Annotated in this window: 56 protein-coding genes, 1 pseudogene and 1 riboswitch (1 of these 58 only partly in view); of the genes and pseudogenes, 34 read left to right on the forward strand and 23 right to left on the reverse strand. The window is 74.0% G+C overall.

The features are described 5' to 3' along the window. Positions 1–102 (forward strand): annotated as a pseudogene (locus AC2A1K_RS19785) (IS982 family transposase); the annotation flags it as partial. Between the two features lie 31 nt (positions 103–133). Here the strand turns inward: AC2A1K_RS19785 and AC2A1K_RS19790 are convergent. Continuing rightward, positions 134–550 carry a PPOX class F420-dependent oxidoreductase gene (locus AC2A1K_RS19790; protein ID WP_483898028.1) on the reverse strand — a complete coding sequence of 139 codons (417 nt, stop codon included), beginning with the start codon at positions 548–550 and terminating at the stop codon, positions 134–136. A gap of 97 nt (positions 551–647) precedes the next feature. Beyond that, positions 648–1802 (reverse strand): FIST signal transduction protein, encoded by a 1155-nt coding sequence (locus tag AC2A1K_RS19795; protein ID WP_483898029.1) that lies wholly within the window; start codon positions 1800–1802, stop codon positions 648–650. A 109-nt stretch (positions 1803–1911) separates the two neighbouring features. On the opposite strand from AC2A1K_RS19795, the gene rsfS reads away from it, so the two are divergent. From rsfS to AC2A1K_RS19825, 6 genes are all read left to right on the forward strand, one after another. After that, positions 1912–2310 (forward strand): ribosome silencing factor, encoded by a 399-nt coding sequence (gene rsfS / locus AC2A1K_RS19800; protein WP_483898124.1) that lies wholly within the window; start codon positions 1912–1914, stop codon positions 2308–2310. After that, positions 2307–2921, forward strand: a complete 615-nt coding sequence (locus AC2A1K_RS19805; RefSeq protein ID WP_483898030.1) for a histidine phosphatase family protein — start codon at positions 2307–2309, stop codon at positions 2919–2921. The genes rsfS and AC2A1K_RS19805 overlap by 4 nt, the downstream gene beginning before the upstream one ends. 59 nt (positions 2922–2980) lie before the next feature. Next, on the forward strand, positions 2981–3694 hold the full coding sequence (gene octT, locus AC2A1K_RS19810; protein WP_483898031.1) for a diglucosylglycerate octanoyltransferase: 714 nt from the start codon (positions 2981–2983) through the stop codon (positions 3692–3694). Between the two features lie 31 nt (positions 3695–3725). Next, on the forward strand, positions 3726–4166 hold the full coding sequence (locus tag AC2A1K_RS19815; RefSeq protein WP_483898032.1) for an SRPBCC family protein: 441 nt from the start codon (positions 3726–3728) through the stop codon (positions 4164–4166). A gap of 136 nt (positions 4167–4302) precedes the next feature. Then, a complete protein-coding gene (locus AC2A1K_RS19820) occupies positions 4303–5313 on the forward strand; it encodes a ComEA family DNA-binding protein (RefSeq protein WP_483898033.1) in 1011 nt (336 codons plus the stop codon). Beyond that, positions 5310–7724, forward strand: a complete 2415-nt coding sequence (locus AC2A1K_RS19825; protein WP_483898034.1) for a ComEC/Rec2 family competence protein — start codon at positions 5310–5312, stop codon at positions 7722–7724. The genes AC2A1K_RS19820 and AC2A1K_RS19825 overlap by 4 nt, the downstream gene beginning before the upstream one ends. Before the next feature lie 105 nt (positions 7725–7829). Here AC2A1K_RS19825 and thrC read toward each other — a convergent pair whose 3' ends face one another. Next, positions 7830–9092, reverse strand: a complete 1263-nt coding sequence (gene thrC, locus AC2A1K_RS19830) for a threonine synthase (RefSeq protein ID WP_483898035.1) — start codon at positions 9090–9092, stop codon at positions 7830–7832. 12 nt (positions 9093–9104) lie between these two features. Beyond that, positions 9105–9216: riboswitch (SAM riboswitch) on the reverse strand. A 147-nt stretch (positions 9217–9363) separates the two neighbouring features. On the opposite strand from thrC, the gene holA reads away from it, so the two are divergent. After that, positions 9364–10398, forward strand: coding sequence for a DNA polymerase III subunit delta (gene holA, locus AC2A1K_RS19835; RefSeq protein ID WP_483898036.1), 1035 nt, complete (start codon positions 9364–9366; stop codon positions 10396–10398). 332 nt (positions 10399–10730) lie between these two features. Here holA and rpsT read toward each other — a convergent pair whose 3' ends face one another. Beyond that, the gene (rpsT, locus tag AC2A1K_RS19840) at positions 10731–11024 is read right to left on the reverse strand and encodes a 30S ribosomal protein S20 (protein ID WP_274281743.1); all 294 of its coding nucleotides are present in this window, start codon (positions 11022–11024) and stop codon (positions 10731–10733) included. A gap of 266 nt (positions 11025–11290) precedes the next feature. Between rpsT and lepA the strand changes: the two genes are divergently transcribed. Together lepA and AC2A1K_RS19850 are read left to right on the forward strand one after the other, a co-directional pair. Further along, on the forward strand, positions 11291–13177 hold the full coding sequence (lepA, locus tag AC2A1K_RS19845; protein WP_483898037.1) for a translation elongation factor 4: 1887 nt from the start codon (positions 11291–11293) through the stop codon (positions 13175–13177). 148 nt (positions 13178–13325) lie between these two features. Next, positions 13326–15254 (forward strand): DEAD/DEAH box helicase, encoded by a 1929-nt coding sequence (locus AC2A1K_RS19850; RefSeq protein WP_483898038.1) that lies wholly within the window; start codon positions 13326–13328, stop codon positions 15252–15254. Positions 15255–15599: 345 nt separating this feature from the next. Here AC2A1K_RS19850 and AC2A1K_RS19855 read toward each other — a convergent pair whose 3' ends face one another. Beyond that, the gene (locus tag AC2A1K_RS19855; RefSeq protein WP_483898039.1) at positions 15600–16307 is read right to left on the reverse strand and encodes a gamma-glutamyl-gamma-aminobutyrate hydrolase family protein; all 708 of its coding nucleotides are present in this window, start codon (positions 16305–16307) and stop codon (positions 15600–15602) included. Between the two features lie 53 nt (positions 16308–16360). Between AC2A1K_RS19855 and AC2A1K_RS19860 the strand changes: the two genes are divergently transcribed. Both AC2A1K_RS19860 and AC2A1K_RS19865 read left to right on the forward strand, forming a co-directional pair. Beyond that, entirely contained in the window at positions 16361–18727 is a 2367-nt protein-coding gene (locus AC2A1K_RS19860) for an FAD/NAD(P)-binding protein (RefSeq protein ID WP_483898040.1), read from the forward strand. Next, positions 18724–19587, forward strand: a complete 864-nt coding sequence (locus tag AC2A1K_RS19865) for an alpha/beta fold hydrolase (RefSeq protein ID WP_483898041.1) — start codon at positions 18724–18726, stop codon at positions 19585–19587. The genes AC2A1K_RS19860 and AC2A1K_RS19865 overlap by 4 nt, the downstream gene beginning before the upstream one ends. Here the strand turns inward: AC2A1K_RS19865 and AC2A1K_RS19870 are convergent. Next, complete coding sequence (locus AC2A1K_RS19870; RefSeq protein ID WP_483898042.1) at positions 19577–20542, reverse strand: quinone oxidoreductase family protein; 966 nt, start codon at positions 20540–20542, stop codon at positions 19577–19579. The genes AC2A1K_RS19865 and AC2A1K_RS19870 overlap by 11 nt on opposite strands. 146 nt (positions 20543–20688) lie before the next feature. Between AC2A1K_RS19870 and AC2A1K_RS19875 the strand changes: the two genes are divergently transcribed. Together AC2A1K_RS19875 and AC2A1K_RS19880 are read left to right on the forward strand one after the other, a co-directional pair. Next, positions 20689–21432: an alpha/beta fold hydrolase gene (locus AC2A1K_RS19875; RefSeq protein WP_483898043.1), complete on the forward strand. Its 744-nt coding sequence runs from the start codon at positions 20689–20691 to the stop codon at positions 21430–21432. 35 nt (positions 21433–21467) lie between these two features. Next, the gene (locus tag AC2A1K_RS19880; RefSeq protein WP_483898044.1) at positions 21468–21698 is read left to right on the forward strand and encodes a hypothetical protein; all 231 of its coding nucleotides are present in this window, start codon (positions 21468–21470) and stop codon (positions 21696–21698) included. 276 nt (positions 21699–21974) lie between these two features. Here the strand turns inward: AC2A1K_RS19880 and AC2A1K_RS19885 are convergent, their stop codons facing one another. Next, positions 21975–22757 carry an enoyl-CoA hydratase-related protein gene (locus AC2A1K_RS19885; protein ID WP_483898045.1) on the reverse strand — a complete coding sequence of 261 codons (783 nt, stop codon included), beginning with the start codon at positions 22755–22757 and terminating at the stop codon, positions 21975–21977. 360 nt (positions 22758–23117) lie between these two features. Between AC2A1K_RS19885 and AC2A1K_RS19890 the strand changes: the two genes are divergently transcribed. Together AC2A1K_RS19890 and AC2A1K_RS19895 are read left to right on the forward strand one after the other, a co-directional pair. Continuing rightward, positions 23118–23345, forward strand: a complete 228-nt coding sequence (locus AC2A1K_RS19890; protein ID WP_483898046.1) for a hypothetical protein — start codon at positions 23118–23120, stop codon at positions 23343–23345. Positions 23346–23463: 118 nt separating this feature from the next. Then, positions 23464–24693: an acyl-CoA dehydrogenase family protein gene (locus AC2A1K_RS19895; protein ID WP_483898125.1), complete on the forward strand. Its 1230-nt coding sequence runs from the start codon at positions 23464–23466 to the stop codon at positions 24691–24693. A gap of 67 nt (positions 24694–24760) precedes the next feature. Here AC2A1K_RS19895 and AC2A1K_RS19900 read toward each other — a convergent pair whose 3' ends face one another. Both AC2A1K_RS19900 and AC2A1K_RS19905 read right to left on the reverse strand, forming a co-directional pair. Further along, complete coding sequence (locus AC2A1K_RS19900; RefSeq protein ID WP_483898126.1) at positions 24761–25756, reverse strand: zinc-binding alcohol dehydrogenase family protein; 996 nt, start codon at positions 25754–25756, stop codon at positions 24761–24763. A gap of 43 nt (positions 25757–25799) precedes the next feature. Continuing rightward, positions 25800–26930 (reverse strand): LLM class flavin-dependent oxidoreductase, encoded by a 1131-nt coding sequence (locus AC2A1K_RS19905; RefSeq protein ID WP_483898047.1) that lies wholly within the window; start codon positions 26928–26930, stop codon positions 25800–25802. Positions 26931–27147: 217 nt separating this feature from the next. Between AC2A1K_RS19905 and AC2A1K_RS19910 the strand changes: the two genes are divergently transcribed. Beyond that, positions 27148–28512 carry an LLM class flavin-dependent oxidoreductase gene (locus AC2A1K_RS19910; RefSeq protein WP_483898048.1) on the forward strand — a complete coding sequence of 455 codons (1365 nt, stop codon included), beginning with the start codon at positions 27148–27150 and terminating at the stop codon, positions 28510–28512. Here the strand turns inward: AC2A1K_RS19910 and AC2A1K_RS19915 are convergent. From AC2A1K_RS19915 to AC2A1K_RS19975, 13 genes are all read right to left on the reverse strand, one after another. Continuing rightward, positions 28498–29226 carry a dienelactone hydrolase family protein gene (locus AC2A1K_RS19915; protein ID WP_483898049.1) on the reverse strand — a complete coding sequence of 243 codons (729 nt, stop codon included), beginning with the start codon at positions 29224–29226 and terminating at the stop codon, positions 28498–28500. The genes AC2A1K_RS19910 and AC2A1K_RS19915 overlap by 15 nt on opposite strands. Positions 29227–29291: 65 nt before the next feature. After that, positions 29292–30281 carry an isopenicillin N synthase family dioxygenase gene (locus AC2A1K_RS19920; RefSeq protein WP_483898050.1) on the reverse strand — a complete coding sequence of 330 codons (990 nt, stop codon included), beginning with the start codon at positions 30279–30281 and terminating at the stop codon, positions 29292–29294. A gap of 35 nt (positions 30282–30316) precedes the next feature. Then, a complete protein-coding gene (locus tag AC2A1K_RS19925; protein ID WP_483898051.1) occupies positions 30317–31153 on the reverse strand; it encodes an ABC transporter permease in 837 nt (278 codons plus the stop codon). Further along, positions 31137–32009: an ABC transporter ATP-binding protein gene (locus AC2A1K_RS19930; protein ID WP_483898052.1), complete on the reverse strand. Its 873-nt coding sequence runs from the start codon at positions 32007–32009 to the stop codon at positions 31137–31139. The genes AC2A1K_RS19925 and AC2A1K_RS19930 overlap by 17 nt, the downstream gene beginning before the upstream one ends. Continuing rightward, positions 32006–33034 carry an ABC transporter substrate-binding protein gene (locus tag AC2A1K_RS19935; protein WP_483898053.1) on the reverse strand — a complete coding sequence of 343 codons (1029 nt, stop codon included), beginning with the start codon at positions 33032–33034 and terminating at the stop codon, positions 32006–32008. The genes AC2A1K_RS19930 and AC2A1K_RS19935 overlap by 4 nt, the downstream gene beginning before the upstream one ends. A gap of 2 nt (positions 33035–33036) precedes the next feature. After that, positions 33037–33963: a TauD/TfdA dioxygenase family protein gene (locus AC2A1K_RS19940; protein WP_483898054.1), complete on the reverse strand. Its 927-nt coding sequence runs from the start codon at positions 33961–33963 to the stop codon at positions 33037–33039. Between the two features lie 141 nt (positions 33964–34104). Then, positions 34105–34197, reverse strand: coding sequence for a putative leader peptide (locus AC2A1K_RS19945; protein WP_483898055.1), 93 nt, complete (start codon positions 34195–34197; stop codon positions 34105–34107). Between the two features lie 189 nt (positions 34198–34386). Continuing rightward, positions 34387–34860, reverse strand: a complete 474-nt coding sequence (locus AC2A1K_RS19950; protein WP_483898056.1) for an OsmC family protein — start codon at positions 34858–34860, stop codon at positions 34387–34389. Between the two features lie 87 nt (positions 34861–34947). After that, positions 34948–35025, reverse strand: coding sequence for a putative leader peptide (locus AC2A1K_RS19955; RefSeq protein ID WP_483898127.1), 78 nt, complete (start codon positions 35023–35025; stop codon positions 34948–34950). A gap of 37 nt (positions 35026–35062) precedes the next feature. Beyond that, the gene (locus AC2A1K_RS19960) at positions 35063–36265 is read right to left on the reverse strand and encodes a trans-sulfuration enzyme family protein (RefSeq protein ID WP_483898057.1); all 1203 of its coding nucleotides are present in this window, start codon (positions 36263–36265) and stop codon (positions 35063–35065) included. Between the two features lie 13 nt (positions 36266–36278). After that, positions 36279–36632, reverse strand: a complete 354-nt coding sequence (locus AC2A1K_RS19965; protein WP_483898058.1) for a hypothetical protein — start codon at positions 36630–36632, stop codon at positions 36279–36281. A gap of 244 nt (positions 36633–36876) precedes the next feature. Continuing rightward, a complete protein-coding gene (locus AC2A1K_RS19970) occupies positions 36877–38859 on the reverse strand; it encodes a primary-amine oxidase (RefSeq protein WP_483898059.1) in 1983 nt (660 codons plus the stop codon). Beyond that, the gene (locus AC2A1K_RS19975) at positions 38856–39212 is read right to left on the reverse strand and encodes a hypothetical protein (RefSeq protein ID WP_483898060.1); all 357 of its coding nucleotides are present in this window, start codon (positions 39210–39212) and stop codon (positions 38856–38858) included. The genes AC2A1K_RS19970 and AC2A1K_RS19975 overlap by 4 nt, the downstream gene beginning before the upstream one ends. Before the next feature lie 294 nt (positions 39213–39506). On the opposite strand from AC2A1K_RS19975, the gene AC2A1K_RS19980 reads away from it, so the two are divergent. The 9 genes from AC2A1K_RS19980 to AC2A1K_RS20020 all read left to right on the forward strand — a co-directional run bounded on the left by AC2A1K_RS19980 (position 39507) and on the right by AC2A1K_RS20020 (position 46156). Beyond that, positions 39507–39575, forward strand: coding sequence for a putative leader peptide (locus AC2A1K_RS19980; RefSeq protein ID WP_483898128.1), 69 nt, complete (start codon positions 39507–39509; stop codon positions 39573–39575). 207 nt (positions 39576–39782) lie between these two features. After that, positions 39783–40196: a hypothetical protein gene (locus tag AC2A1K_RS19985; RefSeq protein WP_483898061.1), complete on the forward strand. Its 414-nt coding sequence runs from the start codon at positions 39783–39785 to the stop codon at positions 40194–40196. Then, on the forward strand, positions 40193–40402 hold the full coding sequence (locus AC2A1K_RS19990; protein ID WP_483898062.1) for a hypothetical protein: 210 nt from the start codon (positions 40193–40195) through the stop codon (positions 40400–40402). The genes AC2A1K_RS19985 and AC2A1K_RS19990 overlap by 4 nt, the downstream gene beginning before the upstream one ends. A gap of 99 nt (positions 40403–40501) precedes the next feature. Continuing rightward, positions 40502–41368, forward strand: coding sequence for an ABC transporter permease (locus tag AC2A1K_RS19995; protein ID WP_483898063.1), 867 nt, complete (start codon positions 40502–40504; stop codon positions 41366–41368). Continuing rightward, entirely contained in the window at positions 41365–42411 is a 1047-nt protein-coding gene (locus AC2A1K_RS20000; protein ID WP_483898064.1) for a taurine ABC transporter substrate-binding protein, read from the forward strand. Before AC2A1K_RS19995 ends, AC2A1K_RS20000 begins: the two co-directional genes overlap by 4 nt. Next, on the forward strand, positions 42395–43216 hold the full coding sequence (locus tag AC2A1K_RS20005) for an ABC transporter ATP-binding protein (RefSeq protein WP_483898065.1): 822 nt from the start codon (positions 42395–42397) through the stop codon (positions 43214–43216). The genes AC2A1K_RS20000 and AC2A1K_RS20005 overlap by 17 nt, the downstream gene beginning before the upstream one ends. Before the next feature lie 605 nt (positions 43217–43821). Next, on the forward strand, positions 43822–45606 hold the full coding sequence (locus tag AC2A1K_RS20010; RefSeq protein WP_483898066.1) for a hypothetical protein: 1785 nt from the start codon (positions 43822–43824) through the stop codon (positions 45604–45606). 32 nt (positions 45607–45638) lie between these two features. Continuing rightward, positions 45639–45848, forward strand: coding sequence for a hypothetical protein (locus AC2A1K_RS20015; RefSeq protein ID WP_483898067.1), 210 nt, complete (start codon positions 45639–45641; stop codon positions 45846–45848). An 11-nt stretch (positions 45849–45859) separates the two neighbouring features. Further along, entirely contained in the window at positions 45860–46156 is a 297-nt protein-coding gene (locus AC2A1K_RS20020; protein WP_483898068.1) for a hypothetical protein, read from the forward strand. A gap of 51 nt (positions 46157–46207) precedes the next feature. Here the strand turns inward: AC2A1K_RS20020 and AC2A1K_RS20025 are convergent, their stop codons facing one another. Next, a complete protein-coding gene (locus AC2A1K_RS20025) occupies positions 46208–47623 on the reverse strand; it encodes an FAD/NAD(P)-binding protein (RefSeq protein WP_483898069.1) in 1416 nt (471 codons plus the stop codon). A gap of 670 nt (positions 47624–48293) precedes the next feature. Here AC2A1K_RS20025 and AC2A1K_RS20030 point away from each other — a divergent pair. The 8 genes in view from AC2A1K_RS20030 to AC2A1K_RS20065 are tightly spaced (at most 14 nt apart) and all read left to right on the forward strand, a layout consistent with a single transcriptional unit that may run on beyond the window. Beyond that, positions 48294–49076 carry an MlaE family ABC transporter permease gene (locus AC2A1K_RS20030; RefSeq protein WP_483898070.1) on the forward strand — a complete coding sequence of 261 codons (783 nt, stop codon included), beginning with the start codon at positions 48294–48296 and terminating at the stop codon, positions 49074–49076. Beyond that, on the forward strand, positions 49073–49894 hold the full coding sequence (locus tag AC2A1K_RS20035; RefSeq protein WP_483898071.1) for an ABC transporter permease: 822 nt from the start codon (positions 49073–49075) through the stop codon (positions 49892–49894). The genes AC2A1K_RS20030 and AC2A1K_RS20035 overlap by 4 nt, the downstream gene beginning before the upstream one ends. A 14-nt stretch (positions 49895–49908) precedes the next feature. Next, entirely contained in the window at positions 49909–50712 is an 804-nt protein-coding gene (locus tag AC2A1K_RS20040) for an ABC transporter ATP-binding protein (RefSeq protein ID WP_483898072.1), read from the forward strand. A gap of 2 nt (positions 50713–50714) precedes the next feature. Further along, on the forward strand, positions 50715–51971 hold the full coding sequence (locus AC2A1K_RS20045; RefSeq protein WP_483898073.1) for an MlaD family protein: 1257 nt from the start codon (positions 50715–50717) through the stop codon (positions 51969–51971). After that, a complete protein-coding gene (locus tag AC2A1K_RS20050; RefSeq protein WP_483898074.1) occupies positions 51968–53392 on the forward strand; it encodes an MlaD family protein in 1425 nt (474 codons plus the stop codon). The genes AC2A1K_RS20045 and AC2A1K_RS20050 overlap by 4 nt, the downstream gene beginning before the upstream one ends. After that, positions 53392–54675, forward strand: a complete 1284-nt coding sequence (locus AC2A1K_RS20055; protein ID WP_483898075.1) for an MlaD family protein — start codon at positions 53392–53394, stop codon at positions 54673–54675. The genes AC2A1K_RS20050 and AC2A1K_RS20055 overlap by 1 nt, the downstream gene beginning before the upstream one ends. Then, positions 54672–56036 (forward strand): MlaD family protein, encoded by a 1365-nt coding sequence (locus AC2A1K_RS20060; RefSeq protein ID WP_483898076.1) that lies wholly within the window; start codon positions 54672–54674, stop codon positions 56034–56036. Before AC2A1K_RS20055 ends, AC2A1K_RS20060 begins: the two co-directional genes overlap by 4 nt. Then, positions 56033–56505, forward strand: the 5' portion of a protein-coding gene (locus AC2A1K_RS20065) for an MlaD family protein (protein WP_483898077.1). The gene runs 841 nt beyond the window's last position; the window shows 473 of its 1314 coding nt (coding positions 1–473); its start codon is at positions 56033–56035; the stop codon falls past the right edge of the window. Before AC2A1K_RS20060 ends, AC2A1K_RS20065 begins: the two co-directional genes overlap by 4 nt.

Here is a 56505-nt window from a genome sequence, read left to right on the forward strand (position 1 = left end):
GCACGCGTCGCCCAACGCCTCCTGGCCATGACCGCCGCCATCTGGCACAACCGAGCCACCGGCCAGCCCCTGACCCGATCACTGATCGCCTACGACCACTGATCGGGTTCGGACTTACTCGTCTAGGAGCCGGTCAGGAGCCCTGGCGGTGCACGGCCGTGGGGGCGATCCGCAGGATCAGGCGCGTCTGGTCCGGGCGGTGCCAGGGATAGGGCCGGCCGAGGTAGCGCCGGGCGAGCGACTCGATGTGCTCGGCCGCGCCGTCGGGGGTCACCTCGACGACGCGGCCACGCACGGCCACGTAGCGCCCGGGCCAGGAGGCGTCGCCGATCGCGAGGGAGACGCGGGGGTCGCGGCGGACGTTCTCGACGTCCTTGCGGCCCTCGATCGCGTTGAGGACGACGTGGGTGCCATCGGTGTCCACCCAGGTCTCGGTGGTCTCCGGCGATCCGTCGGGCATCACCGTCGCGACGAAGCACGGGTTCGGGCCGCGGAGCAGGGAGACGACGTCCTCGGGGAGGCGTTCGGCCTGCCGGGGCTCGACGCTCATCGGCTGTCGTGGTCCTTCGTACGGGGCGCGGGGGCGTCCGTCACGGTAGAACCCGGTGGTCACGAGCCGTGCGAGGGCCCCGGGTCGCGTGCTCCGGTCAGCCGAAGGCGAGCACCGACGCGGTGAACGCGTGCAGGTGGTTGCGGGCGGCGACAGGACCGATCTCGCCGGCGGCGAAGAACCCGGCGACCCCCTCGGGCCCCAGTCCCCGCTGGACGGCGATGACGTCGTGGTCGGCGTCGGGGAACATGGCCCGCCCGCGCCCGTTGCACGAGAACAGCAGCGCGCCCGCGGTGTCGCCGTCGCCGCGGAAGCGGGTCATCAGCCAGTCGAGGTCGGCGTCGGCGCTCGCGGCGTCCCGCACCTGGAAGCGCACGGTGCGCCCCACCTCCACGACGTCGCCGACCGTCACCGTGCCCTGCTCGGGATCGGCCCCGACGACGCCGCGGATGAGGAAGTCGCCCTGGCGGTGGTCGTCGGCGTACTCGTCCATCGCGACCCCGAGGTGCAGGCCCTGGGCCACCATCTGCTGCTCGGCCTCGCTGAGCTCGCCGACGATCTGCTCGAGCTTGCGGTACGCGGGCTGCCCGGCGAGTCCCCGCAGGTGCGGGCCCTCGGCGGCGGTCACGGTCATCGCCGGGCCGACGGGACGGCAGCCCTGGCTGACGAGCGTGCGGACGCGCACGTCGCCCCCGATCGTCACGCCGACCACGCCGCGCTCGTGCACCACGCCGTCGAGGAACAGTCGCGTCGCCCCGGCCCCGCCCGGCCCGGACGCGAGCCCGCCCACCAGCGGCAGGCCCCGCAGCGCCTCGCCGGACTGCTCGACGAACCCCTGGATCGGGAAGGTGTAGGGATCGGCGAGCAGCAGCGCGACCTCGTCGTCGTCGGTGCGCACGGGCATGCCGCCGACGGCGATGCCGCTCTCGGTGCGGCTCGCGTCGAGGCGGAACGGGGTCAGCGTGGCCTCGGGCAGCGACGCCGCCCAGACCGCGACGGCGGGGCGGGCCTCGACGCCGCGCCCGTCGCCGATCACGCCGCCGGCGCTGCACCCGACGGCCACGCGCGCGCCGGCGACCTCCATCGCCCGCTCGCCGGCGCGACCGATCTCGTCGGGGTCGGGATGGCAGACGAAGACGGCCAGCAGATCGGGGCGCCGACCCCCGAGGGGGGCCACGGCCTGCGCGACGGCGTTCTCGGCGGCGGCCGTCAGGTCGGCGTCCTGGGCCAGCCCGTCCCCGTAGTCCGGCATCGGCTCAGTATGCGCCGGGTCCCCGGCATCGTGCGGGCTCGCGACGGGTGACGGCGGGGAGCGGTCGAGTACCATCGCCACGCCGATGTCGTCGACCCCGAAGGGTTTCGTGGCCGTCACCGATCGCGCGCGCCGTCTGGCCGAGACCGCCGCGCTCGCCGCCGCCGACAAGCTCGCCCAGGACGTCGTCGCCATCGACGTGTCCGAGCGGCTCCCGCTCACCGACGCGTTCGTCATCGCCTCGGCGCCCAACGAGCGCCAGGTGCAGGCCGTCGTCGACAACGTCGAGGAGAAGCTCCGTGACCTCGACGCCAAACCGGTGCGCCGCGAGGGCACCCAGGAGGCCCGCTGGGTGCTCCTGGACTTCGCCGACATCGTCGTCCACGTGCTCCACACCGAGGAGCGCGACTTCTACGGTCTCGAGCGGCTGTGGAAGGACTGTCCGGCCGTACCGCTGCCCGCCGAGGTCTACGGTCCGCCCTCCGATCAGACCGCCGCCGGCGAGTGAGCCTCCACCGGCTGGTCCTCGCCCGCCACGGTCGGACGGTGTGGAACGCCGAGAGCCGCATGCAGGGACGGCTCGACCCCGATCTCGACGAGGTCGGCCGTGCCCAGGCCCTCGCTGCCGCACCGCTGCTCGCCGCCTACGAGCCTGCGCTGCTCGTCGCGTCCGACCAGGTCCGCGCCTGGCGCACGGCCGAGGCCGTCGCGAAGGAGGCGGAGCTCGTGCCGCGCCCCGAGCCACGGCTGCGGGAGACCGCTCTCGGCGACTGGGAGGGTCTGACCGGCTCCGAGGTGGAGGCCGGCTGGCCCGGCGGGCTGGAGGCATGGCGCACCGACCCGGCGTGGGCGCCCCCGGGCGGCGAGTCCCGCGTCGACGTCGCCGAGCGCGCGTTTCCCGTGCTCGCCGAGCTGGACGCGGAGCTGGGCGGCAGCGACGAGCACCAGACCGCGATGGTCGTCGCGCACGGCGGCACCATCGGTGCCCTGACCGCCTCGGCGCTGGCGTGGCCGGTCTCCGCGTGGCACTCGCTCTCGCCCCTGCACAACTGCGCGTGGGCGATCCTCGAGCACCGCATCGACCGCTGGCGCCTGCGCGCCTGGGGCCTCCACGCGTGAGCCGCGGGGGAGACGGAGCAGAGCGGAGCTCGACCCCCGACGGGGACCCGGTTCTCGTCGTGATCGCGGACTCGCTCTCGTTCCACGGACCCGACCGCGCCGAGCCCGCCGACGAACCCCGGCTGTGGCCGCACGTGGCCGCGGGCTCTCTCGGTGGGCGTGCCGAGCTGCACGCTGGCCTCGGGTGGACCGCCCGGCACGCGTGGCGGGCGATGGTCGGCGACCCGCGGATCTGGGCGTCGCTGCGGCACGCCGACGCGGTCGTGCTGGGAGTCGGCGGGATGGACACGCTCCCGTCGCCGCTGCCGACGGCCCTGCGGGAGCTGATCCCCGCGGTGCGGCCTCCTCCTCTGCGGCGCACGGTGCGCGACGTCCACCGGTGGTTGACGCCCCGGGCCGCGCGGCTGCTGGGCGGGGCAGGCCCGGTGGCGCTGCCGCCCGCGGAGACCGTCCGGTACCTCGAGCGTCTGCGGGCCGCGGTGACGACGCTGGTCCCGGGCCTGCCGGTGGTGGGGATGCTGCCCTCGGTGCACCGGGCGCCGCTGTACGGCGGAGTGCACGCCGGGCGGGAGCGGCACGTGGCGGCGATCACGGGGTGGGCGGCCTCGTGCGGCGCGGCCCTCGTCGACCCCGTGCCCCTCGTGGCCGACCACGTGCTCGGTGGCCACGGCAATCCCGACGGCATCCACTGGGGCTGGGCGGCGCACGCCGCGGTGGGGGAGGTCGTGGGCCGGGAGGTCGCGGCGGCGCTTCGTGCCCGTTCCGCCGAGTGACCTCGCGGTGGTGACCGGCAACGATGGTGGCGTGAGCACCGTGGTGAACCTCCTCGACACCGACGCGTCCCCGGAGCTCGTGTTCGACCAGGTCGCGGACCTGCGCACCGAGGCCGTGTGGAACCCGGCCGCGCGGCGCATCGACCTGGTGACCGCCGAGCCGATCGGGGTCGGCTCACGCTTCGAGGGGTCCTGGCGGGGGATGGGCACCGCCACCGCGGAGATCGTCGAGTTCGAGCGGCCGACCCGGTGGCGCACGCGCTGCCGGTTCCGCGGGCTGGACGTCGACGTCGTCGGTGCGGTCGCGCCCCGCGGGAGGGGGAGCCGGCTGACGTTCACGATCGACCCTTCGGCCGACGGGGTGCTGCAGCACGCCCTGCCGGCGCTCGCGGCGGGGCTGCGGGTCGCGGGGAGGGCGAACATGCGGCGCCTCGGGAAGATGCTCGCGACGGAGTCGGCGCGAGAGGTCTGATCGCAGGCTCGTCCTCCGCCGCCCGGCCGTCGTCCGGCGCCGGGGCGGCGCGGGTCCGTCCCCACCCCGGGCGGTTGTCCCCAGGCGTGCGTTCAGCGCTGGGCTGCCGGTCGGGGTGGTTCCTAGCGTCCCGCGCATGCCTCGCTCCGCAGCACCCGACACCGACGACGCCCGCGCTCGCCTGCGCTCCCTGGGATCCGGCTGGGGCGGGCGGGACGCGGTCGAGGTCGGTGTGTCGCCGCCGTCGTCTCCGTCGCGGGAGCCCGAACCCGACGGGGCGCGCGTGGGGTGGCCGGGCGCGCCGCCCGGCACGCCGGCGGCCCGGCTGCGTCTGCCGCCGCGGGCGTCACCCGACGGACCGGCGCCGGCGCGGGAGGGGTGGTGGGACGACGACGAGGACGACGAACCGCTCCCGGCGGCGCGCCGGGGGAGTGCGTGGGATCCGCCTGAGCGGGGTGAGCGGGCGCGCCGGTGGGCAGCGCGGTGGTTGCCGGCGTCGTGGTCGGGCGCGCGGTGGGACCCCGGCCGGACCGGCGCGCTCGCCCTTGCCGCGGTCGCGGCCGTCGCGGCCGTGGTCGCGGCGGTGGGCGTGTGGTCCGACCGCCCGGTCGCCGAGCCGGTGCCCGCGTTGCCGCTGGTGGCGGGCGCTCCCGTGGCACCGTCGCCTGCCGCCGCGCCCCCGCCCGACGCGGGACCGATCGTGGTGTCGGTGTCCGGGAAGGTCGCCCGTCCCGGGCTGGTGCGGCTCCCGCCGGGCAGCCGTGTCGGCGAGGCGGTCGACGCGGCCGGTGGCGCGTCACCCGACGCCGATCTGACCGGCCTCAACCTCGCGGCGCGCCTCACCGACGGCGAGCAGGTCGTGGTGGGCGTGCCCGCGGCGGTGACGCCGCCGTCGGGGTCGGCCGGTGCGGCGGGGGCCGCGCCGGCGGGAGGCGGTGGCGTTCCGGCCCCCGGCGGGCGCGTGAACCTCAACACCGCGACCCTCGAGCAGCTCGACCAGCTCCCCGGGGTCGGGCCGGTCACCGCCCAGCGGATCCTCGAGTGGCGCACGCAGAACGGGCGCTTCGGGGCCGTCGAGCAGCTGCAGGAGGTCAGCGGGATCGGGGACGCCCGCTTCGCGACCCTGCGCGACCTGGTCACGGTGTGAGCGACCGCGCCGGGCCGTCCGCCGGGCCTGCGGACGACCCCCCGGCGCCGCCAGACCTGCGGCTCGCGCCGGCGGCGCTGGCGTCGTGGGGCGTGGCGATCGCGGCGCTCACCGCCGGGTGGGGCGCCGCGCTGGTGCTGGTCGCCCTCGCCGCCGTCGCGACGGTGATCGCGGCGCGGCGCCCGGGGCCTCGTGTCGGACGGCCCGCACTGCGGGCGGTCGTCCTCGCCGCCGGCGGGTGCGCGGCCGCCGTGGGTCTGGTGGCCGGGCTCGGGGCGTACGCGGTGGCGAGCCATCCACTGCGCCCGGCGACGGGGGCGGGGGTGTCGGCGCGGCTCGACCTCGTCGTCACCGCCGACCCGCGACCGGTCCGCTCCTCGGTGCCCGGGCCGGGGCGGGTGGTGGTGCGCGGCGAGCTGGTCGGGGGCCAGGTCGGGGCGGGGCCGGGGTGGCGGGCCGGCGGGCGGGTGGTGCTTCTGGCGCCCGCCGACGACTGGGGTGGCCTGCTGCCCGGCCAGCTGGTCAGCGCGCGGGGTCGGCTCGGGCCGCCCGATCGCGCCGATCTCACGGTGGCCGTGCTGCAGGTGCGCGGTCCCCCGCGTGCGGTCGGCCCGGTGCCGGCGATGCAACGGGTCGCGGGCGACCTCCGCGGCGGCCTGCGCGACGCCGCGCGGGCCGTGCTGGCCGAGGATCCGGCCGGCCTGCTGCCGGGGCTGGTGGTCGGCGACACCTCAGGCGTCTCGCCGGGCCTCGAGGACGACTTCCGCACCGCAGGTCTCACTCATCTCACGGCGGTGTCCGGCACCAACGTGGCGATCGTCTGCGGCGCGGTCCTGCTGCTCGCCCGGCTGGGGCGGCTCGGCCCGCGGACGGCGGCGCTGCTGGCGGGGGTGGCGCTGGTCGGATTCGTGATCCTCGCGCGGCCGTCGCCGAGCGTGCTGCGCGCCGCCGTGATGGGCGGGATCACGGTGCTGGCGCTCGCGGTCGGGCGCCGCCGCTCGGTGGTGCCGGCGCTGTGTGCGGCGGTCATCGTGCTGCTGCTGGTCGATCCGGGGCTCGCGACCGATCCCGGGTTCGCGCTCTCCGTGCTCGCGACCGGGGCGCTGGTGCTGCTCGCGCCCGGCTTCGTCGCGCGGATGCGGGCGCGCCGGGTCCCGCCCGGCCTGGCGGAGGCGCTCGCGGTGCCGGTGGCGGCGCACGTCGTGACCGCGCCGGTGATCGCCGGGCTGTCGGGCGAGGTCAGCCTCGTCGCGATCGTGGCGAACCTGCTGGCCGCGCCGGTGATCGCCCCCGTGACGGTGCTCGGGGTGATGGCCGCGGCGGTGGCGCCGTGGTGGACGGCGGGTGCGCACGCACTGGTCTGGGCCGCCGGGCCCGGCGTGGCGTGGCTGGTGTGGGTGGCGCGGCGGTGCGCCGCGGTGCCGGGTGCGACGCTGGACTGGCCGGGCGGGGTGGCGGGCGCGCTGGCGCTGGCCGCGGTCGTGGTGCTGGTCGGGGCGGCGCTGCGCTGGCGGAAGCTGCGGGCGGTGGTCGCCGCGTTGCTGGTCGGGGCGCTGCTCGTGCTCGTCCCGACGCGCGTCGCGCCGCCCGGATGGCCGCCCGCGCGCTGGTCGTTGGTGGCCTGCGACGTCGGGCAGGGCGATGCGCTGGTGCTGGCGACGGGTGAGCCGGGGCGGGCGGTGCTCGTCGACGTGGGTGGGGACGCCGGCGTGGTCGACGGGTGCCTGGCGCGGCTCGGGGTCCGGTCGCTGGCGCTGGTCGTGCTCACGCACCTGCACGCCGACCACGTCGGCGGGCTCGCCGGAGCACTCGCGGGGCGGTCGGTCGGCGGGGTCGCGCTCGGCCCCTCCCGCGAGCCGGAGGACACGCTCGGGCAGGTCGCGCGGCGGGCCGCCGCGGTGCGTGCGCCGCTGGTCGGCCTCACCCGGGGCACGGTGCTGCGCTGGCCGGAGCTGGTGCTCGAGGTGCTGGGCCCGGTGCGCCCGGCGGACCACGTCGACGGCGAGGACGGCTCCGAGGTCAACGACACCTCGGTGGTGCTGCGGGCGCACACCCCGGTCGGGCGGGTGCTGCTGCCCGGCGACGCGGAGCTGTCGTCGCAGGCGTCGCTTCTCGGGTCGGGCTCGGACCTGCACGCGGAGATCCTCAAGGTCCCGCACCACGGGTCGCGTTCCTCGCTGCCGACGTTCCTGACCGCGGCGAGGGCCTCGCTCGCGCTGGTCAGCGTCGGGCGCGGCAACACCTACGGACACCCGAACCCGCAGATCGTGGGGTTGCTCGCGCGGACGGGTGCGATGGTGCGCCGCACCGACGAGTCGGGCGACATCGCGGTCGTCGTCGGCGTCGACCCGCGCACCGGGGCGTCCGTCGTCGCCCGCGGCGACCCGCGTCCCGACCCGAGGAAGCGGTGAGCGGCCTGCGCTCCGGCGCGCGGCGGGCGACGGCCCTCACGACCGGCACGTTCGGCAGCTCCTCGGGTGGCCGAGCCCGGGGAACGTGCCGGTCGCGTGGGCGAGCTACAGGCCCAGCGCCTCGCGCACCGCCGCCGACGTGGCCGGGATCGTCGCCTTCGGGCCGACCTGGTGCTCGATCGCGTCGAGGGTCTTCAGACCGTCGCCGGTGATCAGCAGCACCGTGTCGGCGTCGGGGTCCAGGTCGCCGGACTCGACCATCTTCTTCGCGTTCGCGACGGTGACGCCACCTGCGGTCTCGGCGAACACGCCCTCGGTGCGGGCGAGCAGCCGGATGCCGTCGCGGACCTCGTCGTCGGTCACGTCGGTGATCGTGCCGCCGCAGCGGCGCACCGCGTCGAGCACGTACGGCCCGTCGGCGGGGTTGCCGATCGCGAGCGAGCGGGCGATGGTGTCCGGCTTCTGCGGGCGGACGACGTCGGTGCCCTCGCGGAAGGCGGTCGAGACCGGCGAGCAGCCCGCGGCCTGGGCGCCGAAGACCTTGTACTCGGTGTCGTCCACGAGGCCGAGGGAGATCAGCTCGCCGTAGGCCTTGTCGACCTTGGTCAGCTGGGAGCCCGACGCGATCGGGATCACCGTCTGGGCCGGGACGCGCCAGCCGAGCTGCTCGGCGACCTCGAAGCCGAGGGTCTTCGAGCCCTCCGCGTAGTACGGGCGGACGTTGACGTTGACGAACGCCCAGTCCTCCTGCTCGAAGGCGAGCTCGGTGGCGAGGCGGTTGACGTCGTCGTAGGTGCCCTCGCAGGCCAGCAGGTTGGTGTCGTACACCGCGGTCATGAGGATCTTCGCGCGCTCGAGGGATGCGGGGATCAGCACGACCGAGTCCCAGCCCGCACGGGCGGCCGCGGCAGCGGTGGCGTTCGCGAGGTTGCCGGTCGACGGGCAGGCCAGGACCGTGAAGCCGAGCTCGCGGGCCGCGGCGAGCGCGATGGCGACGACCCGGTCCTTGAAGGAGTGCGTCGGGTTGCCGGTGTCGTCCTTGACCCACAGGTTGCGGATGCCGAGCTCGGCGCCCAGGCGGTCGGCGCGCAGCAGCCGGGTGCAGCCCGGGTCGGTGTTGGGCACCGTCTCGACGGTGCTGGGTACGGGAAGCAGCGACTTGTAGCGCCAGATGCTGCGCGGGCCGCGCTCGATGTCCTCGCGGGTGACGCGGCCGAAGTCGTAGGCGACCTCGAGCGGGCCGAAGCACTGCGGACAGGCGAACTCGGCGGCGAGGTCGAGGCGGTGGCCGCAGGCGCGGCAGGCGAGTGCGGCGGCGGGACCGAGGTCGAGACCGGTGGTACTCGTGGCCTGGGCAGTGATCGTCATGGAAGGAAGTCCTCCTCATCTTCCCCGCGGACGGGTCGGAATTGGCACCGTGATCGCCTGCGGAACGCCTGCGCCGGTTGCCGGGGTGTCGTCGGGCCGGTCCCTCTACCCCTCTGGATGAGCCGTATGCGGTTGTCGGGCATCCCAGGGGGACATCCGGGCGAGAACACTACGGGACCCGCAGCGGGTCGACCACCGAGCGTCGCCCGGCCGAGACGTGCCTCACGCGCCACGGCCCGGGTCTGTCGGAGGGTCGTGGAACGATGAGCGCGTGAGCCCGTCGTCCGAGCCCCCGTCAGCGGTGCATCTCGTCGTCGGCGACGAGGCCCTGCTGGTCGAGCGGGCGGTGGCGCGCGCGGTCGCGGCGGCGCGGGAGGCTGATCCGGCGGTCGAGGTCAGCACGCTGCCGGCCGGCGACCTGACCGCCGGGGTGCTCGGCGAGCTGGTGAGCCCGTCGCTGTTCGCCGAGTCGCGGGTGGTCGTGGTGGAGAACGGCCACGACGCGAGCGCCGAGGTCACGACCCTGCTGCTCGACTACGCGAAGGCGCCCAGCGAGGGCGTCACGCTCGTCGTCGTCCACCGCGGCCCGCCGAGGAGCGCGCGGGGACGCCGTCCCGCCGGGCGGGCGTCGAGCGCCAAGGGCGGCGGGGCGAAGGGCGACGCGCTGCTCGAGGGCCTGCGCGCGGCGGGCGCCAGCGAGGCGTCGGCGTCGGGGCTCTCGGACGACCAGCGGGCCGACTTCGTGCGGGCCGAGGTGCGCCAGGCCGGCGGCAAGATCACCGGCGAGGCACTGGGCCTGCTCATGGACGCCGTCGGGTCCGACCTGCGCGAGCTGGCGGCCGCGGCGTCGCAGCTCGCCTCCGACTCGGGCGGGCACGTCGACGCCGACGCCGTTCGCCGCTTCCACCGCGGGCGCGCCGAGGTCACCGGGTTCGCGGTGGCCGACCGGGCCATGACCGGCGACCGCGCGGGAGCTCTCGAGGCGCTGCGCTGGGCACTCGACACCGGCGTGCCGCACGTCGTGGTCGCCGACGCGATCGCCGACGGGGTGCGCACCGCGGCGCGGGTCACCGCCGCCGGACGAGGCGACCCGTACAGCCTCGCGTCCTCGCTGAAGATGCCGCCGTGGAAGGTCAAGCGGGGCCAGCAGAATGGGCGCGGCTGGTCGGGCGAGGGGCTCACGCAGGCGATGGGCGTCGTCGCCGACCTGAACGCGAACGTCAAGGGCGCCGCCGCCGACCCGTCGTACGCGCTCGAGTACGCCGTCGAGGCGGTCGTCGCCGCCCGGGGCAGCTCCCGGCGCTAGACACCGGACGCAGCAGGGCTCGCGCGGTCTCCACGAGAAGCGCCGCGTCGAGCTCCGGACGCACCGCTCGCTGCAGCCCGAGACCGACGCCGAGCAGGGTCCGCGCGAGAGTCGGGGGCGAGCACGGGGTCGAGGGTCCCGGCGGCCACCTCGCGCCGCACCAGCTCGGCCAGGCACAGCGCGGCGTCGCGCTCGGCGAGCGCGCCGCCTGAAGATCGACGGAAGAATACAGACGTTCAGTGTCAGCGACGCCACGTCGCTGACATCTGCGCGCGCACGAGAGCGACCCGCCCCCGCCGGGTGCGGGAACGGGCCGTGAGCTGCGGGGCCGGTCAGGCCGGGGTCTTGCCCGCCTTGGCGTCGACGGTGAAGCGCTCGGCGCGGTGGGCCATGCGCGACTTCTTGTTCGCGGCCTGGTTCTTGTGGATGACGCCCTTGCTGACGGCCTTGTCGAGCAGGCGGGCGGCCTCGCGCTGGCGGGTGGTGGCCTGCTCCTGGTCGCCGGCCTGGACGGCCTCGCGGTAGCGGCGGATCGCGGTCTTGATGCGCGACTTCACCGCCTTGTTGCGCTGGCGCGCCTCCTCGCTCTTGCGGATGCGCTTGACCTGCTGCTTGATGTTCGCCACGGGAGTCTTCGAACCTCGTCTGTCGGTGCTGGCTGCTTCACGGGAGCGCGCGGGGGAGGCCGAATGGGTCGAGCTCCCCTCTCGGCGTGCTCAGCTCGATGCTTCGTCTCCCGCGCCCGCCTCACGCAGTGACGTCGAGGTTAGCAACCCCGCACATCGCGGACCGCGGCCGGGCCTCATGGGACGATGGTGGGGAGCCGGTCGAGTCAGAACGTGAGGAACCCTTGAGCCAGACCACCCAGCAGTCCGCCGCAGGGTCCGATTCTGTGGCCCATGGACGGCCGGGCACGAAGGGCTATGCGGACGAGACGTTCACGCCGCCGGACCGGATCCGCAACTTCTGCATCATCGCCCACATCGACCACGGCAAGTCCACGCTGGCCGACCGGATGCTGATGATGACCGGCGTCCTGGGCGAGCGGGCCTACCGCGCGCAGTACCTCGACCGCATGGACATCGAGCGCGAGCGCGGCATCACCATCAAGGCGCAGAACGTCCGTCTGCCCTGGTACGCCGCGGGCCCCGACGGCGAGATGCGCGATCACGTCCTGCACCTCATCGACACCCCGGGCCACGTCGACTTCACCTACGAGGTCAGCCGCTCGCTGGCCGCGTGCGAGGGCGCGATCCTGCTGGTCGACGCCGCGCAGGGCATCGAGGCGCAGACCCTGGCCAACCTCTACCTGGCCATGGAGCACGACCTCGAGATCATCCCGGTGCTCAACAAGATCGACCTGCCCGCCGCCGAGCCCCAGCGCTACGCCGAGGAGCTCGCGCACCTCATCGGCTGCGAGCCCGACGACGTGCTGCGCATCTCGGCCAAGACCGGCGACGGCGTCCGGGCCGTGCTCGACGAGGTCGTGCGCCGCGTGCCCGCGCCGGTGGGCGACGCCGACGCGCCGGCCCGGGCGATGATCTTCGACTCGGTGTACGACACCTACCGCGGCGTCGTCACCTACATCCGCGTCGTCGACGGCCGCATCACCCCGCGCGAGCGCATCCGCATGATGTCGACGAACGCGGTGCACGAGCTGCTCGAGGTCGGCATCATCTCGCCGGACCAGAAGCCCTGCCAGGGGCTCGGCGTCGGCGAGGTCGGCTACCTCATGACCGGCGTGAAGGACGTCCGCCAGTCCCGTGTCGGCGACACCGTGACCTGGGAACGCAAGGGCGCCACCGAGCCCCTCGGCGGCTATCGCGACCCGCAGCCGATGGTCTACTCCGGGCTCTATCCGATCGACGGGTCGGACTACCCGCTGCTGCGCGACGCCCTGGACCGCCTGCGGCTCAACGACGCCGCGCTGTCCTACGAGCCCGAGACCTCGGCGGCCCTGGGCTTCGGGTTCCGCTGCGGTTTCCTCGGCCTGCTCCACCTGGAGATCACCCGCGACCGCCTCGAGCGCGAGTACGGGCTCGACCTGATCTCCACGGCGCCCAACACCGTCTACCGCGTCGAGCTCGACGATGGGGGCGAGGTGGAGGTCACCAACCCCGCCGAGTGGCCCGAGGGCAAGGTCTCGACGATCTACGAGCCGATCACGAAGGTGTCGGTCCTCGCGCCGGCGGACTTCGTCGGCCCGATCATGGAGCTCTGCCAGTCGCGGCGCGGCTCGCTGGAGGGCATGGACTACCTGTCCGACAGCCGTGTCGAGCTGCGCTACACGATGCCGCTGGCCGAGATCATCTTCGACTTCTTCGACGTGCTGAAGTCGCGCACCCGCGGCTACGCGTCGCTGAACTACGAGCCCGCCGGCGAGCAGGCCGCCGACCTGGTGAAGGTCGACATCCTGCTGCAGGGCGAGCCCGTCGACGCGTTCTCGGCGATCGTGCACAAGGACGCCGCGTACGCCTACGGCAACGACATGGCGGGCAAGCTGCGCAAGCTGATCCCGCGCCAGCAGTTCGAGGTGCCGATCCAGGCGGCCATCGGCTCGCGGATCATCGCCCGCGAGACCATCCGCGCGATCCGCAAGGACGTGCTCTCCAAGTGCTACGGCGGGGACATCACCCGCAAGCGCAAGCTGCTCGAGAAGCAGAAGGAGGGCAAGAAGCGGATGAAGACCATCGGGCGGGTCGACGTCCCGCAGGAGGCCTTCGTCGCGGCCCTGTCGACCGACCAGAACGCGGTCGAGAAGAACAAGGCCAAGAAGTAGCCGACGACGCGGTGGGCGAGCGGAAATATCCACTCGCGTAGACTGGTTACCAACGCCGAGCTGTCGGCCTGGGTGGGACCCTCCGGAGTGCGACCGGGTCCGCGGACAGCTCTCGTTCGTCCGAGTTCCCTCTCCACGAAAGATCTACGTGACCAACGCTGCTGTCCTGTCCGACTCCGTGCTCTCCGATCCTGACGTCGAGCTCGTCGACGTGATCACCTCTTCCCCCTCCGACGGCACCGACGCGACCGATACGGTCGACGAGGTCGTCGGGGCCGACGACGCGTCGGCCGCTCCCGACGCCACCGGCGACGCCACCGACGACGCCACCGACGACGCCACCGACGACGCCGTCGACGAGACGCCGGCCTCGGGCTTCGCCGCGCTCGGGCTCGCCGAGCGCCTGCTGCCGACCCTGGCCGAGGCCGGGTTCGACACGCCGACCCCGATCCAGTCCGAGACGATCCCGCTGCTCCTGTCGGGCCGCGACGTCCTCGGGCTCGCGCAGACCGGCACCGGCAAGACCGCCGCGTTCGCGCTGCCGATGCTCTCGGCGATCGACCCGGCGCAGAAGTCGGTCCAGGCCCTCGTGCTGACCCCGACCCGCGAGCTCGCGATCCAGGTCGCCGAGGCCATCGAGCGCCTCGGTGCCGCCGTGCCCGGGCTGAACGTCGTGCAGCTCTACGGCGGCGCGCCCTACGGCCCGCAGCTGCACGGGCTGCGCCGCGGCGGCCAGATCGTCGTCGGCACGCCCGGTCGCATCGCCGACCACCTCGAGAAGGGCACCCTCGACCTCACGAACGTCGCGCACTTCGTGCTCGACGAGGCCGACGAGATGCTGCAGATGGGCTTCCTCGAGGAGGTCGAGAACATCTTCGACCTCCTGCCCGCCGACCGGCAGGTGGCCCTGTTCTCGGCGACGATGCCCGGCGCCATCCGCGAGGTCTCGCGCCGGCACCTCAACGCGCCGGCCGAGGTGTCGATCAAGTCGAAGACCCAGACCGGGGTGAACACCCGGCAGCGCTACGTCGTGGTGCCCGAGCGGCTCAAGGCCGATGCGCTCTCGCGCATCCTGCAGGTGGAGGACTTCGACGCCTGCCTGGTGTTCGTGCGCACGCGCCAGAACACCACCGACGTCACCGACGCCCTCAACCGCCGCGGGTTCGCGGCCGTGGCGATCTCCGGTGACCTCTCGCAGCCGCAGCGCGAGAAGACGATCGGCGACCTGCGCGCCGGGAAGATCGACGTGCTGGTCGCCACCGACGTGGCCGCGCGCGGCCTCGACGTCGACCGCATCTCGCTGGTCGTGAACCACGACCTGCCCACCGACCCCGAGTCGTACGTGCACCGCATCGGGCGCACGGGCCGGGCCGGGCGCAGCGGCGACGCGATCTCGTTCGTCACCCGCGGCCAGATCCGCACCATGCGGATGATCGAGGGCGTCACCAAGCAGAAGGCCGAGGAGATGTCGGTGCCGGGCACCGACGAGGTCAACGACGTGCGCAAGCGGCGCTTCGCGGACCGCGTCACCGGCACGCTCGACGGCACCGTCGCCGGTGGCGACCCGATGGACGTGTTCCGCGGGATCGTCGGCGACTACGTGGCCGAGCACGGCACCGACCCGCTGGAGCTGGCCGCCGGGCTGGCCAAGATGGTGCAGGGCGACAAGCCGCTGCTGGTCGAGGACCTGCCCGCCCCGCCGCCGCGTGGCGAGCGGGGCGACAAGCGCGGCCCGAAGCCCGAGCGCGGTCAGGGCCGCGGCAAGGCGCCGTCGTGGTCGGTCGGGTCGGGCACCGACACCTACCGCATCGACGTGGGTCACAACCAGCGCGTGCGTCCGGGCGCCATCGTCGGGGCCATCGCCAACGAGGCCGGGCTCGACTCCGCGCACATCGGGCACATCGACATCCGCACCGATCACACGCTGGTCGAGCTGCCTGCCGAGGTGCCCGGCCCGGTCGTCAAGCGCCTGCAGCGCGCCCGCGTCGCGGGCCGTCCGATGGGGCTGCGGCGCGCCTCCGGAGACGAGGTGGCCTCGGGGCCGTCCCGCGGTCCCCGCGGGCCCAAGCGCCGGTAACCGCGCAGGAATCCGCCGCGCCCGTCCGTGCCCCGCACGGGCGGGCGTGGTCGTGTCTCCCGCCGTCGTGTGTCCAGGGGCGGTCGGCTCGGCGGTAAGAACCTCAGGGCTACGCTTCTGAGCTCCGGAGACGTCCGCGCGGGGAGGAGCCGGCCGGTGGCGGCAGCAGCAGAGGATCCCGAGCACCGCGCCGTGCTGTTCCCGACGGCGCCGGCGACGTCGCGACCCCGGGCAACCCGGTCGTCACGCCCACCGTGCCGTTCGGGGGTGAGAAGCGGTGCGGGATCGGTGTCGAGGGCTCGCGCCGCGGCCTGCGCGCCGACACCGACCTGCGGGTCCTGTCGGTCAGGAAGAAGGACGGTACGCAGGGGAGCGGGCGGCGTCGACGAGCCAGCGGAACTCGGGCTGCGGCACGTCGTCGAGCTGCTCGGGGTGCCACTGCACGCAGACCAGGGGCGCCCCGTTCACCGCCTCCAGCCCCTCGACCAGCCCGTCGGGTGCCCGGGCGGTGACCGCCAGCCCCGGCGCGACGCGATCGACGCCCTGGTGGTGGAGGCTGTTCACGCGCGCCGCCGAGCCGTGGAGCCCGGCCAGGACGCTGCCCGGCGCCACCGCGACGTCGTGCCAGCGGGTGTGCACGTGCTCGGCGAGGTGGAGGTGCAGCGAGCCGCCCCACGCGACGTTCACCAGCTGGATCCCGCGACAGATGGCCAGCACCGGACGCCCGCGCTCGCGCGCCGCGGCGAGCAGCGCGATCTCGAAGGCGTCGCGGTCCGGCTCGAGCGAGGACGTCCACGCGTCGGGGACGGCGCCGTAACGGGCCGGGTCGACGTCGTTGCCCCCGGTCAGCACGAGGGCGTCCGCGCGCTCCATCACCGCGGCCGGGTCGACGCCGCCCGGAACGTGCAGGGGCAGGCCACCCGCCGCGACCACGTTCGCGGCGTAGCCGATGAAGTAGGCGTCGATCTCCAGCGCGTCGAGCGCAGGCGGGCCGCTGTGCAGACCCGCCGCGGCCCGGCGCCGGCCGGTCACGGCGACGAGGGGAGTGCTCATCGCCTCGACGTTCCCACCTCACCACGACGAGCGCCCGCCACCGGAGGACGCTGATGTCCGACCACCGGGCCCCGTCGGCCCGCCCGCTCGTGCTGGTCTTCGTCATCGATCCGATCGCGTCGCCGAACCCGGCCCACGACACCAGCGTCGCGATGATGGAGGCCGCCCAGGAGCGCGGTCACCGGGTGCCGGTGACCACCATGGCCCCGCTCGAGGTGCGTGACGCGCGGGCGCACGCCCTGTGCACCCCCGTGCGGGTGCACCCCGCGGTGCTGCGCGACGGCCGGTGGAGCACCCGGCCGGACTGGTTCGTTCGCGAGCGTGGAGCAGCGCGCGGCCGTGTCCCCCTGAGCTCCGGCACCGGGACGCGGGTCACCCGCCGTCGCGTTCGGTGGCCGGTCCCGGGGCCCGCGCCTACGGTTGAGGCGAGGTGGACGGCGGAGGGATACGGACAGATGCCGCGATCGGTGGTGATCGTCGGAGGTGGGCCGCGGGGGACCGGTGTCCTCGAACGCCTCGCGGCGAGCGCGCCCGAGTTCGTGCAGGAGCTCGACGTCCACCTCGTCGACCCCTACCCGGACGGCGCGGGCCGCATCTGGCGCGAGGACCAGTCGGCGCTGTTGTGGATGAACTCCATGGCGGCCGACGTCACGATGTTCACCGACGACAGCGTGATCTGCGACGGTCCGATCGTGCCCGGCCCGTCCCTCTACGACTGGGCCGTGGCCGTCCGCGACGGCGAGCTGGACGGCGAGGAGGTCCCCGACGGCCCGGTCGGCGACGAGCTGCGCGCCCTCGGACCCGCCACGTTCGCCACCCGGCGGCTGCAGAGCCACTACCTCGACTACGTGCTGCGGCGCGTGCTCGCGGCCCTGCCCCGGCAGGTACGGGTGCACCGGCACCGCACCCGCGCGGTCGGCCTCCGGCGTGGCGCCCCGGACACGGTCCTGCTCGACGGTGGCGGCGAGCTGCCCGCCGACGTGCTCGTCCTCGCCTCCGGCCACCTCGATGCCGCCCCGACCGACGACGAGGCCGCGCTGGTCGCGCACGCGCAGGAGCACGGGCTGCTCTACTTCCCGCCCGAGCAGACCACCGACTCCGATCTCGACCGCATCCCGGCGGGGGAGACGGTGATCGCCCGCGGGATGGGGCTGGCGTTCATCGACCTCATGGTCCTGCTCTTCGAGGGCCGTGGCGGGACGTTCCACGACCGCGGCGACGGCACCCTGGACTACCGGCCCTCGGGTCGCGAGCCCGTCGTGCACGTCGGCTCCGGGCGCGGCGTGCCGTACCACGCCAAGACCGAGTACGCGCTGCGCGGACCGCGCCCGCCGCTGCCGCGCTTCCTGGGTCCCGACGAGATCGCCGCGTTCGTGCGCCGCGGGCACGTCGACCTGCGCCGCGACGTGTGGCCGATCATGGCCAAGGAGGTCGGCTGGGCGTACTACCACGAGCTCTTCGCCGGCCACCCCGACCGCGTCCGGGGCGTGTGGGACGACTTCGCGCTGCGCTACGCGGAGCTCGGCTGGTACACGCCGGCGATGCACGAGCTCGTCGCCGGCTTCGTGCCCGACCCCACCGACCGTCTCGACTTCGAACGCATCGACCGGCCCCTCGAGGACGTCTGCGCGCCCGACGTCGCGAGCCTGCAGGAGCGTCTGCGCGCCTACGTCCTCGACGACCTCGCCCGCCACGTCGACGACCGCTACACCGCCGAGCTCGGGGCGTTCGTGGGCCTGCTGTCGGCGTTCGCGCAGGTCGCGGAGCTCGCCGGCACCAACGCGCTCACGCCGCGCTCGCGCGCCCAGGACCTCGCGTGGTGGCAGAACTTCTTCAGCTCGCTCGCCAGCGGCCCGCCCGGACCGCGCCTGCGCCAGCTGCTCGCGCTCTCGCGCGCCGGGTACGTCGTGTTCCTCGGGGCCGGACTGCAGGTGGCCCCCGTCGACGGCGGCTTCCGGGCCACCAGCGCCTCTCTCGACGACATCGCGATCACGGCGCGGACGTTCGTGGAGGCGCGCCTGTCGTCGCCGAGCGTCAGCCGCAGCGACGACCCCATGCTGGCCGGCCTGCACGCCGAGGGACTGCTCGACGAGGAGACCCTGCGCGAGGAGCACACCGAGGACGCGGGCACGGCCGTGCACGCGGCCGACGCGGCGGTCGCGCACTCCGACGCGTCGGTGACGCTGCACAACACCGGTCTGGTGCGGGTGCGCACCTCGGACTTCCGGCTCATCGACGCCGCGGGCAACCCGGATCCGTGCCGCTTCGCGATCGGGCCGCACACCAACGTGCGGCTCCCGGGTGCGTTCACCCGGCCCAACACCAACGCGCTGAGCTTCCGGGCCAATGACGCCCTGGCCCGCGCGGTGCTCACGGTGCTCGCCGACGTGGCCCCGACAGCCGGACGGCTCTCGGCGTGACCCCCGACCCGGTCCGCGTCACGCTGCCCGACATCACGCTGTCGGTGATCGACGCCGGCAGCGGGCCCGCGGTGGTCCTGCTGCACGGCTTCCCCGACCGCGCGCGCTTGTGGCGCCCGCAGATCGAGGCGCTCGTCGCGGCCGGGTACCGGGTGATCGCCCCGGACCTGCGCGGCTTCGGCGACAGCGACCGCCCCGACGACGTCGGCGCGTACCGCATCCACCGCTCGGTGGCCGACGTGCTCGCGCTGCTCGACGAGCGGGGTGTCGACCGGGCCGCGGTCGCCGGGCACGACTTCGGCTCGGTCGTGGGCTGGGCGCTCGCGATGCGCAGCGACCGGGTCACGCGCTACGCCGCGCTGGCCGTCGGGCACCCCGAGGCGTTCCGGGCCGCCGGGCTCGCCCAACGTGCGCTGTCCTGGTACATGCTCTGGTTCCAGTTCCCCGGTGTCGCCGAGGACGTGCTGCCGGCCGATGACTGGGCGCTGCTGCGCCGCTGGCTGCACCAGGGTCGGGACGACGAGCTCGTGCGCACCCAGATCGCCGACCTGGCGCGCCCGGGGGCCCTGACCGCCGGGCTGAACTGGTACCGCGCGAACATCGACCCGCGGACGTTCGCCGACGAGACGCCGCTGGGCCTGCCGCGTCTGACGATCCCGGTGCTGGGCATGCTCGGGACGGCCGACGTCGCGCTCGACGAGGCGCAGATGGTCGGCTCGGCGCGCTACCTCGACGGCCCCTTCTCGTACGTCCAGGTCCCCGGCGGCGACCACTGGCTTCCCGCCCGCCACGCCGACACCGTCACCGACGCGCTCCTGAACCACCTACGCAGCGAGGTGCCGAAGGCACCTAGCGGGTGAAGACGATCTTTCCGGCGGTGACGCCGTCGAGCATCGACCGGAAACCGTCCTTCGCGTCGGTCATCGGCAGCTCCTGGCCGATCTCCGGGGCGATGCCGGTGGCGGCGACGAAGTCGAGCAGGTCGCGCAGCTCGGCCAGGGTGCCCATCGTCGAGCCGACGAGGTTCTTCTGCAGGAAGAAGATCTGGGCGAGCTCGGCGGGTGGCTGGTTGCCGGACGTCGCGCCCGAGCAGACGATCGTGCCGCCGGGCACCAGTGCGCGGATCGAGTGCTTCCAGGTCGCCTCGCCGACCGTCTCGAACACCGCCTGCACCTTGCCGGGCAGCTTCCCGTTCGACTCGAACACCTGGTGCGCGCCGAGACGCAGAGCCAGCTCGCGCTTCTCGTCGGTGCGCCCGGTGACCCACACCTGCATGCCGGCGGCGCGCCCGAGCTGGATCAGCGCCGTCGACACCCCGCCGGAAGCACCCTGCACGAGCATCGTCTGCCCGCCGCGCAGCCCGGACTTCGTGAACAGCATCCGGTACGCGGTGAGCCACGCCGTGCCCATGACCGCGCCGGCCGTGGCCGTCATGCCCTCCGGGCGGGGCAGCGCGTTGCGCTTCGGCACGACGACGTAGTCGGCGAAGCTGCCCTGCGCCCACTCGGTGAGCATCTTGCGCTTCGGGTCGAGGGTCTCGTCGTCCTTCCAGTCCGAGTCACCCATGAGCGAGTGCAGGACGACCGGGGTGCCGTCGTCGAGCGTGCCCGCCCCGTCGCAGCCCAGGATCATCGGGAACTGGTCCTCGGAGATGCCGACGCCGCGCAGCGTCCACAGGTCGTGCATGTTGAGGCTCGCCGCCTCGACCTTGACGCGCACCCAGCCCTCGGGCACCTCGGGGTCGGGCCGCTCGCCCACCACCAGGGAGGCGAGCGGGTCGTCGGCGTTGGGCTCGGAGGCGTAGACCGCGAACATGCCCCGCAACCTATCCGGGACGAGTCGGCCCCTGCCCGACGAGTTCGGCCCGACGAGTTCTGCCCGACGAGTTCGGCCCGATGAGTTCGGCGAGCGGGCGCGGTTCCACCGGTGACGGCCCGACCCCCGAACCGGAGGATCCCCTCATGTATGTCTCCCTGCCCGGCATCGACGTCTACGTCGAGGACCACGGCGCCGGCGCGCCGCTGGTGCTCCTGCACGGCGGCATGCTGACCCTCGACCTGAGCTTCGGCGCCCTCATGCCCCTGCTCACCCCGCACCGACGCGTCGTCCCGATCGAGCTGCAGGGCCACGGGCGCACCGCCGACCCGGAGGGCCGCGAGATCACACTGGCCCGGATGGCCGACGACGTCGTCGGGGTGCTCGACCACCTCGGGCTCGACCGCGCCGACGTGCTGGGCTTCAGCTGGGGCGGGCTCGTCGCGCTCGAGACGGCCCTGCGCCACCCCGGGCGGGTGGACCGGCTCGTACTGGGCGCGGTGCACACCCGCAAGGACGGCTACCACGCCGAGATCCACGATCCGTCGACCTACGCGACGTCGACCCGTATGCCGACCGAGGCGGAGTTCGAGGCGATGAACGCCGAGTACGTGCGGTACGGGATCAGCACCTTCGAGCAGGTGGTCGCCAAGCTCGACCCGATCGTCACCGCGGAGCAGAACTGGTCCTTCGAGCAGCTCGCGGGCGTCACCGCGCCGACCCTCATGGTGATCGGGGACCACGACTTCGTCCGCGTCGAGCACGCGGTCGCGATGCAGGAGGCGATCCCGGACGCCGGCCTCGCGGTCCTGCCCCGGACCAAGCACACCGAGGTGGTCAGCCGCGTCGGGCTCGTCGCCCCGCTGCTGGAGGACTTCCTGGGGCGGTGACGCGCGACCTCGCCGCGCGCGTACCGTCTGGAGGCGTGCTGCGTGCCGTCGCGACCTGGTGGGACGGCGTCGAGCTGTGGCTGACCCAGCTCGACTTCGCCGTCCAGGTCGTCCTGGTCGTGGCCGTCGTCGGGCCCGTGTGCTGGGGCGCGGCGGCGGTCATCGACACCGTGGTGGAGCGCTCCGTCGCCGCCCGCCTCGAGGCCTCGGAGCGCCGGGCGGCGCGCCGCGAGGAGGAACAGGCGTCCACGGTCCCGGAGGCGTGAGCGGGATGGACCGCCGCGTCGCCCGCCTGTGGGTCACCGCGACTCTGATCGCGCTGCTCGTCCTCGTGATCGTGGTGAACCTGGCCTGACGCCGGCGCACCACTCGCACCGCGAGCGGCCCGCCACGATCCCCGTGAGCAGCAGCGTCAGGCTGCGCCCCTTCGTGAACCCCATCGCATGCTCCCCCGCCGCCCGACCGTCCTCGTCCTGGACATCGGCCGAAATGCCGGGTTCTGAAGGGCCGTGGAGATCACGATCGCGTGATGGGCGAGGGGCTCAGCCCTCCGGGACCCACGACGGTGCGCGCTTCTCGGCGAACGCCGCCATGCCCTCCTGGCCCTCCTCGGAGGCGAAGAACTCCGAGGACAGGGCGAGCATCGCCTCGAGGTCCTGCTGCAGCTGCTCGCCGCGGTCGCGGCGCAGCATCGCCTTGGTGGCCGCGAGGGCCTTCGGCCCGCCGCGGCCCAGCATGTCGACGTAGCGGGCGACCTCGGCGTCGAGCTCGTCGGCGTCGACCGCGCTGTTGATCAGACCGACCGCCTCGGCGCGCTCGGCGCCGAAGGTCTCGCCGGTGAGCATCAGCTCGTGCGCGGCGCGGGGGAGCAGCCGGGGGAGCACGGTCGCGGAGATCACGGCGGGGACGACGCCGATGCGCACCTCGCTGAACGCGAACGTCGCCTCCTGCGCGGCGACGGCGATGTCGCAGGCGGACACGAGGCCGACCCCACCCGCCCGCGCCGGCCCCGCCAGCCGCGCGACGACGGGCTTGTCGGAGTACCAGAGCGCGGCGAGGATCGCCGGGACCTCGTTGACGCCCTGGTCCGCCGAGTCGGCCGATCGGGATTCGCGCAGGTCCATGCCCGAGCAGAACACCGGGCCGGTGTGCGTCAGGACGATCACACGCACGGCGTCGTCGTCGACGGCCGCGTCGAGGTGCGCGGAGAGCTCGCGGCGCAGCTGGGCCGACAGCGCGTTGCGGTTGCGTGGCGAGTCGAGCGTGATCGTCGCGGTGCCGCCCGCCACGTCGAGGTGGACCAGTTCGTCGGGGTTGTGCGCCATGGGCGCCACTGTGACACGGGCGGGATCGCTCACTCGGTGGTGGCGTCGGGGCCGGGCACCTGCGTAACGTCTGTGATCGTGACCGAGGCGCCGACCACCGTGTGGCACGCGTGGCGCCGTCATGTCGACCTGTGCCGGACCTCCGCGGCCATCTGTCGCTCCTGACCCGCTGAGCACGCCCGAGGAGCCGTCCCGGGTGTGACGACCTCATGCACCGTCGGAGCACGACATGTCCCTCGCGCAACGCGCGGCAGCCCTGCTGGACGACTTCTGTCGCCAGGCGCCGCTGCTCGCCCTCGTTCACTTCTCCTCGCCGACCGCGGCCACCGTCCCGGGTGAGATCCACCGGAGGAATCCCGCATGGCCACCACCATCCCCCAGCTCAGCCGCAGATTCAGTCCGAGGGGCGCCGCCGTCGCCGAGCTCCTCACCGACCTGGACGCCTTGGTCCGTCGTGAGGTGACCAGCGACGACGCCGGCACCGACAACTGGGACCGCGACGCCGAGCGCATCGCCGCCGAGGTCGCCACCACGCTCGCGCGCCTGCGCGACGACCTGCGCCGTCACCCGCTGCCCGCGCGGCGCTGATGGGTGTGCTCCCGGCGGTGCCGTTCGTGCGGCGCCGGCACATCGACCATGCGCGGGTGTGCTCGCAGGGCTGTCGGACCTCCTCGTCCCCCTGACCTTCCTGCACGAGGAGATCCCGATGACCAGCACGCTCTCCCGCCCCACCACCGACTTCAGCACCCTGCCCACGCCCCGCACCGAGGAGGAATGGCTCGACCGCGCCCGCCTCGTCCGCGGGCTGCTCGCCGTCGACGCCGCCGCGCGCGACGCCGCCGGTGCGACCCCGTACGCCGAGGTCGCCCTGCTCAAGGACTCCGGACTCGTCACGCTGCTCGGGCCCGTCGAGCACGGCGGCGGCGGACAGGAGTGGCCTCTCGCCTACCGGGTGATCCGGGAGGTGGCCGCCGGCGACGGCTCGATCGGCCAGCTCCTGGGCTACCACCTGCTCTGGTTCTGGGCCGCGCGCCTGGTGGGTACGCCGGAGCAGATCGAGCAGGTCGAGTCCGAGGCCACCCGTCAGCGGTGGTTCTTCGGCGGCGCGGTGAACCCGCGCGACGCCGACGTCATCGTCCGCGACGAGGGCGACGAGATCACGTTCAGCGGGCACAAGTCGTTCTCGACCGGCAGCAAGGTCTCGGACGTGACGGTGCTCGAGGGGGTGCTGGAGAACGACCCCGCGACCCACATCTTCGCGATCGTGCCGTCGGACCAGCCGGCGATCACGTTCCACGACGACTGGGACAACATCGGCCAGCGCCTCACCGAGTCGGGCAGCGTGACCCTCGACGGGGTGCGGGTGCCGTGGGCCGCGGCCGCCGGGTTCCGCGACAAGGTGTTCACACCGCGCGTCTACAACACGCTGAACGTGCCGGTGATCCAGCTCGTGTTCGTCAGCCTCTACCTCGGGATCGCCCGCGGGGCGCTCGACGAGGCGGCCCGGTACACGCGGGAGACCACGCGCGCGTGGCTGCACAGCGGCCTCGATCGGGCGGTCGACGAGCCGTACGTGATCGACACCTACGGCGACCTGACCGCCAAGCTCTGGGCGGTCGAGGCGTTGGCGGACGCCGTCGCGCTCGAGGCCCTGCCGATCCACCGCGACCCGGACGCGGTCACCGAGCAGGCCCGGGGCGAGCACGAGGTGCGCGTCGCGGCGGTGAAGGCGCGGGCTACGGACGTCGCGCTGGAGGTCACCAGCCGGGTGTTCGAGGTGCTCGGCGCGCGCGCGACGACGTCGACGCTCGCGTTCGACCGCTTCTGGCGCAACGTGCGGACCCATACCCTGCACGACCCGGTGGCCTACAAGCGCCGCGAGGTCGGGCGCTGGGTGCTCGTCGACGAGCTGCCCCAGCCGACCTGGTACAGCTGACCGTGGTGGAGCGAACGCGCCGTTCGCTGCGCTAGAAGCAGCGAACGGCGCGTTCGCTGCTTCCGGATCAGCTCCGCGGCCGCCACCGCAGGGGACGGGGAAGCCCGACGAGCTTCCCCGTCGCCCGGTCGGCCTCCATGATCGAGTGGGCGTCGCGGATGCGCTCGATCGGGAAGACCTGGCCCAGCGGGACGGTCGCGCGTCCGGCGGCGACGTCGTCGAGGAATCCCTGCAGCACGTCGGCGGGGAGGTCGGTGGCGTCCCCGCCGTACGCGGTGAGGCGGACGCCGCGGGGCAGGTAGTCGATGGGGTAGAAGTCCGGCACCGTCCACTCGTTCGACAGCATTCCGGCGAAGCACACGACGCCGTGGCGCCGCGTGGCGCGCAGCGTGTCGGGCAGGGTCGGGGTGCCGACGAGCTCGAGGGCCGCGTCGACGCCGCCGCCGAGGGTGTCGTGGACCTGACGGGCGACCTCACCGTCGTCGATCAGCACGTGGTCCACGCCGACGGCCCGCAGCCGCGCGATCTTGGCGCCGGTGCGGGTCGTGGCGACCACGGTGAGCCCGCGCGCCTTGCCGAGCACCGCCGCGGCGAGCCCCACCGACGACGTCCCGCCCCGGATCAGCAGCGTCTGGCCCGCCTGCACGTCGAGCCCGTCGGTGAGCGCGCCGTACGCGGTCTGCAGCATCTCCGGGACGGCGCCGAGCGTCGGCCAGTCCAGGTCGCTGGTGAACGGGATGACCTGCTCGACCGGCACGCAGGTGTACTCGGCATAGCCGCCGTCGACGGTGCGGCCCATGCCGCCCATCATCGTCGCCACCTGTCGGCCGGGGGCGAACTCGCCGCCCGGGCAGACCGCGACGACGCCGGCGGCCTCGATCCCGGGCACGCGGGGGAACGTCACGCCCTCGGCCAGCCCGAGGCGGGTGTGGAGCTCGGAGCGGTTGATCCCGAACGCCTTCACCGCGATCAGCACCTGGCCGGGCATCGGTTCGGGGACGATCAGTTCCTTGATCTGCAGGGCCTTCAGGTCCCCGGGCCCGCTGAGCACCACGGCACGCATCCTCGCCACGGCGATGATCCTGCCGCCTGGCCGGCCGCCGTCGCTACGCCGCGGAGACGGTGTGGATGCCGCGCGGGCGCCCCTCGGCCTCGCGCTGCGCCACGCCCGCGCGCACGAGCGGGATCACCTCGCGGCCGAACTCCTCGGCGTCGGCGAGCAGGTCGTAGCCGCGCGCCGAGAGGATGTCCACGCCGATGTCCCAGTAGTCGAGCAGCGCCGCGGCGACCGTCTCGGGGGTGCCGACGAGCGCGGTGGAGTTGCCGCCCCCGCCGGTCGCCTTCGCCGTGACGGTCCAGAGCGCCCGGTCGAAGCGCTCGCCGCGCGCGGCCACCGCGAGCAGGCGCTGGGACCCCGCGTTCTCCGGGTCGGTCAGGCGGTGGCGGTTGGTCAGCGGCGTCGTGCCGCCCTGCGTGCGCTCTTCGATCCGCGCGACGGTGGCGTAGGCCTTCTCCCACGCCGCCTCCTCGGTGGCGCCGAGGATCGGGCGGAACGCGACCTGGATGCGCGGCATCTCGGTGCGCCCCGCCGCCCGGGCCGCCGCGTGCACGGTGGCGATCTGCTCGGCGGTCTCGGCGAGCGGCTCGCCCCACAGCGCGTAGATGTCCGCCTCGGCGCCGCCGACCGCGTAGGCGGCGTCGCTCGACCCGCCGAACGACAGCCGGATGCGCGGCTGCTGCGCGGTGCGGACGTCGAGCGCGAAGTCCTCGAACGCGTAGTGCTCGCCGGCGAAGTCCCAGGGCGCGGTCTCGGTCCAGGCCCGCTTGAGGATCTGCATGTACTCCCGGGTGCGGGCGTACCGCGCGTCCTTGCTCAGGCGGTCGCCCTCGCGGGCCTGCTCGTGCTGGTTGCCGCCGGTGATGACGTGCACGGTGACGCGCCCGCCGCCGATCTGGTCCATCGTCGCGAACGTCTTCGCCGCGAACGTCGGGATCGACAGGTTCGGGCGGTGCGCGACGAGCAGCTGCAGGCCCTCGACGTGGTCGAGGATGTACGTCGCGGCCTGCGCCGGGTCGGGGCTGCCCGACGAGTACGCGGTGAGCACGCGGTCCCAGCCGTTGTCGCGGTGGGCGCGGGCGAGGCGCAACGTGTAGTCGGGGTCGAAGGCGGGACCCGAGCGCGGGGTGATCTCCGACCCGTTGTTGGTGGCGGCGATGCCGAGGAACTCGACGGGCATGGCGGGTGGCTCCTGGAACTGAGGGGACGGCGGGACGGGCCGCCGCCTCAGAGCGACGACGCCAGACGGCCGAGATCGACGTGACGACGTGAGACCAGGAGGACCACGCGCTCCACGCTCCTCCCCGCTACACGACCGGTCAATCGCGATCGAGGCCCGGGTGGTGTGGACGACAGGACCGTTGCCCTGCGCGGGAGCCCGGTGATCGTGTCGAGGCGTGCCCCGCCGCCTCCACCTCAACGCCTTCGACATGAACTGCGTCGCGCACCAGTCGCCCGGCCTCTGGCGCCACCCCGACGACCGCTCGGCGGACTACCGGGACCTGCGCTACTGGACCGACCTCGCGCAGCTGCTCGAGCGCGGCGTCTTCGACGGCATCTTCATCGCCGACGTGCTCGGCACCTACGACGTCTTCGGCGCCGACGCCACCGCCGCGCTCCGCCACGGCGCACAGATCCCCGTCAACGACCCGATGATGCTGGTCTCGGCGATGGCCGCGGTCACCGAGAACCTCGGCTTCGGGGTCACCGCGGCGACCGGCTTCGAGCACCCCTACCCTTTCGCCCGCCGCGCCTCGACCCTCGACCACCTCACGAACGGCCGCTTCGGCTGGAACGTGGTCACCGGCTACCTGCCCGCCGCCGCTCGCGCGATGGGCGAGGCCGACCAGATGCCCCACGATCGGCGCTACGACCACGCCGACGAGTACCTCGAGGTGCTCTACAAGCTGTGGGAGGGCTCGTGGGACGACGACGCGGTGGTGCGTGACGCCGGGCGCGGCGTGTTCACCGACCCGGACAAAGTCCACGCGATCGACCACCACGGCCGCTTCTTCGACGTGGACGGCATCCACCTCTCCGAGCCGTCGCCGCAGCGCACGCCGGTGATCTACCAGGCGGGAGCGTCCCCGCGCGGGCAGCGCTTCGCCGCGGAGAACGCCGAGGCGATCTTCACCGGGGCGCCGACCAAGGAGGTGCTCGCGCGGACCGTCGCCGACATCCGCAAGGCGCTCGCCGACGCCGGCCGCGACCCGTACAGCGCGAAGATCTACACGATGCTCACGGTGATCACCGACGAGTCGGCGGCGGCGGCGCGGGCCAAGCACGAGGCGCTCGCGGCGTACTCCAGCGACGAGGGCGCGCTGGTGTTCATGTCGGGCTGGATGGGCGTCGACCTGTCCCGCTACGACCTCGACGACCCGATCGGCGACGTCGCGTCCAACGCCATCCAGAGCGCCGTCGCGTCCTTCCAGCAGGCCGACCCGAGCGGCAAGGAGTGGACGGTCCGCGACATCGCCCGCTGGGGCGGGATCGGCGGGATGGGCCCGCGGGTGGTCGGCTCGCCCGCGGAGGTCGCCGACGAGCTGCAGTCGTGGGTCGACGAGACCGACGTCGACGGCTTCAACCTGCCGTACGCGACCACGCCCGGCACGTTCGCCGACGTCGTCACCCACCTCGTGCCCGAGCTGCAGCGCCGGGGTGTCTACCCGACGGAGTACACGTCGGGCACCCTGCGCCACAAGCTCTTCGGTCAGGGCGACCGCCTGCCCGCCGAGCACCGCGGGGCGTCATACCGGCGGTAGCTGTTCGGCGAGTAGTCCGACGACGTCGTCCCACGCCCGCGCCGCGTGCCGGGCGTGGTACCCGACGCCGGGGAGCAGGACCTGGCTCGTGTCCTCGATGGGCGGGTGGTGGAACGCGTGCAGCGCGCCACCGTAGACGACGAGGCGCCAGTCGACGCCCGCGGACTGCATCTCGGCGGCGAACGCGTCGCGCTGCGCGGGCGGCTGGATCGGGTCCTCCGAGCCGACCCCGGCCCACACCGGGCAGCGGATGTTCGCCGCCTCGCCCGGCCGACCCGTGATCAGCCCGTTGACCGTCGCGATCGCGCGCAGGTCGACCCCGGCGCGCCCGAGCTCGAGCCCGATGGCGCCGCCGGTGCCGTAGCCGACGACCGCGATGCGCCCGGGATCGGTGCGTGGCTCGGCGCGCAGCACGTCGAGTGCGGCGTGCCCGATGGCCCGCATCCGCTCCGGGTCGCCGAGCAGCGGTGAGCAGCGCGCCAGCATCTCCTCCGGGTCGGCGAACCACCGCCCGCCGTGGATGTCGAAGGCCAGCGCGACGTACCCGAGCTCGGCGAGGGCGTCGGCGCGGCGGCGCTGGAACGCGTTGAGCCCCGGTCCCTCGGGACCGATGAGCACCGCGGGACGCCGGCCCTCGCCGTCGGGGAGCGCGAGGTGGGAGACCATCGTCAGACCGTCGGCGGGGTACTCGACCGAGCGCGTCGTCACCGTCATGGCAGGGACGTTAGGGACCGCGCCGGCGGATCGGGCCGGTGTTCGCGGTCGGCGGACGGCTCCGGCTAGCTCCAGAACCGCTCGGCCACCGTGGGGTGCGAGCGCAGCCAGCCGACCAGGGCGTTCTCGCCGTAGGCGGCGAGCAGCGGGTTGTCGGGGTCGTCGTTCGGGTCCCAGTCGCCGGTCTGCGCGGCGAGCTCGGGCGGGAGGTCGACGGGCTCGACGACGGCGTCGAGGCGCGGGCCGAGGAAGAACGCCACGGAGTAGCGGTCGACGCCTGCGGGCGGGCCGGTGACGCGGTGGCGGGTGGCGGTGAGGTAGCCGCGCGTGGCGACCTCGAGCATCTCGCCGATGTTGACGATGTAGCCGTCCGGGACGGGGGCGGCGCCGACCCAGTCGTCGGAGCCGGGCACCTGGACCTCCAGGCCGCCGACGTCGTCCTGGCGCAGCAGCGCGAGGAAGCCGTAGTCCTTGTGGGCTCCGACGCCCTGGGCGGTCGCCGCCCCGCCCGGGTAGTGCAGGACCTTGAGGTGCAGGTGCGACTCGTCGTCGAACCAGCGGTCGAAGTGGTCCTCGGGCTGGCCCAGCGACGCCGCGAGGGCCCGCAGGATCTCCTGGCTCACGCGCAGCGCCTCGGCCTGCCACGCGAGCACGGCGTCGCGCAGGCCGGGCAGCGCCGGCGGCCACTGGTTGGGTCCGACGAGCCCCCAGTAGCGGGCGTCCCCGGTCACCGGCGCCCGTTCGGGCCCGATGTCGATCTGCTCGCGCTGGTCGGCCTCGCCGCCGGTGCGCTCGGTGCCGACGCGGCTGTAGCCGCGGAAGTGCGGCGACGCGGTGTTCTCGATCGCGAGCCGGTCCTCGATCGGTAGCGCGAAGAACCGGCGGACCTCGTCGTCGAGCCGCGCCGTCAGCTCCGGGTCGATGCCGTGGCCGACGACGGTGAAGAAGCCGACCTCCCGCGCGGCGCGACGCAGCTCGTCGAGGAACGCCCCCCGATCAGCGGAGTGGTCGCCGGAGCGGAAGCGGCGCAGGTCGAGGACGGGGAGTCCGGGCACGGGTCTCTCCTCTCCAGAAGTGCTCCCAGCCTCGCTCACCCGGTCGCTGGCCGCCAGCGGCTGACGCGCCGCTCCAGCAGCACGAGTAGCTGGTTGATGCCGAGTCCGAGCAGCGAGATCGTCAGGATGCCCGCGTACATCTGCGGGACCTCGACGTTGAACTGCGCGGCGGTGATCAGGTAGCCGAGCCCGGCGTTGGCGCCCGCCATCTCGGCGGCGACGAGCACCAGCAGCGACACCGCGGCCGCGAGGCGCACGCCGGTGAACAGCGTCGGGACCGTCGAGGGCAGCACGACCTTGCGGAACACCGCACCGGCACCGAAGCCCAGCGAGCGCGCCGAGCGCACCAGCAGCGGGTCCACCGTGCGCACCGCGCTCGCGGTGTTCAGCAGGATCGGCCACGAGCACGCGAACATCACCAGCGCGATCTTCGAGCTCTCGCCGAGCCCGAGCAGCAGCACGAACACCGGCAGCAGGGCCAGCGCCGCGGTGTTGCGGAAGATCTCCAGCAGCGGGTTCAGCGCCTGGGCGACGGGCCGGTACCAGCCGAGCGCGATGCCCAGCGGGATCGCGACGACCACGGCCAGCGCGAGCCCGCCCAGCGCGCGGACGAGGCTGGCCCCGAGGTGCTCGCCCAGCTCGCCGCTGACGGCGAGCCGCCACCAGGCGGCGAGCACCTCGGAGAACGGGGGCAGGAACACGCGGTCGACCAGTCCGAGGCGCGGCACGACCTCCCAGACGGCGAGGAACGCGAGGATCGCCGCGCTGCCGCGGATCAGGGTGACGCCGCGGCGACGCCCTCGCCTTCGCGGTGGTGCCGGGGTCGCGGGCGCCTCGGGGCGTTCGTCGGTCGGCTCAAGCGTGCTGGTCAACGCGGGCCTCCTGGGTCCGGTCGTGCTGCGTCTCGACCTCGAGGGGTCGAGCTCCCCGATCGGCGTGCTCCTCTTGACGCCTCGTCTCCGCGCGCAGGGACGTCCACACCTGGTGGCGCGCCCGGGAGAACTCGGGGCTCGAGCGGACGTCGACATCGGGGTCGCCGCGCGGCAGGTCGCCGACCGCGACGATCTCCTTGACACGCCCCGGGCGGGCGGTGAGCACCGCGACGCGGCTGCCGAGGTAGACGGCCTCGTCGATGCCGTGGGTGATGAACAGGATGGTCTTGCCGGTGCGCGCCCAGATCCGCAGCAGCTCGTCCTGCAGGGTCTCGCGGGTCTGCGCGTCGAGGGCGGCGAACGGCTCGTCCATGAGCAGCACCGCGGGGTCGAAGGCGAGGCTGCGGGCGATCGCGACGCGCTGGGTCATGCCGCCGGAGAGCTCGTGCGGGTAGTGGCGCTCGAAGCCGGCGAGCCCGACGAGGTCGAGGTACTCCCGGGCCCGCTCCGCGCGGTCGCGGCGCGGGGTGCCGTTGGCCTCCAGCCCCAGCTCCACGTTGGCGCGGGCGGTGCGCCAGGGCAGCAGGGCGTACTGCTGGAACACCACGCCGCGGTCGAGGCCGGGGCCGCTCACCTCCCGGTCGTCGACGACAACCCGACCGGAGCTGGGGGAGGACAGGCCCGCCACGAGGTCGAGCAGCGTCGACTTCCCGCAGCCGCTGGGCCCCACCAGCGTCACGAGCTCGCCGGCGGCGACCTCCAGGTCGACGTCGTCGAGCGCCGTGACCGGCGGGGCGCCGGCCTCGCGGCCCGGGAAACTCCGGGTGACGTGCTCGAAACGGATGCTGCTGCTCATCGGGCTCCCACCGGTCCCGCCTCGGCGGCGTAGGGGTTGAAGGCGTTGGTGACGACGCGGTCGACGTCGACGCGGCCCGGGGCGACGATCCCGTCGGCCTCCAGGAGATCGAGCCACCTGGTGAACTCGCTGCGGGCCATGACACCGCCGGGCAGGGCGACGCCGGTCGAGTGCCAGTAGTCGACGGTCGTGAGGCTCTCGTTGCGCCCGCGGCGCCGGATGATGTCCTTGAACCGGGCCACGACCTCGTCGCGCGGGCGGGTCTGCGCCCACGCGACGGCCCGCGCGGTGCCCCCGACGAAGGCGGCCACCGTGTCCGGGTTGGCGGCGATGAACTCCTCGCGCATCACCGTGGAGCCCGCGGTGAAGGAGCCGAACAGCTCGAGGTCGGTGGTCAGCGGGCGCAGGCCGCCGCGGGCCAGCGCCTTGTCGCGGTAGACCATGTGCAGCGAGGCGACGTCGAGCTGACCGGACCGCAGGGCGGACTCGGTGGCCACCGGCGGGACGACCACCGGCTGCACCTCGGCGATCTCGTCGGCGGTCAGGCCGCTGCGCTGCAGCCAGATCCGCAGCGTGTCCTCCCAGTGCGCGCCGAGGGTGTTCATGCCGACCGTGCGCCCGACGAGGTCGCGCGGACCCCGGATCGGGCTGTCCTCGGGCACGTAGAAGCCGCCGAACGTCTCGCGGTCGGTGCCGTAGTAGCCGATCACCGACCGGATCGGCGCCCCCGCCGCGGCCAGACGCAGGACGCCCCCGTTGAAGGCGCCGCCGTAGTCGGTGTCGCCGGTGACCGCGGCCTGGACGTCCTGCGGGCCGCTGGTGAAGTTCCCGATCCACTCGAGGCTGACCGGGCCCAGGAGGCCGAGGTCGGCAGCGAGCTCGGGGAACGTGACCTGCCCGGTCTGGCCTTGGTAGCGCAGGACGGTCGTCATGCGGGGCGCGCCGCCACCACCGGAGCACCCGGCGAGTGCTCCGGTGGCGAGGGCGGTGGCGGCGATCCCGGACAGGAACTGCCGTCGCCGCACGCCTAGGACCCGGCCGACCCGGCCGACCCGGCGTACGCGTCCGCGTTGCCCTCGACCGCCACGCTGCGCTGCCCGTCCACCGAGACCGGCACGTCGCCCGCGACGGTGACCCGGTGCATCGTGCGCGGCAGGTCGCCGTAGTCCGCCACCGCGTAGTGCTGGGTGGCGCGGTTGTCCCACAGCGCGATGTCGCCCGGCGCCCAGCGCCAGCGCACGGTGTTCTCCAGGCGCGTCACGTGGTCCTGGAGGAGGTCGAGCAGCGTGCGGCTGTCGGTGCCGCTGTAGCCGAGGAACCGCTTGACGAAGTGGCCCAGCACCAGTGTGCGCTCGCCGGTCTCGGGGTGGACGCGCACGACCGGGTGGTGCGTCTTGTAGACCGTCGAGGTGAACTCCTGCTGGTACTCCGCGGCCCGCCCGCTGACCCCGTCGGTGGCGTGCGCGGTGGCGTAGTCGTAGTCGTTCGAGTGCTCGGCCCACAGCCCGTCGACCAGGGTCTTGAGCCCCTCGGGCAGGCCCGCGTAGGCCGCCGCGGTGTTGGCGAAGACGGTGTCGCCGCCGAAGGGCGGCAGGACGAGCGCGCGCAGCGTCGTGAAGGCCGGCGGGCGGTCGACGAACGTGACGTCGGTGTGCCAGCTGTTGGCACGGTTCCCGCGCTCGGAGTCGACGGGCAGGATCGCCGTCTCCTCCTGGCCGCCGGTGATCGTCGGGTGGGCGGTGGTCAGCGGACCGAGGCGCCGGACGAAGCCGGCGTGCGCCCGGTCGTCGAGGTGGTCCTGGCCCCGCACCACGACCAGCTTGTGGGCGAGGATCGCCGCGCGGAGGCGGGCGACCTCCTCGTCCGGCAGGTCGGGGGAGAGCCGGACCCCGGTCAGCTCGGCGCCGAGGGCGCCGGCGACGGGACGGATGTCGACGGACGTCGTGACGGACATGCGCATACTCCTGCTCTGCGGATCGTCCCGGGCAATTCTCGGCCGTGTCCGTTTTCGGGCAGCGCGGAATCGCCGTCGCGGGACGGTGGGAATGCCGCCGAGAAACGTTCCTCCGGCGGCGGAGGAGAGAGGGTGGAGTCGTCAGCGCCGACAGAGCGCGCTGGCGAGGCGCACGAGGTCGACGTGGCGCCGGACCGTGAGCAGCACGAGCGTCATCGCAGGTCGGCGGGGCACGGGCGACTCACCTCCGTCGGGCGTCGTCGGGGACTCGACCTCGAATCTGGCACACCGCGCGGGGTCGGGACAAGACGCTGCGTGATGCGCCACGGAAAGGGACGCGGGGATGGGCGCGCTCGTGAGCGAACGGGGACTTCGCGCGCATAGAAGCAGCGAACAGCACGTTCGCTGCAAAGACCACGCGCCTCAGACCGCCGCGGGGAGCTCCGCGCGCGTCCAGTCGTTGACGAATTCCAGGCCCGAGCGCCGGAAGAGCTGCGTCACGGGGCAGCGGCGCTCGGTCTCCGACACCAGCGTGGCGAACTGCTCGTCGCCGGCGTCGGTCTCGACGGTCGCGCGGACCGCGACCTTGTCGAAGTTCGCGTTGCCCTCGGCGCCGCCGACGAGCACCGCGGTGTCGAGGTCGCCCTGGATGTCGAAGGTCCACTTCCCCAGCGTGATGCCGAGGTCCTTCGCGACGAGGGCGGCCGTGACCTGGTTGCACGAGGTCAGCGAGCCGAGGGCGTAGAAGAGCGGGCTCGGGGCGGCGTCGGCGCCGCCGAACGCGGGGTAGGCGTCGGTCTCGAAGACGTGACCGCCGGCGGTGAGTGTCTGGGCGACGCCGGTGCCCTCGCCGTGGACGGCGAACGGGACGACGGACTCCTTGGGCTGAGCAGCCATGGATGTGCCTTTCTGAGCAGGCAGGAACGGCTCGCGGGCGCGCGACGGCCCGGGGCGCTTGCCGGGGAGGGAGAGGGCGCGAGCAGATCAGCCGCGACGACATGTGGTCGTCGCGAGCCGGCAGAGGTCGACGTGCAGACGTCGCACCAGTGGGCTCACGACCACCTTCCTACCCGATCGCGCACGACCGGAACAGGGCCGATCACGTGCTCACCGTCTCCAGCGCGGCACCGAGGTCGGCGATCAGGTCATCGGGGTCCTCGAGGCCGATCGAGAGGCGCAGGTGCCCGTAGCGGCGGAACTCCTCGGGCCAGTACGCCGCGCGGGCGCCGGTGGTGCCCACGTGCACGATGAGGCTCTCGTCGTGGCCGAGCGACACCGCCGAGGTGACGACGCGCAGGTCGGCGACGAAGCGGTTCTGCAGTGCGGCGTCCCCGTCGAGGGCGAACGCCATCATCCAGCCGTGGCCGCGCCCGCCGAACTGGCGCTCCGCGAGGGCGTGCTGCGGGTGGCCGGGCAGGCCGGGGTAGGTCACGTAGGCGACCGTGGGGTGCTCGGCGAGGAACTCCGCGACCCGCTGCGCCGAGGCGATGTGCTGGCGCAGCCGCAGCGGCAGGGTGATGGCGCCGCGGGAGATCAGCCAGGCGTTGAACGGCGACACGACCCCGCCGACGTCGACCATCGCCTCGGCGCGGACGGCGTCGACGTGCTCGCGCGCGCCGACGACCACCCCGCCCATCGCGTCGCCGTGCCCGTTGACGACCTTGGTCAGCGAGTGCACGACGAGGTCCGCCCCGTCGGCGAGCGGGCGGTAGAGCGGGGGCGGGGTGAACGTGGAGTCCACGCTGAGCAGCGCGTGGCCGGCGTGCGCGATGTCCGCGATCGCGGCGATGTCGCACACCCGTGTCGTCGGGTTGGCGATCACCTCGGTGTGGACGAGCTTCGTGGTCGGGCGCATCGCGGCGCGTACGGCGTCGGGGTCGGCGGTGTCGACGAACGTGGCCTCGACGCCGTAGCGCCGCGGGAGGATCTCCGCGAAGAGCCGGTACGACGCCTCGTAGGTGACGTCGGAGACCACGGCGTGGTCGCCGGTGCGCAGGAACGTGAAGAACACCCCGTGCAGGGCGGCGACGCCGGTCGCGAGGACGACGGCGTCCTCACCCTGCTCGAGCAGCGCGAGCTTCTGCTGCAGCGCGCGTTGGTTGGCCCCGGTGTTGCGTGTGTAGAGCGGCACGTCGAACCCCGACCACGACAGCTCCTCGGGGTTCTCGGGCAGCGCGTAGGAGTTCGCCATCACCAGCGGCGTGCGGATCGCCCCGCTGCCGGCGTCGACGGCGTTGCCGGCGTGCACCGCCTGCGTCGCGAACCCGAGCGAGTCGGGACGTTCCTTGTCGGGGCGGCTCACGCCGGTGATCGTCTCACTCCAGCTGGTCGCGGGCGGTGAGCAGCGAGAGGTAGGCCCACTCGAGGTCGCCCGCGGCGAGGTGCGCGCACGCCACACGGACGGCGGGCACGGCAGGCCCGTTCTCGCCGGTGCGCCCGATGTGCCGGGTCAGCGCGTCGCGCAGACGGCGGTCGAGCGCGGTGCGGGTGGCGTGGTCGAACGAGCCGGTGAGCCCGTCGAGGCGCGTGATCGCGGACTCGACGGCGTGCAGGAGCTGGGTGGTGCGCGGCCGGCGCGCCGCGGCGGCGATGCTGCGGCCGCGACCGATCGGGACCGGGCGGCGGGTCGCGATCTGGCGGACGGGCGGGTCGGACGGGACGGCGGTCATGAGGGCTCCGGGGAGTGCGGAGCGCAGCACGATGGGCCCGTGGTCGACAGCAGGGGCGCAGCACCGTGCCGCGCCCGAGGGGGAGATCGGGTCAGCGGCGCACGGACGTCGTGCGACAGCCGCTGGCCACGAGCCGGAGCAGATCGACCCAGAAACGACGGACCAGCACCACGCCAGGTCCCGGTCCGCTCACACCGAGGAGCCTCGCACGCCGGGGCGCGGAAGACCACCCGCCGGACGGGCCTCAGCCGTGGTGCTCGTGGTGACGCTCGTGACCGTTGTGACTCGGCGGTACGTCGAGCGCGGGGTTCCCGTCGAAGAAGCCGCTCGGGCGCAGCATGAAGCCGATGGTCGACACCGGCATCACCGGCCAGTCCTCGGGCCGCACGACGTGGTGGGCGCCCATCGTGTACCAGACGACGACGTCGGCGCCCTCCAGCGGACGGTCGCCGTCGAGGTACGTCGGCAGCCCGGTGCTGCGTGGCTGCTGCAGCGGGTAGTCGCCGGCGGCGAAGCGCTGGCTCGGGTCGTAGGCCGTGACCCACACCGTGTGCTCGGTGAACCCCGAGCGCGGCGCGTAGAGCGCGTCGGCCGGGAACATCGGCGGCACCGTGGCGCCGGGCATCAGCTGGTAGCCGGTCGGCCCGCCGACCGACGACGTCGCCTCCGGGTTCTCGATCCGCCACGTCCGCGCGTGCTGCGGCGCGACGTCCCGGCCGCCCATGGACTCGGAGGTGATCGGGGTGCGCCGGACCTCCCACGCGTTGCCGTGCGGGTTCGCCGGACCCGGCGGGCTGGGCACCGAGTCGAGCTCGACCACGGTGTTCCGCGGCCCGTCGACGGCCACGTCGAGGCGGACGCAGAAGAAGTGCTGGTGGTGCGGGCCGTAGAGCCCGGGTGCGACCAGCGACCCGTGCGCCGGCGTCTCGCCGGGCGCGATCGCCGCGGTGGAGATGACCCCGGTCAGCTTGACCTCGTACTCGAGGACGCCGTCGTCGTAGAGATACCAGAAGTAGCCGTACTCGTAGTTGCCGACCGTGACGATCGAGGAGATCACCAGGCGACGGCGACGGCGGACCTCGACGGCCCCGGTGCGGAAGTCGGTGTGCTTCCACGCGATCCCGACGTCCTCCTCGTGCATGCAGATCGCGTTCTCGATGACCGCCGGCTCGCCGTCCTGGTCGTTGACGACGCCGTCGAAGTAGTGGATGTGGCCGAGACAGTCGCACCCCAGCCGCAGCGAGTTCGCGAGCCAGCCCACGCCGTACTCGCCCTGGTCGAAGACGTTCTTGAACCGGTGGGTGGGGGCGGGGTCGCCGTAGGGCACGTACATCTCGACCAGCGAGGCCCGGTTCAGGACGGGCCGGGCGCGGCCACGGTCGTCCCAGGTCACCTGGTGCAGGATCACGCCCTCCCGCGGGGAGAAGCCGATGCGCAGCCGCCAGCGCTGCCAGCGCACCGCGTGCCCGTCGACGGTGAAGCTGGGCCCCTCGGGCTGGACGACGTCGAGGGGCTTGATGCCCTCGCGCAGCGCGTCCACCCGCGGGACGTTGTCCGGGTCGTGGATCCAGGGCTGCTCGTAGTTGCCCGGCTTGGGCGGGAACGGCACGACGCCGTGGTCCTGGACGTCGACGACCTCGCGCGCGTCGAGGTCGACGGTGACGATCAGGCCCTCCACGGGGCGGGCGTAACCGTGCTCGCCGGGGGCGGAGCGCACCCAGGTCAGCGGGCGCAGGATGCGCCGGCGCGAGGCGTCGTCCTCGGGCCCGGTCCAGCTCGACGCCCACGGGTCGACCATGGCCAGGTCGAGGTCGGTGACCCCGCGCAGGCGCATGGCCTCCTGCCAGCGCGGGTCGGCGCGCACGATGTCCTCGCAGGCGAAGAACTCCTCGCCGGTGACCGGTGACTGCACGCCGGGGCGGGCCTCGAAGGAGACGACCTCGCCGTCGGTGAGCGACACGACGGCCTCGTAGACCAGCCGCTCGGACCGCTCGTAGAGCACGATCTCGGCCTCGCGGGCGAGGCGGGCACCGTTCCCGCGGCCGGCCAGGGCCTGCTTGCTCGGCTCGTGCAGGGTCACGAACACGAACCGGGCGGTGTCGGCGAGCCCGCGGCCCTCGCGCAGCAGGCGGGCGGCCTCGCGGATCTCGTCACCGGAGAGCGGTTCGAGCGGGTGGACGCGGCCCCGGCCGGTCTCGACGGTCGTGGGCTCCTCGAGTGCGGTCACGGGGTGACCTCCTTGCCGGTCTGGTCGTCGAGCTCGGGGTCCGCGAGGCTGAAGTGGCCGAGACCTGCGTACACCGCAGGCCGCCGGGCCCTCAAGTACAGGGCGATGGCCACTCCGACCACGAAGATCACCAGCGGGACCCACGGCAGGACGCTGATGAACGGCACGCCCTCCGCGGCGGCGAGGGCCGCGCGGTTCTCGACGAGCAGGTGGCAGGCGCCGGCCATCGCCGCGAAACCGAGGACCGGGGCGGCGAACGTCGTCCACCACCCGAAGCCGTCGCGGGCGGTGGTGAGGAAGTAGCGGACGATCGCGACGCAGACCAGCGCCTGCACCGCGAGAATGCCGAGCACCCCGAGCAGCGGCGGTCATCGTTCCTCCCGCGGAGAGCAGCCCCCCAGCCGTGACCCAGTGTCGAGCCCGCAGCCTCCGGCCTCACCCGTTCGTGTGGTGTCCGTCACGGCATCGTCGGCGCGCGCCCCGGCGGCTCTATACGTCGTGCGAGCGGCCGCGCGGCGGCGGCGGAGACGCCGACCACTCCCGGCTCGGCGCCTCTTGACCACCGCGTCGCCCGCGCCGAAGGATCATGGCGACGTCGACGACGCCCGGCCCCGTCGGGCTGCGGCCTGCAGAGGAGCGAGGTGCGCATGCACGACCTCTCGCGCCGCCGCCACGTCGACCTCCAGCGCGTCACCAGCGCCATCTGTTCGCGATAGCGCTCAGCTCGCCGTCGGCGGGCACCGCGACGGCAGCAGCCTCGCTCCCGGCCTCCTGAGCCGGCGCCCTGGCACGGCCCCGGGTCGTCACGGACCCCGAGCCACCGCGCGTGTCGGCCGAGCCGTGCTGCCCGGAACCCCCGTTCCGACCCCTTCTGTCGGGTCGTCAGCGCGGCCGGCCCACCCGTCCCACCCCGTAGGAGAGTCATGCCCATCAGCGGTCCCCTCCGCGCCGTCGACACGAAAGTGCTCGGCATCGACCTGGAGACCACTCCCGTCCACGGCTCGTCGCTCGAGCGCCACGTCGTCGTCTCGGTCGACGGCGGGCGCGGCCACGACGACGCCGCGCTCGACCACATCGCGCAGCAGCAGGGCATCGTCGTGCGGACCACGGCCACCGGTGACGACGCCGCGGCGACCGAGTTCCTCGACGGTGTCCGGCGCGAGCGCCGCTCGCTCGATGCCCTGGTCGTCCCCGGCGGACACCTCGGAGCGGGCGACGACGCCGACGAGCGCGTGCGCGACGTCCTCGCGGCCGCCGCCCCCGAGATCGCCGCCATCCGCAGGACCGGCGGCCGGCTCGTCGTCGCCGTCGACCTGACCCCCCAGGAGCAGTCATGACGACCCCGCAGAACGCACGGCAGAAGCTGCAGCTCAACGCCATCCGCCAGCCCAGCGCCGGGCACATCAACATCGGCCTCAACCGCTACTTCGGCGAGCAGCCGCACCGGTACGGCGAGCTCGACCTCCGGGTGGAGCAGGCCGAGATCCTGGACATCAACGGCCAGAACCTCGTGGTCAACGGGGGTGGGCCGACGCTGCACTGACCCCTGGAGAGCAGCCGCGCTCCTCCCCGCTGTCCACCCACGCCCGCGCGCACCCCGCCGCGGGTGCGATCACCCCTGCCCGGAAAGGCCTGACCGAGCATGTCCACGTCCGCCCCCGCCGATGCCACGGCCGGGACGCCACCACCGACACCCCCCGCCCCTCGGGCCGGGCCCGGCTGGTTCGTCCGCTACCGCACGCTGCTGCTGCCGCTCGTCTCCCTGCTGGTCTTCCTGGTGCTCTGGTACCTGGTCGCCGCGAGCGGCATCTGGAGCCAGACGTTCGTGCCCTACCCGTCGCAGGTGTGGGACGCCTTCGTCGGGACCGCCACCACCGAGGGCGGCAACCGCGGCTACGGCGGCTACCTCATCTGGGAGCACCTGTACATGACCCTGCGCCGGGTCCTGTTCGGTGTGGTCGCCGGGGTGATCGTCGGCGTGGTCATCGGCCTCGCGATGGGCACGGTGTCCTGGGTGCGCGCGGTGCTCGAGCCGTGGCTGACGTTCCTGCGGGCGCTGCCGCCGTTGGCCTACTTCTTCCTGCTCGTGATCTGGCTGGGTATCGACGAGGCCCCGAAGATCACGCTGCTGGCCCTCGCGGCGTTCCCGCCGGCGGCGGTCGCCACGGCGGCCGCGGTGGCGGCGGCTCCGCAGCGGCTCATCGAGGCCGCGCGGGCCCTGGGGGCGACCCGCCTCGAGGTGATCCGCGACGTCGTCGTCCCGTCGGCGCTGCCCGAGACGTTCACCGGCATCCGGCTCTCGGTCGGCATCGCCTACTCGTCGGTGGTCGCCGCCGAGCTGTTCAACGGCATCCCCGGTATCGGCGGCGTCGTCAAGGACGCCAGCAACTACAACAACACCCCGGTCGTGCTCGTGGGCATCTTCGCCATCGGCATCTCCGGGCTCGTCATCGACGGTCTTCTGCGCGTCGTGGAGCGTCGCGCCGTTCCCTGGAGAGGTCTGGCATGAGGTCACCTTCGAGCACCCGGCGAGGGCTGCAGATCCTCGCCGCCGTCCTCGTCGCGCTGCTGGCGCTGGCCGGCTGCGCGGTCGACGACGGCCAGGACGACAGCAAGCAGACCATCCGCCTCGCCTACCAGTCGTTCCCCAGCGGCGACCTCGTCGTCAAGCACAACCGCTGGCTCGAGGAGGCGCTGCCGAACTACAACATCCAGTGGACGAAGTCCGACTCCGGCGCCGACATCAACACCGCGTTCGTCGCCGGCCAGATCGACTTCGCCGCGATCGGCTCGAGCCCGGTGGCGCGCGGTCTGTCCGCCCCGCTGAACATCGGCTACCAGGTCGCGTACGTGCTCGACGTCGCCGGTGACAACGAGGCCCTCGTCGCCCGCAACGGCACGAACATCAACACGGTCGCCGACCTGCGCGGCAAGCGGGTCGCCACCGCGTTCGCCTCGACCGCGCACTACAGCCTCCTCGTCGCGCTGCAGCAGGCCGGACTGGGCCCGAACGACGTGCAGCTCGTCGACCTGCAGCCGCAGGCCTCGCTGGCCGCGTGGCAGCGCGGGGACATCGACGCCGTCTACACCTGGCTGCCGACCCTCGACGAGCTCCGGGCGTCGGGCAAGACGCTGATCACGAGCCGCGAGCTCGCCACGGCGGGCAAGCCCACGCTGGACCTCGGTGTCGTCTCCACCACGTTCGCCCAGGCCCACCCGGACGTCGTCGACACGTGGCGCAAGGTGCAGGCCCGCGGCACCCAGACCATCCAGAACGACCCCGCCGCGGCCGCCGCGGCGGTCGGCGCCGAGATCGGGGCCACGCCCGAGCAGGCCGCCGCGCAGCTGCGCCAGGGCGTGTTCCTCACCCCGCAGCAGCAGTCGTCGCCCGAGTGGCTGGGTACCGACGGGGCGCCCGGCAACATCGCCGAGAACCTGCGCAGCGCGTCACAGTTCCTGGCCGAGCAGGGGCAGATCCCGGCCGCGCAGGACCTCGCGACACTCCAGCGGGCCGTCTACACGAGGGGGTTGCCCGGTGTCCTCACCAGCTGAGACCGGTACCGCGGCCGCAGCCGGGAAGGTCGCGCAGGCGGTCGGCGGCATCGCCGCGTCCGGTGTGAGCCACACCTACCGCGGCCGCTCCGGGCCGGTGCCCGCGCTCGGCCCGCTCGACCTCGACGTGACCCCCGGTGAGTTCCTCGTGCTGGTCGGCGCGTCGGGCTGCGGCAAGAGCACGCTGCTGCGGCTCATCGCCGGGTTCGAGACCCCCACCGAGGGCACGCTCACGGTCTCCGGCGAGCCGCCGGTGCCGGGCCGCGGGGCGGGCGTCGTCTTCCAGGAGCCCCGACTGTTCCCGTGGCGGTCGGTCGGCGGGAACGTCGAGGTCGCCCTCGCCTACGCCGGGATCGACAAGGCCGACCGGGCCACCGCGCGCGAGGGCCTGCTCGAGCGGGTGGGCCTCGGCGGCACCGCCGACCGGAAGATCTGGGAGATCTCCGGGGGACAGCAGCACCGCGTCGCCATCGCCCGCGCGCTCGCGGCACCCAACCCGGTCCTGCTGCTCGACGAGCCGTTCGCGGCGCTCGACGCGCTGACGCGTGAACGGTTGCAGGAGGACGTGCGCCGGGTGGGTCACGAGACGGGTCGCACCAGCGTCTTCGTCACCCACAGCGCCGACGAGGCGGCCTTCCTCGGTTCGCGGATCCTCGTGCTCACCACCCGGCCGGGCCGGGTGGCGCTGGACATCACCAGCAGCCTGCCCCGCACCGGCGTCGCTCCCGACGAGCTCCGGGGCTCGCCGGAGTACGCGGAGCTGCGGGCCCAGGTCGGTCAGGCGGTCAAGGCCGCCGCGGCCTGACCGTTCCACCCGACCGCCAGCCGGACACCGCGATGCGGTGTCCGGCCGGTCGCGTCTCAGCGCCGCTGATCGCGGGCGGCCAGCAGCGCGAGGTGGGCCCACTCGATGTCGCCCGCCGCGAGGTGGGCGCACGCCGGAGCGTCACCCGAACGAGCGGATACGGCCCTGTGACGCCGAGCACCTCAGCGATCTTCGCCCTCTCGGACCGATTGCTGGTCAGACGTTCGAGCTATGGCGCACGTCATGCTGGCGCCCCTCCAGGGGTGCCCGATCGGTGCCGAAGCGGGCCGACGTCGTGTTGACCGGGGGACGTCCTCCTATCAGCTTTCCGGTCGTGCGCAACCACTTCCTGCTCGCCGGACGGCGGCACGTGGATCTCTCGCGCATCTCCAGCGCGCTCTGTTCCTGACGGGGCTCCTCGCGCCCGGCGTTCCCCGACCGATCTCGGTCCCCGGACGCGGCCTGTTCCCCGTGGCCCGCTGAATCCCCCGCGTCGTCCCGTTCCCCGGGCGACGACTCCCTCCCGGCTCCCCGCCCTCGTACGTCACCCGAGGTGACGTGCGCCGCGGGGTGCCTGCTCCCCAGCTCCCCGAGAGGTCCCTGTCTTGGCAACCCACCGCACGCGACGGCCCACGGGCCGTCTGATCGCCGCCGGCGCCCTCGTCGTCGGCGTGCGCGCCGCCGGCGGCGCCCTCGTCCCGGCCCTCGCCGCACCCGGCGCCGCGACCTACACCGTCACGACCGCCGCCGACGCCGGCCCCGGCTCCCTGCGTCAGGCGCTCACCGACGCCAACGACTCCGGCGGCACCGACCGCATCGAGTTCGCGATCCCCGGCTCCGGCGCGCAGACCATCGCGGTCGACAGCCCGCTGCCCGAGATCACCGACCCCGTCACCGTCGACGGCTACACCCAGCCCGGCGCCACCCCGAACACCCGCAGCGCCGGCAGCGACGCCGATCTCGGCGTCGAGATCGCCGGCGGCGACGACGTCGCCGGCAACGGTCTGACGCTGGCCGAGGGCAGCGGCGGGAGCACCGTGCGCGGCCTCGTCGTCAACGGCTTCACCGGCGCCGCCGCCACCGGGAACGGTGCCGGCATCAAGGTCGAGTCCGACGGCAACACGATCGCCGGCAACGTCCTCGGCCTCGACGCCGACAGCGAGACCGCGACGCCCAACCGCACCGCCGGCGTGCTCGTCACCGGCCAGGGCAACACCATCGGCGGCGCTTCCGCGGAGGACCGCAACGTCGTCTCCGGCAACGGCGGCCGGCTCAACCTGCAGAGCCCGGTGCCGATCGGGACCGCCGGGGTCTACCTCCGTGGCGGCGGCGCCCAGGCCAACACGGTCGACAACAACATCATCGGGCCGAGTGCGGCGGGCGATCCGGTGCTGACCCGCGGCAGCACGGGACCGAGCCTCGTGCAGGGCAACGGCGTGATCGTCGAGGCCGGCGCGCAGCGCAACGTCATCGGGGCCACCGAGCGCGACGACCCCGGCAACGTCATCTCGGGCAACGCGACCCGCGGCGTCTGGATCCAGCTGCCGGGCACGAGCTACAACAGCGTGAGCGGCAACCGGATCGGCACGAACGTCGACGGCGACGGGCCCCTGCCCGGCGCGACGAACCCGGCCGCCTTGCAGGACTCTGGCATCCAGATCTCCTCGGACGCCCGGTACGACTCGGTCGGCGTCGGGCCGGACCGCTCCACGGAGCCCGGCTTCGGCAACGAGATCGCCCACAACGACAACGACGGCGTCGTCGTCGGCGGCACCCAGCGGCTCGCGACAGACTTCACCGACGGCCACCTGATCCGGTTCAACACGTATCATGACAACGGCGGCTCGGACGACATCGGCATCGCCATCAACGGCGACTCCGGCACCCCCGAGCAGGGCCTCGCGAGCCCGTTCGAGCGCACGCCCGGCCTGGGCAACGCCCCGCACGACCGCAACGTCACCAACCTCGACGAGCCCACGGACTTCGACACGGGCCCGAACAACGAGAACAACCTGGTGCGTCTCGACCCGACGACGTCGCTCGAGGGCGGCCGGGCGCACGCGCGCGGCACGGTGAACACCGAGCCGAACGCGACCTTCGTGCTCGACTTCTACGCCAACGACGACCCCGACCCCTCGGGCTACGGCGAGGGCGAGCACTTCATCGGCTCGTCGACGATCGAGACCGACGTGCTCGGCAACGCGACCATCGACGTTCTGCTGCCCGCCGACGAGAACGTGATCAGCGGGTCGGCCATCACCGCGAGCACCACGAAGATCTCGGGCGGCGTCACCTCGGTGCTGCCCGCGGACGCCGGCGAGTTCGCGGGGCAGCTCACGCAGCCGCCCTTCTCGACCGGCGAGTTCGGCAAGAACAGCGAGGTCGAATGATCATCGCTGCCCATTCCGCGAGGAGGACGACCGTGACCGACCTTCGACGCGCCGCCCTGGCCGTGGCCTTCGGTGCCGGCGCCGCGGTCGCGCTGCCCGCCGCGGCGCACGCCGACGAGGCGACGCAGGCCGACCAGCAGACCGCCGACGACACGGCCCTGCCCCCGGCCTCACCGGTGGACCTGATCCTGAGCACCCCCAGCGACGTCATCGGGACGCTCGCCGACGGCAGCCCGATCTGAGAGGACCGACCATGAGCACACACCACACCGTCGTCCGCGCCGCGGCCACGGCCGCGCTGGGGCTCGCCGGGCTCACCGCGATCGCCGGCACGGCGTCCGCGGACCCCCTGCTGCCCGAGGAGCCGCAGGGCTCGACCGACCCCGCGGACTACACCAGCGAAGGCTCCGGGAGCGCCGACCAGCCCGGGCAGCCGTACGTCGACGGCGGCCCGGTGAACAGCGGGATCGAGACCGTGTACGGGTTCGTCGGCGCCCCTGCCGACGGGCTCCTCAGCGGCAACCTGCCCATCCCGCACAGCCAGGACTAACCCGACCGACGGATGTGAGCGAGATTCCCGGGCGACAGCCGGGAATCTCGCTCACACGGTCCGTTCCGCCCAGGCGGGTTCGGGGACGAGGAGGCGGGCGAGGGACTCGGCCTGGTCCCGGATCTCGGGGATCGCGGTGGTCTCGTAGAGCTCGCCGCGGCGGGTCGCGCCGAGGGTGAACAGCCGGCGCTCGGACCCTCTCAGCCCGCCGTCGGAGTCGGTGTCGAAGCCCAGGCCGAGCGGGTGCGGGCGAGCGTGACCCTCGCGCAGCAGCGACCGCACGAGGGGGTCCGCCACCGCCGTGACGTCCTCCTGCGCGCCGACGCACGACACGACCCGGTCCACCTCCACCAGGTCGTCCACCCCCTTGGTGGGCTCGCGGAGCCGCACGACCAGCCGGGCGCCGACCGCGTCGATCTCGTGCACCGACGCCGACCGGATCTGCAGCCGGCCCGCGACCACCAGGTGGCGCAGCTCGTCGGCCACCGCCGGGGCCATGCGGTGGCGGTGGATCTCCCAGCGTCGGGCGTGCTCGGTGAGGAAGCGCGCCCGCTCGTCAAGCGACAGCGAGCCCCACAGTCCCGGGGTCACCGGGCGCAGACCGTCGACGACGTCGCGCCACCGGTCCGGACCGGCGGCGATCCGCAGGTGCACGGCGTCGACGATCTCGTCGAGGGTCAGGTCGTCGTCCGGGGTGACGACGGGGTCGACGGGGCGGCCGGGGGTCCGGGAGTGGGCGCGCGGTGCCATCCCCGACCGGGAGACGGCGAGCAGCCGCACCCGACGGTCGGCGCGGGCGAGCGAGAGCGCCGCGTCCACCATCGTCAGCCCCGTGCCCAGCAGCGCGACCCGCTGGTCGCCGGCGGCGTCGAGCGCGCCGTCGCGCCACGGGTCGACGACCAGCCCGGGGTGGGCGAGCGCGTCGTCCGTCGCGCCCGGGGGCCGGTCCACCCCGAACGGTCCGGTCGCCAGCACCACCCGGTCGCCGTGCACGCCGCGCCCGTCGGCGAGGTCGACGTCGACCCCGTGCGGGCGCGTCGTCGCCCCGACCGCGCGGCCCGGCACGACCTCGAGCTCGACCAGCGACCGGTCCGCCGCCGCGCGGACGTCGAGCAGCGTGTCGGCGAGGTAGGACCCGAACGCCCAGCGAGGCGCGAACTCCGCGTCGCGGTCGTCGCGCGGGTCGTCGGGGTCGGTCAGCGCCGAGGAGTCCCGGGCCGCGAGCCAGTCGGGGAACGTCCGGTCGGCGCCGGCGAGGGTCAGCGACGACGCCGGGACGTTCAGGCGGTGCCAGGGCCGGCCGGTCGCGTAGGCGACGCCGCGGGCGGGGGCGCCGTCGCCGACCCAGGTGATGCGCAGGGGGTGCCGGGTCTCGCGCGCCACGCGCAGGAGCTCGATCACGACGAGCGTGCCGGCGGCGCCGTTGCCGACCACGACGATCGACGGGGTGTCCTCGGTGCTGGTCACAGGGGTCCTCGAGGCAAGGGGTGCCCGGGGCAGGACCGGCGGGCACGAACGGATCTCGGAGCGGGGAGAGGTCAGGCCCGACAGGCCTGGCTCGCGAGACGCGCGTGATCGAGGTGGCGGCGGCGGGTCAGGGCCATACCCACGGCACGGGAGGGCCGGGCGCGGTCCAGCTCAGGCGTCCCCGGCACGAGGCCATCGTGCCCGATCCGTGGCGGGAGTTGAACAGGCTGCGACGTGGGCCTCTTTCCGCTCGAGTCCCGTCCGGGAGATCCGATGTGAAGGCGGGGTGAGGGGTCTTGTGCGACCGTTCGGAGGCTCGTGGCAGGCTTTCGCTCCATGGCCATGGTCCGTCTGGTGCAGCGGTTGCACGTGGACCTCGGCCGTCTCGGGTCGACCTTCTGTTGTCGCTGACCCTGCTGGTCCGCGCTCCTGACGCGGACCCCGCCTCTCCGGCCGGCTGATCCGGCTCTCCCGCTCCCCGGCGGACGCATCGCCGCGCCCCGCTCCCCGGCGCCCCGCGCTCCCCCCGGTCCCTGCCCCCGGTCGCTCCCCACCGCCCGGGCCCACCCAAGGACGTCCCGTGGACTCACCCGGCTCTGCTGCCGTCTCCTCGACGGCTACACAACGTGCCCGAGCGGCGACGTGGCGTGCGCACAGCTCGTCGCGATCGGTGCTCGGGCCCGTCGCACGCGGCGTCGCCGAGCTCGGTGGCGTGACCCGGCTGGCCGGTCAGGTGGCGTGGAGCGCGGTCCGCCACCCGCGCGGCTACTGGACCGAGACCCGCGACGAGATGTTCCGTGTCCTGACGCGCTCGGCGGTGCCGATGGTGCTCGCGGTGTTCACCTTCGCGCTGATGATCGGCATCCTCGGGCTGAACTTCCTCAACCTGCTCGGCGCCGCGTACCGCTACGGCCAGTACTTCTTCATCGTCAACACCCGCGACTTCACGCCGTGGATCAACTCCATGGTCGTCGCCGGGATCGTCGGCACCGCGCTGTGCGCCGACCTCGGCGCCCGCCGCATCCGCGAGGAGATCGACGCGCTCGAGGTCCTCGGGCTCGACCCGGTGCGCGAGCTGGTGCTGCCGCGGGTGCTGTCGCTCTCGCTGCTCACGCCGCTGCTCATGACCGTCAGCCTCGTCATGGGGATCCTCGGCGGGCTCTACAGCACGGTGACCTACGGCGACGTCCCTGCCGCGGACTACTGGGAGACGTTGTTCAAGAACCTGACCTCCGTCGAGATGGTGGTCGCGGTCGGCAAGAGCCTGCTCATCGGCTTCGTCACCGGCGTCGTCTGCGCCTACAAGGGCCTGAACGCCCGGGGCGGCTCGATCGGCGTGGGCCGGGCGGTCAACGAGGCCGTGGTCCTGTCCTTCGTCCTCGTCTTCCTTGTCGACTTCGCGGTCAACCTCACCGCGCTCGGGCTGTTCCCGGAGATGGGGTCGGTCCGATGAGCACGCGCGAGGTCGAGGTCGACCCGAAGGCCCTCGGGCGCAAGGTCTCGGAGCTGCTGGCCAACGCCGCGGCGATGGTCCGCTTCTGGGGCCAGGTGCTGCGGACGATCCCGCACGCGGCGCGCACGTTCCCGACCGAGGTGGTGCGCCAGGGCGCGATCCTCGTGGTCTCCAGCGGCCTGGTCATCTGGTTCATGGAGTTCCTGATCGGCGTGATCTTCACCGTCCAGGGGCACTACACGACGCGCCAGTTCGGCGCGTCCGGCTACGTCGCGATCTTCCCGGGCTACGCCGGGCTGCGGACGTGCGCGCCGGAGATGTGGGGCTGGATCCTCTCGGCCAAGGTCGGCTGCGGGTTCGTCGCGGAGCTCGGCTCGATGCGCGCCGACGAGGAGGTCGACGCGCTCGAGGTGATGGGCGTCGACCCCGTCTCCTACCTCGTGAGCACGCGGGTCCTCGCGTCGATCATCGTCATGCCGTTCCTGTTCATCGTCGGGCTCGGCCTGCTCTACCTCGGCGCGTTCCTCATGGGCACCCAGGTCCTCGGGTCGGTCTCGCCCGGCGGCTTCCTGCAGGTCCTCTGGGCGTTCCAGAGCCCGCTCGACCTGCTGTTCTCCATGATCTGGACGATGGCGCTCGGCGTCGTCGTCGTGCTCGTCGGCTGCTGGTACGGGTTCACTGCCACCGGCGGGCCCGTGGGCGTCGGGCAGAACACCGCCCGCTCGATGGTCGTGAACATGGTCCTGGTCAGCCTCGTCGGGCTGTTCTTCCAGCAGCTGTTCTGGGCCGGTTTCCCCAACGCCCCCGTGGCGAACTGATCCGGAGCGCCACCGTGACGATCCACGACGAACCGACCACCCGTCTCCCGCGCGCCGAGAGCCCCGGCGCCGCCATCGAGCTGGAGGGCGTGCGCAGGTCCTTCGGCGGCGGTCCGGTGCTCGACGGCCTCGACCTGCGCATCGCCGAGGGCGCGATCACCACGGTGCTCGGCCCCTCGGGCACCGGGAAGAGCGTGCTGCTCAAGCACGTCCTGGGCCTGCTCGAACCCGACGAGGGTCGCGTGCGGGTCTTCGGCCAGGACATCTGGGCGCTGAGCGAGACCGAGCGCCGCGCGCTGCGGACCCGCTTCGGCGTGCTGTTCCAGGACGGCGCGCTGTTCGGGTCGATGGACCTCTTCGACAACGTCGCGTTCCCCCTGCGCCGCCACACGCAGCTCGACGAGGACGAGATCGAGGAGAAGGTGATGGCGCGGCTGCGCGAGGTCGGGCTGGAGAGCTCGATCGGCAAGGCGCCCAACGAGATCTCCGGCGGGATGCGCAAGCGGGCGGGCTTCGCCCGCGCCCTGGTCATGGAGCCCGAGATCCTGCTCTTCGACGAGCCGGACTCCGGGCTCGACCCGGTGCGCACCAGCCTGCTCAACGACCTCGTGCTGTCGATCCACGCCGAGCAGGGCGGCACCTACGTGCTGGTCACCCACGACATCCACACCGCCCGCAAGGTCTCCGACGACGTCGGGGTCCTGCACGAGGGACGCGTCGTGCACTTCGGCCCGGCCGCCGACGCGTTCGACTCGGGCGACGAGTTCGTGCGCCAGTTCCTCAACGGTTCCTCCGACGGCCCGCTCGGGATGGACTGACCATGACCGACTCCCGACGTCCGGTCACCGTGGTGCTCGCCGTCCTCGTCACGCTGATCGCCGCGGCCGGGGTGGCCACCGCCGCGACCGCCGTGGCCGCGCCCTACACGCTCCAGGTCGTCATGCCGTCCGCTCTCGGGCTCACCGAGGGCACGCCGGTGGAGGTCGACGGGCAGCAGGCGGGCGAGATCGCCGAACTCGCCGCCCGCGGCGACCAGGCCATCGCGACCGTCGAGATCACCGACGACGAGCACGTCGCGCTCCCGCTGCACGCCGGCGCCGTCGTGCGCGTCGAGTCCCGCTCGGTGCTCGGCGAGCGCTACCTGCAGGTCGAGCCAGGGCCGGCCGACGCCGCCGAGCTGCCCGACGGCGCGCTGATCCCCGCCGGCGCCGCCCAGGTCACGCTCGAGGACATCCTGGGCGCGCTCGACCCGCCGACCCGCGCGCGTCTGGCGTCGACGGTCCAGCAGCTCGACGGCACGCTGCGGGGCCGCGAGCGCGACGTCAACGAGACCCTCCGGACGGCGGGCCCCACCGTCGAGGCACTGGGCTCCGTGCTCGACGCCGTCGGCCGCGACGGCCCGGCGATCCGCGAGCTGATCACCAACGCCCAGCAGGTCACCGGCGTGCTCACCGAGCGGCGCGCCGCCGTCGAGGGCACCGTGCGCGACCTCGGGACGCTGACCGACGCCGTCGCAGCCCGGCAGCAGCAGCTCACCGACGGCCTGTCCGAGCTGCCCGGCGCCCTCGACGCCGCCCGCGGCGCGCTCGACCGGGTGCCCGCGGCGACCGACGCGGCGGTGCCGGTGCTCGACGACCTGCGCCCGGCCGCGGCGCGCCTGCCCGGCGTGGCATCGAACCTGCGCCCCGTCCTGACCGACCTGCGCCCCACCGTCGCCCAGCTGCGCTCCACCCTCGAGGCCGCCGACGTCCTGCTCGCCGACACCCCGGGCCTGCTCGACCGCACCCACCACACGGTTCCGCAGCTCACCGAGGCGGTGCGCCAGGCCTCGCCGGCGGTCGCGTTCCTGCGGCCCTACAGCCCCGAGATCGCGGGCTTCCTCGGCAACTGGGGCAACTTCTTCTCCTCCTACGACGCCAACGGCCACGTCGCCCGCGCCCTGTTCACGGCCGGGCAGACGTCGCTGAACAACCAGCCCCCCGCCCAGCCGTTCGGCGGGGTGGTCGACCGCAGCCCGGCGCCCGGCACCTCCGGCGGCGAGCCCTGGACCGACGCGAACGGGGACGGTGCCCGATGACGAGATCACTTCGCCTGGCCGCTGCCGTCCTCGTCGCCGTCGGCCTGATCGGCGCCACCACCGGCGCGGTGCTGCGCAGCGAGGCCGCCACGCCGTCGGGACGGGTCGAGGCGCTCTTCGCCGACGCGAGCCCGCTGCGTGCGGGCAACGAGGTCCGGATGTACGGCGTGCGGGTCGGGCTGATCGAGGAGATCCGCCTCGACCCGCCGGCACCGGACGGGCGGCGCCTCGCCCGCATCGTCATGGACGTCGAGCCCGAGGCCCAGCAGCTGCACGCCGACGCGACCGCCGCGATCCGCCCGGTCTCGCTGCTGGGGGAGCGGTTCCTGGACCTCGCGCCGGGCGGCCCGCAGGCGCCGGCCGCGGACGATCCCGCCGTCATCGGCCCGGAGCGCACCTCGCGCGCCGTCGACGTCGACGACGTGCTCGACACCTTCGACGACCCGACCGCCGCCGCGCTCGCGTCGATGGTCACGACGCTCGGCGAGGGCCTGCGCGGCCGGGGTCCGCAGGCCGCGGCCGCGCTCGACGCGCTCGCCCCCGCCCTGCAGCGCACCGACCGCCTGACGGCCGTGCTCGACGACCAGAACGCGGCGCTGAACCGCATGATCGACGACGGGTCGCGGGTGTCGGCGGCGCTCGCCGACCGCGACGGCGCCACGCTCGACGAGCTCGTCGACACCACCCGCCGGACCGTCGACGCGGTCGCCGCGCAGCGCGAGGCCCTCGACCGGACGCTCGTCGCGCTGCCCGACACCGTCGCGACCACGCGGCGCACCCTCGGCGAGCTCGCCGGCACCGCCGACGCCACCACGCCCGTGCTGCGCTCGATCCGCCCGGTCACCAGCGACCTCGGGGCCCTGAGCCGGGAGCTGCGAGAGTTCTCCGACGCCGCCGACCCCGCCCTCGGCGCGCTGCCCCCGGTGATCGACCGCCTCGACACCCTGCTCGACCAGGCCCGCCCGGCGGTCGCCGACCTGCGGCCTGCCGCGGACGACCTGCGTTCGGTCGCCGGGTCGCTGCGGCCGATCGGGGAGACGGTGCTGCCCCACGAGCGCGGCGTGCCCAGCAACCTCGAGCTCGCGATGAGCGGCATCGCGGACTGGGCGATGGCCACCAGCGGCTACGACGGCGTCTCCCACTACTTCCGCGGGGTCGCCGTGGTCACCCCCACCACCCTCTGCAACATCGGCGCGGGCGCCCTGCCGCCCGGCACGATCCCGGGGAACGCGCCGCTGTGCCCCGCCGCGCCCGGCGGCCTGAGCCTGCCCGCGCTGCCCGGCGCCGACGCGGTGCCCGGAGGAGAGCCCGGAACCGCCGGCACCCCACCACGCGACCGGCCGGGTGAGGACAACGCCACCGGCCTCTCGCCCGAGCAGGAGCGCGGCCTCGTCGACCAGATGCTCGGAGGTGGTCGCTGATGGCCGGACCCCACGCCGCCGCCGAGCGGCGCCGCACCCTGACCGTCGGCGTGGTGGTGATCGTCCTCGCCGCGCTGCTGCTCGTGGTCGTGTTCACCGCCCACCGCGGCCACCTGCCCGGCGAGCCCACCACGACGGTGCGCGTCGCGTTCGCGGACATCGGCCAGACCGACACCAACTCCGAGGTCCGCCGCGGCGGCGAACGGATCGGGCAGGTCTCCGACGTCACCATCTCCGGTGGGCGGGCCGTCGCGACCCTGAGGCTGATCGGCGACGTGGAGGTCCACGCCGACGCGCGCGCCGAGATCCGCGACCAGTCGGCGCTCGCGCAGAAGTACGTCGAGCTGATCCCGGGCAGCCCGGACGCGCCGCTGCTCCAGGGCGTGCTGCCGGTGGAGAGCACCGAGTCCAGCCACGACCTCGCCGACCTGCTCGACGTGTTCGACCCACCCACGCGGGAGGCCCTGCGCTCCACCGTGCGCGAGGTCGGCAGCGGGCTCGCCGGGCAGGGGCCGGGACTCGGACGCTTCGTCGGCGCCGCCCCGGGCATGCTCGACGACCTCGGCACCGTCTCGGGGGCGCTCGCCGACCCGGCGGCCGACCTGCCCGGGACGCTGCGCTCCGGTGCGTCGCTGGCCGGGCACCTCGAGCCGGCGTCCGACGAGCTCGCGGGGCTGCTCGCGCAGAGCCGCGACACCCTCGACGCGCTGTCGACCGACGGCGGCGAGCCGCTCGGGGGCACGGTGCGCGAGGCCGCGGACACCCTGCCCGCCCTGCGCGCCGCCGCCGATGATCTCTACGCGCCCCTGGCCGACACCGGCGCGGCGATGCGCACGCTCGGGCCGGGTGCCGCCGCGCTGGGCGAGGGCACGCCGGACCTGCGCGGCACGCTGCGCGAGGCCGTCGGCCCGCTCGGCAAGGTCCCCGACGTCGCCGACCGCACCGACCCCGCGCTCGCCGACCTCACCGAGACCCTCGCCGCGGCGCGCCCGTTCGTCCCGCGCCTGGGCGAGGGGCTGCGCCACGCCGCCGAGCCGCTCTCGGTGCTCTCGCGCTACACGCCCGACATCGCCCTGTTCAGCCGGACGTTCAGCAGGCTCAACACCAGCCACGACGGGTTCCGGCACCAGTTCCGGATCTTCCTGTCCGCGCCGGGGCCCGCCTCGCTGTCCGGGCTGCCACGCGGGCTCGGCGACGCCCCGACCAACCCTTACCCCGAGCCCGGGACCGCCTCGGACGACCGGGACTCGAACGGCGCGCTCGTCCCGGGAGGCGACCGATGAAGCCGACACCCGTCCGTACGGGTCTCCTGCTGGTGGTCGTCGTGGTCGCCGTGTTCGGGCTCGTGTTCGCCAAGACCTCGCTGGTCACGACGCTGCGCCCGGGCGACGAGCTCGTGCTCGAGACCGCCCGCGACTACAAGCTCGAGGCCGACAAGAGCGAGGTCAAGATCGCGGGGACGCCGGTGGGCGTCGTCGCCGACGTCGAGCAGATCGGCCCGGGCCGGGTCGACATCACCCTGAAGCTGGACCCCGGGGCGGCGGAGAAGCTGGGCACCGCCCCGCGCGCCGACATCCGCCCGACGACCGTGCTCGGCGGCACGTACTACGTCGCCCTCGTCGCGGGCGGCGGCCCGGGGGAGCCGGCGGGCGGGCGCATCCCGACCGGGCGCACCACCACGCCCGTCGAGCTGGACGCGGTGCTCGCGGCGATCCCGCCGGACGCGCAGCGCTCGCTGCAGCGCACCCTCGGGCTGCTCGACGACACCCTGCGTCCGGGACAGGCTCCGATCCGCGAGCTGTTGGCGACCGCCCCGCGCACGCTCGTCCCGGCCGGGCAGGTGCTCGACGCCCTGCGCGGCGAGCGTCCCGACACCGACCTCGCCGCGCTGGTCACCGGGTTCAACAGCACCGCGCGGGTGCTCTCGGCCCGCGACGGCCAGCTCGCCGAGGTCGTCGACTCCTTCGGCGCGACCGCGAACGTGCTCGCCCGCGAGAGCCGGCCGGTCGCCGACACCGTCGCGACGATGCCCGAGACCCTGCGCGCGGTGCACCGCGGCGCCGACGACCTGTCGGGCACGCTCGACCGCATCCCGCCGACGGCCGAGGACATCCACCCGGCGGTGCGCGAGCTCGACCCGCTGCTGGCCGACCTCGACCCGGCGCTGGTCAACACGCGCGCGCTGCTGGCGCAGCTGCGCCCGGCCCTCGACGACACCCGCCCGCTCGTCGAGGACCTCGTGCCCACGACACGGACCGGCACCCGGGTGCTCGACGACGTCGCCGACCCGGTGTTCGAGCGCATCAACGGCTCGATCCTGGGCGCCCTCGACGCGCCGTTCGAGGGGCAGGGGCCGAAGTACCCCGGCGGCGGCGGGACGGGCCACCCGCTCTACGCCGAGCTCGGCTACGCGCTGACCAACCTCAACGGCACGATCAAGACCTACGACGGGAACGCCGGCATGATCAGCTTCCAGCCGGGTCTGGGCACGGCGTCGTTGCTCAACGCCCCGGGCGGGCTCGACGGGCTGCTCGAACGCCTCTCGCGCGAGGGCGGGCGGCCGCTGCTGCCCGGCGGCGCGGACGGTGGCGGCGACCGGGGCGGACCGAACCCCCTCGGCCTCCCGCTGGGGGGCGGGCGATGAGCGCCGGGACGTCCCTGCGCCGCCGCTGGCGCCGGCTGCGCCGCGTGCCCGGGCTCGGCCGCGACACCCTGGTGCTCGCCGGCGTCGCCGTCCTCGGGATCGCCGCGGCGGTGATCATCCTGTCGCAGCTGAACGTCGTACCGCCGTGGAGCGGGTACCGCGAGGTCAAGGTCGAGGTCACCGACGCGGTCGCGGTCAGCCCCGGCAACTCGCAGGAGGTGCGGATCGCCGGCGTGCCGGTGGGGCTGATCGAGGACGCGGAGGCGACCGACCACGACACGTCGGTCCTGACGCTGTCGATCGAACCGGGGCACCCGATCTTCGACAACGCGCGGGCGGTCCTGCGGCCCAAGAACCCGCTCAACGAGATGTACGTGTCGCTCGCGCCCGGCGGGCCGCCGGGCCGCGAGCTCGGGGGAGACGACGTCCTGCCGGCGACCCAGACCCAGCGCCCGGTGCAGGTCGAGGA

The organism is Actinomycetospora sp. 2LY8.5, from assembly GCF_057180585.1.

Bases quoted from the DNA above. Each gene is read 5' to 3' on its own strand.
- AC2A1K_RS19790 (WP_483898028.1), bottom strand. From the start codon at position 550: ATGAGCGTCGAGCCCCGGCAGGCCGAACGCCTCCCCGAGGACGTCGTC.
- AC2A1K_RS19795 (WP_483898029.1), bottom strand. From the start codon at position 1,802: ATGCCGGACTACGGGGACGGGCTGGCCCAGGACGCCGACCTGACGGCC.
- AC2A1K_RS19820 (WP_483898033.1), top strand. From the start codon at position 4,303: ATGCCTCGCTCCGCAGCACCCGACACCGACGACGCCCGCGCTCGCCTG.
- thrC (WP_483898035.1), bottom strand. From the start codon at position 9,092: ATGACGATCACTGCCCAGGCCACGAGTACCACCGGTCTCGACCTCGGT.
- AC2A1K_RS19855 (WP_483898039.1), bottom strand. From the start codon at position 16,307: ATGAGCACTCCCCTCGTCGCCGTGACCGGCCGGCGCCGGGCCGCGGCG.
- AC2A1K_RS19860 (WP_483898040.1), top strand. From the start codon at position 16,361: ATGTCCGACCACCGGGCCCCGTCGGCCCGCCCGCTCGTGCTGGTCTTC.
- AC2A1K_RS19870 (WP_483898042.1), bottom strand. From the start codon at position 20,542: ATGTTCGCGGTCTACGCCTCCGAGCCCAACGCCGACGACCCGCTCGCC.
- AC2A1K_RS19875 (WP_483898043.1), top strand. From the start codon at position 20,689: ATGTATGTCTCCCTGCCCGGCATCGACGTCTACGTCGAGGACCACGGC.
- AC2A1K_RS19885 (WP_483898045.1), bottom strand. From the start codon at position 22,757: ATGGCGCACAACCCCGACGAACTGGTCCACCTCGACGTGGCGGGCGGC.
- AC2A1K_RS19890 (WP_483898046.1), top strand. From the start codon at position 23,118: ATGGCCACCACCATCCCCCAGCTCAGCCGCAGATTCAGTCCGAGGGGC.
- AC2A1K_RS19895 (WP_483898125.1), top strand. From the start codon at position 23,464: ATGACCAGCACGCTCTCCCGCCCCACCACCGACTTCAGCACCCTGCCC.
- AC2A1K_RS19900 (WP_483898126.1), bottom strand. From the start codon at position 25,756: ATGCGTGCCGTGGTGCTCAGCGGGCCCGGGGACCTGAAGGCCCTGCAG.
- AC2A1K_RS19905 (WP_483898047.1), bottom strand. From the start codon at position 26,930: ATGCCCGTCGAGTTCCTCGGCATCGCCGCCACCAACAACGGGTCGGAG.
- AC2A1K_RS19915 (WP_483898049.1), bottom strand. From the start codon at position 29,226: ATGACGGTGACGACGCGCTCGGTCGAGTACCCCGCCGACGGTCTGACG.
- AC2A1K_RS19930 (WP_483898052.1), bottom strand. From the start codon at position 32,009: ATGAGCAGCAGCATCCGTTTCGAGCACGTCACCCGGAGTTTCCCGGGC.
- AC2A1K_RS19940 (WP_483898054.1), bottom strand. From the start codon at position 33,963: ATGTCCGTCACGACGTCCGTCGACATCCGTCCCGTCGCCGGCGCCCTC.
- AC2A1K_RS19950 (WP_483898056.1), bottom strand. From the start codon at position 34,860: ATGGCTGCTCAGCCCAAGGAGTCCGTCGTCCCGTTCGCCGTCCACGGC.
- AC2A1K_RS19965 (WP_483898058.1), bottom strand. From the start codon at position 36,632: ATGACCGCCGTCCCGTCCGACCCGCCCGTCCGCCAGATCGCGACCCGC.
- AC2A1K_RS19985 (WP_483898061.1), top strand. From the start codon at position 39,783: ATGCCCATCAGCGGTCCCCTCCGCGCCGTCGACACGAAAGTGCTCGGC.
- AC2A1K_RS19990 (WP_483898062.1), top strand. From the start codon at position 40,193: ATGACGACCCCGCAGAACGCACGGCAGAAGCTGCAGCTCAACGCCATC.
- AC2A1K_RS19995 (WP_483898063.1), top strand. From the start codon at position 40,502: ATGTCCACGTCCGCCCCCGCCGATGCCACGGCCGGGACGCCACCACCG.
- AC2A1K_RS20000 (WP_483898064.1), top strand. From the start codon at position 41,365: ATGAGGTCACCTTCGAGCACCCGGCGAGGGCTGCAGATCCTCGCCGCC.
- AC2A1K_RS20020 (WP_483898068.1), top strand. From the start codon at position 45,860: ATGAGCACACACCACACCGTCGTCCGCGCCGCGGCCACGGCCGCGCTG.
- AC2A1K_RS20035 (WP_483898071.1), top strand. From the start codon at position 49,073: ATGAGCACGCGCGAGGTCGAGGTCGACCCGAAGGCCCTCGGGCGCAAG.
- AC2A1K_RS20045 (WP_483898073.1), top strand. From the start codon at position 50,715: ATGACCGACTCCCGACGTCCGGTCACCGTGGTGCTCGCCGTCCTCGTC.
- AC2A1K_RS20050 (WP_483898074.1), top strand. From the start codon at position 51,968: ATGACGAGATCACTTCGCCTGGCCGCTGCCGTCCTCGTCGCCGTCGGC.
- AC2A1K_RS20055 (WP_483898075.1), top strand. From the start codon at position 53,392: ATGGCCGGACCCCACGCCGCCGCCGAGCGGCGCCGCACCCTGACCGTC.
- AC2A1K_RS20060 (WP_483898076.1), top strand. From the start codon at position 54,672: ATGAAGCCGACACCCGTCCGTACGGGTCTCCTGCTGGTGGTCGTCGTG.